Annotated in this window: 55 protein-coding genes, 1 tRNA gene and 1 rRNA gene (1 of these 57 running past the window's edge); 21 read left to right on the top strand and 36 right to left on the bottom strand. The window is 65.9% G+C overall.

Going from position 1 to position 57,671, the window contains the following annotated elements; all coding sequences use genetic code 11:
- Window positions 1-572, top strand: the 3' portion of a protein-coding gene (locus ACWEFV_RS25680; RefSeq protein ID WP_450072246.1) for a TetR/AcrR family transcriptional regulator. Its footprint begins 49 nt before the window's first position; the window shows 572 of its 621 coding nt (coding positions 50-621); its start codon lies off the left edge, out of view; the stop codon is at window positions 570-572.
- Window positions 573-577: 5 nt separating this feature from the next.
- On the opposite strand, the gene ACWEFV_RS25675 is transcribed toward ACWEFV_RS25680, so the two are convergent.
- The 8 genes from ACWEFV_RS25675 to ACWEFV_RS25640 all read right to left on the bottom strand — a co-directional run bounded on the left by ACWEFV_RS25675 (window position 578) and on the right by ACWEFV_RS25640 (window position 8,096).
- The gene (locus tag ACWEFV_RS25675) at window positions 578-1,315 is read right to left on the bottom strand and encodes an SDR family NAD(P)-dependent oxidoreductase (RefSeq protein WP_450072245.1); all 738 of its coding nucleotides are present in this window, start codon (window positions 1,313-1,315) and stop codon (window positions 578-580) included.
- A gap of 70 nt (window positions 1,316-1,385) precedes the next feature.
- On the bottom strand, window positions 1,386-2,408 hold the full coding sequence (locus ACWEFV_RS25670; RefSeq protein WP_450072313.1) for a phosphotransferase: 1,023 nt from the start codon (window positions 2,406-2,408) through the stop codon (window positions 1,386-1,388).
- A gap of 50 nt (window positions 2,409-2,458) precedes the next feature.
- The gene (locus ACWEFV_RS25665) at window positions 2,459-3,661 is read right to left on the bottom strand and encodes a cytochrome P450 (protein ID WP_450072244.1); all 1,203 of its coding nucleotides are present in this window, start codon (window positions 3,659-3,661) and stop codon (window positions 2,459-2,461) included.
- Window positions 3,662-3,775: 114 nt separating this feature from the next.
- Window positions 3,776-4,762 (bottom strand): LacI family DNA-binding transcriptional regulator, encoded by a 987-nt coding sequence (locus ACWEFV_RS25660; protein ID WP_450072243.1) that lies wholly within the window; start codon window positions 4,760-4,762, stop codon window positions 3,776-3,778.
- Complete coding sequence (locus ACWEFV_RS25655) at window positions 4,759-6,093, bottom strand: MFS transporter (protein ID WP_450072242.1); 1,335 nt, start codon at window positions 6,091-6,093, stop codon at window positions 4,759-4,761. The genes ACWEFV_RS25660 and ACWEFV_RS25655 overlap by 4 nt, the downstream gene beginning before the upstream one ends.
- An 87-nt stretch (window positions 6,094-6,180) precedes the next feature.
- Entirely contained in the window at window positions 6,181-6,714 is a 534-nt protein-coding gene (ahpD, locus tag ACWEFV_RS25650) for an alkyl hydroperoxide reductase AhpD (RefSeq protein ID WP_135456900.1), read from the bottom strand.
- 2 nt (window positions 6,715-6,716) lie between these two features.
- Window positions 6,717-7,304, bottom strand: a complete 588-nt coding sequence (locus tag ACWEFV_RS25645; protein ID WP_135456902.1) for a peroxiredoxin — start codon at window positions 7,302-7,304, stop codon at window positions 6,717-6,719.
- A gap of 117 nt (window positions 7,305-7,421) precedes the next feature.
- A complete protein-coding gene (locus tag ACWEFV_RS25640) occupies window positions 7,422-8,096 on the bottom strand; it encodes a nucleoside/nucleotide kinase family protein (protein ID WP_450072241.1) in 675 nt (224 codons plus the stop codon).
- A gap of 87 nt (window positions 8,097-8,183) precedes the next feature.
- On the opposite strand from ACWEFV_RS25640, the gene ACWEFV_RS25635 reads away from it, so the two are divergent.
- The 6 genes from ACWEFV_RS25635 (at window position 8,184) to ACWEFV_RS25610 (ending at window position 15,320) form a co-directional block, all read left to right on the top strand.
- Window positions 8,184-9,617, top strand: a complete 1,434-nt coding sequence (locus ACWEFV_RS25635) for a peptidase (protein WP_450072240.1) — start codon at window positions 8,184-8,186, stop codon at window positions 9,615-9,617.
- A 27-nt stretch (window positions 9,618-9,644) separates the two neighbouring features.
- Window positions 9,645-10,181 carry a DUF4333 domain-containing protein gene (locus tag ACWEFV_RS25630; protein ID WP_450072239.1) on the top strand — a complete coding sequence of 179 codons (537 nt, stop codon included), beginning with the start codon at window positions 9,645-9,647 and terminating at the stop codon, window positions 10,179-10,181.
- A gap of 92 nt (window positions 10,182-10,273) precedes the next feature.
- Window positions 10,274-12,106 (top strand): fatty acyl-AMP ligase, encoded by a 1,833-nt coding sequence (locus tag ACWEFV_RS25625; RefSeq protein ID WP_135456905.1) that lies wholly within the window; start codon window positions 10,274-10,276, stop codon window positions 12,104-12,106.
- Between the two features lie 117 nt (window positions 12,107-12,223).
- The gene (locus ACWEFV_RS25620) at window positions 12,224-12,640 is read left to right on the top strand and encodes a hypothetical protein (RefSeq protein WP_135456907.1); all 417 of its coding nucleotides are present in this window, start codon (window positions 12,224-12,226) and stop codon (window positions 12,638-12,640) included.
- A gap of 125 nt (window positions 12,641-12,765) precedes the next feature.
- Entirely contained in the window at window positions 12,766-14,223 is a 1,458-nt protein-coding gene (locus ACWEFV_RS25615) for a type I restriction-modification system subunit M (protein ID WP_135456909.1), read from the top strand.
- Window positions 14,220-15,320, top strand: a complete 1,101-nt coding sequence (locus ACWEFV_RS25610) for a restriction endonuclease subunit S (protein WP_135456911.1) — start codon at window positions 14,220-14,222, stop codon at window positions 15,318-15,320. Before ACWEFV_RS25615 ends, ACWEFV_RS25610 begins: the two co-directional genes overlap by 4 nt.
- Window positions 15,321-15,589: 269 nt before the next feature.
- Here the strand turns inward: ACWEFV_RS25610 and ACWEFV_RS25605 are convergent, their stop codons facing one another.
- The 3 genes from ACWEFV_RS25605 to ACWEFV_RS25595 form a co-directional block, all read right to left on the bottom strand.
- Window positions 15,590-15,958, bottom strand: a complete 369-nt coding sequence (locus ACWEFV_RS25605; RefSeq protein WP_135456913.1) for a SpoIIAA family protein — start codon at window positions 15,956-15,958, stop codon at window positions 15,590-15,592.
- A gap of 55 nt (window positions 15,959-16,013) precedes the next feature.
- Window positions 16,014-16,433, bottom strand: coding sequence for a hypothetical protein (locus tag ACWEFV_RS25600; protein ID WP_210115555.1), 420 nt, complete (start codon window positions 16,431-16,433; stop codon window positions 16,014-16,016).
- Between the two features lie 108 nt (window positions 16,434-16,541).
- Window positions 16,542-17,195, bottom strand: a complete 654-nt coding sequence (locus tag ACWEFV_RS25595) for a nitroreductase family protein (RefSeq protein ID WP_286175097.1) — start codon at window positions 17,193-17,195, stop codon at window positions 16,542-16,544.
- A gap of 255 nt (window positions 17,196-17,450) precedes the next feature.
- Between ACWEFV_RS25595 and ACWEFV_RS25590 the strand changes: the two genes are divergently transcribed.
- Both ACWEFV_RS25590 and ACWEFV_RS25585 read left to right on the top strand, forming a co-directional pair.
- Window positions 17,451-20,864 (top strand): DEAD/DEAH box helicase family protein, encoded by a 3,414-nt coding sequence (locus ACWEFV_RS25590; protein ID WP_450072238.1) that lies wholly within the window; start codon window positions 17,451-17,453, stop codon window positions 20,862-20,864.
- 33 nt (window positions 20,865-20,897) lie between these two features.
- Window positions 20,898-21,638 (top strand): potassium channel family protein, encoded by a 741-nt coding sequence (locus ACWEFV_RS25585; RefSeq protein WP_450072237.1) that lies wholly within the window; start codon window positions 20,898-20,900, stop codon window positions 21,636-21,638.
- 27 nt (window positions 21,639-21,665) lie between these two features.
- Here the strand turns inward: ACWEFV_RS25585 and ACWEFV_RS25580 are convergent, their stop codons facing one another.
- The 3 genes from ACWEFV_RS25580 to ACWEFV_RS25570 form a co-directional block, all read right to left on the bottom strand.
- The gene (locus tag ACWEFV_RS25580) at window positions 21,666-22,976 is read right to left on the bottom strand and encodes an NtaA/DmoA family FMN-dependent monooxygenase (protein ID WP_135456919.1); all 1,311 of its coding nucleotides are present in this window, start codon (window positions 22,974-22,976) and stop codon (window positions 21,666-21,668) included.
- A gap of 27 nt (window positions 22,977-23,003) precedes the next feature.
- Window positions 23,004-24,524, bottom strand: coding sequence for a purine-cytosine permease family protein (locus ACWEFV_RS25575; RefSeq protein ID WP_450072236.1), 1,521 nt, complete (start codon window positions 24,522-24,524; stop codon window positions 23,004-23,006).
- A gap of 130 nt (window positions 24,525-24,654) precedes the next feature.
- A tRNA-Leu gene (locus ACWEFV_RS25570) sits at window positions 24,655-24,737 on the bottom strand.
- Window positions 24,738-25,310: 573 nt separating this feature from the next.
- On the opposite strand from ACWEFV_RS25570, the gene ACWEFV_RS25565 reads away from it, so the two are divergent.
- Complete coding sequence (locus tag ACWEFV_RS25565; RefSeq protein WP_450072235.1) at window positions 25,311-25,562, top strand: LAGLIDADG family homing endonuclease; 252 nt, start codon at window positions 25,311-25,313, stop codon at window positions 25,560-25,562.
- Here the strand turns inward: ACWEFV_RS25565 and ACWEFV_RS25560 are convergent.
- The gene (locus tag ACWEFV_RS25560) at window positions 25,559-26,242 is read right to left on the bottom strand and encodes a DUF6882 domain-containing protein (protein ID WP_450072234.1); all 684 of its coding nucleotides are present in this window, start codon (window positions 26,240-26,242) and stop codon (window positions 25,559-25,561) included. The genes ACWEFV_RS25565 and ACWEFV_RS25560 overlap by 4 nt on opposite strands.
- Window positions 26,243-26,333: 91 nt before the next feature.
- On the opposite strand from ACWEFV_RS25560, the gene ACWEFV_RS25555 reads away from it, so the two are divergent.
- Window positions 26,334-26,717 carry a hypothetical protein gene (locus ACWEFV_RS25555; protein WP_450072233.1) on the top strand — a complete coding sequence of 128 codons (384 nt, stop codon included), beginning with the start codon at window positions 26,334-26,336 and terminating at the stop codon, window positions 26,715-26,717.
- Complete coding sequence (locus ACWEFV_RS25550; RefSeq protein WP_135456929.1) at window positions 26,714-27,076, top strand: DUF3817 domain-containing protein; 363 nt, start codon at window positions 26,714-26,716, stop codon at window positions 27,074-27,076. Before ACWEFV_RS25555 ends, ACWEFV_RS25550 begins: the two co-directional genes overlap by 4 nt.
- Before the next feature lie 95 nt (window positions 27,077-27,171).
- On the opposite strand, the gene ACWEFV_RS25545 is transcribed toward ACWEFV_RS25550, so the two are convergent.
- The 11 genes from ACWEFV_RS25545 to clpS all read right to left on the bottom strand — a co-directional run bounded on the left by ACWEFV_RS25545 (window position 27,172) and on the right by clpS (window position 34,543).
- Window positions 27,172-27,777, bottom strand: a complete 606-nt coding sequence (locus tag ACWEFV_RS25545; protein WP_450072232.1) for a non-canonical purine NTP pyrophosphatase — start codon at window positions 27,775-27,777, stop codon at window positions 27,172-27,174.
- A complete protein-coding gene (gene rph, locus ACWEFV_RS25540; protein WP_003880216.1) occupies window positions 27,777-28,556 on the bottom strand; it encodes a ribonuclease PH in 780 nt (259 codons plus the stop codon). The genes ACWEFV_RS25545 and rph overlap by 1 nt, the downstream gene beginning before the upstream one ends.
- A 17-nt stretch (window positions 28,557-28,573) precedes the next feature.
- Entirely contained in the window at window positions 28,574-29,341 is a 768-nt protein-coding gene (locus ACWEFV_RS25535; protein ID WP_450072231.1) for a cyclic nucleotide-degrading phosphodiesterase, read from the bottom strand.
- Between the two features lie 64 nt (window positions 29,342-29,405).
- Window positions 29,406-30,230, bottom strand: a complete 825-nt coding sequence (murI, locus tag ACWEFV_RS25530) for a glutamate racemase (protein WP_135456937.1) — start codon at window positions 30,228-30,230, stop codon at window positions 29,406-29,408.
- A gap of 4 nt (window positions 30,231-30,234) precedes the next feature.
- Window positions 30,235-30,909, bottom strand: a complete 675-nt coding sequence (locus ACWEFV_RS25525) for a rhomboid family intramembrane serine protease (RefSeq protein ID WP_135456938.1) — start codon at window positions 30,907-30,909, stop codon at window positions 30,235-30,237.
- A gap of 10 nt (window positions 30,910-30,919) precedes the next feature.
- On the bottom strand, window positions 30,920-31,891 hold the full coding sequence (locus tag ACWEFV_RS25520; protein ID WP_450072230.1) for a cysteine synthase: 972 nt from the start codon (window positions 31,889-31,891) through the stop codon (window positions 30,920-30,922).
- Window positions 31,892-31,901: 10 nt separating this feature from the next.
- Window positions 31,902-32,174: a MoaD/ThiS family protein gene (locus tag ACWEFV_RS25515; RefSeq protein WP_135456942.1), complete on the bottom strand. Its 273-nt coding sequence runs from the start codon at window positions 32,172-32,174 to the stop codon at window positions 31,902-31,904.
- Window positions 32,175-32,204: 30 nt separating this feature from the next.
- Window positions 32,205-32,618: a Mov34/MPN/PAD-1 family protein gene (locus ACWEFV_RS25510; protein WP_450072229.1), complete on the bottom strand. Its 414-nt coding sequence runs from the start codon at window positions 32,616-32,618 to the stop codon at window positions 32,205-32,207.
- A gap of 12 nt (window positions 32,619-32,630) precedes the next feature.
- Window positions 32,631-33,650 carry a P1 family peptidase gene (locus ACWEFV_RS25505; protein WP_450072228.1) on the bottom strand — a complete coding sequence of 340 codons (1,020 nt, stop codon included), beginning with the start codon at window positions 33,648-33,650 and terminating at the stop codon, window positions 32,631-32,633.
- A gap of 5 nt (window positions 33,651-33,655) precedes the next feature.
- Window positions 33,656-34,234, bottom strand: a complete 579-nt coding sequence (aosR, locus tag ACWEFV_RS25500) for an oxidative stress transcriptional regulator AosR (protein ID WP_135456948.1) — start codon at window positions 34,232-34,234, stop codon at window positions 33,656-33,658.
- A gap of 6 nt (window positions 34,235-34,240) precedes the next feature.
- On the bottom strand, window positions 34,241-34,543 hold the full coding sequence (gene clpS / locus ACWEFV_RS25495; protein ID WP_135456950.1) for an ATP-dependent Clp protease adapter ClpS: 303 nt from the start codon (window positions 34,541-34,543) through the stop codon (window positions 34,241-34,243).
- Between the two features lie 9 nt (window positions 34,544-34,552).
- On the opposite strand from clpS, the gene ACWEFV_RS25490 reads away from it, so the two are divergent.
- The 3 genes from ACWEFV_RS25490 (at window position 34,553) to ACWEFV_RS25480 (ending at window position 39,577) form a co-directional block, all read left to right on the top strand.
- Window positions 34,553-35,935 (top strand): nicotinate phosphoribosyltransferase, encoded by a 1,383-nt coding sequence (locus ACWEFV_RS25490; RefSeq protein ID WP_450072312.1) that lies wholly within the window; start codon window positions 34,553-34,555, stop codon window positions 35,933-35,935.
- Complete coding sequence (locus ACWEFV_RS25485) at window positions 35,932-38,046, top strand: ATP-dependent DNA helicase (RefSeq protein ID WP_450072227.1); 2,115 nt, start codon at window positions 35,932-35,934, stop codon at window positions 38,044-38,046. Before ACWEFV_RS25490 ends, ACWEFV_RS25485 begins: the two co-directional genes overlap by 4 nt.
- A gap of 88 nt (window positions 38,047-38,134) precedes the next feature.
- Window positions 38,135-39,577 (top strand): neutral zinc metallopeptidase, encoded by a 1,443-nt coding sequence (locus tag ACWEFV_RS25480; protein ID WP_135456956.1) that lies wholly within the window; start codon window positions 38,135-38,137, stop codon window positions 39,575-39,577.
- A 2-nt stretch (window positions 39,578-39,579) separates the two neighbouring features.
- Here the strand turns inward: ACWEFV_RS25480 and ACWEFV_RS25475 are convergent, their stop codons facing one another.
- From ACWEFV_RS25475 to ACWEFV_RS25465, 3 genes are all read right to left on the bottom strand, one after another.
- Window positions 39,580-40,305 (bottom strand): MspA family porin, encoded by a 726-nt coding sequence (locus tag ACWEFV_RS25475; RefSeq protein WP_450072226.1) that lies wholly within the window; start codon window positions 40,303-40,305, stop codon window positions 39,580-39,582.
- 76 nt (window positions 40,306-40,381) lie between these two features.
- Window positions 40,382-41,230, bottom strand: coding sequence for a Vgb family protein (locus tag ACWEFV_RS25470; RefSeq protein ID WP_450072225.1), 849 nt, complete (start codon window positions 41,228-41,230; stop codon window positions 40,382-40,384).
- Window positions 41,227-43,848, bottom strand: coding sequence for a glycosyltransferase family 1 protein (locus ACWEFV_RS25465; RefSeq protein WP_450072224.1), 2,622 nt, complete (start codon window positions 43,846-43,848; stop codon window positions 41,227-41,229). The genes ACWEFV_RS25470 and ACWEFV_RS25465 overlap by 4 nt, the downstream gene beginning before the upstream one ends.
- Window positions 43,849-44,028: 180 nt before the next feature.
- Between ACWEFV_RS25465 and ACWEFV_RS25460 the strand changes: the two genes are divergently transcribed.
- The gene (locus tag ACWEFV_RS25460; protein ID WP_450072223.1) at window positions 44,029-46,107 is read left to right on the top strand and encodes an alpha-1,4-glucan--maltose-1-phosphate maltosyltransferase; all 2,079 of its coding nucleotides are present in this window, start codon (window positions 44,029-44,031) and stop codon (window positions 46,105-46,107) included.
- Window positions 46,108-46,114: 7 nt separating this feature from the next.
- On the top strand, window positions 46,115-48,322 hold the full coding sequence (gene glgB / locus ACWEFV_RS25455; protein ID WP_450072222.1) for a 1,4-alpha-glucan branching protein GlgB: 2,208 nt from the start codon (window positions 46,115-46,117) through the stop codon (window positions 48,320-48,322).
- Window positions 48,323-48,400: 78 nt separating this feature from the next.
- On the opposite strand, the gene ACWEFV_RS25450 is transcribed toward glgB, so the two are convergent.
- Genes ACWEFV_RS25450 through ACWEFV_RS25440 form a run of 3 tightly spaced genes read right to left on the bottom strand, consistent with a single transcriptional unit; the run spans window position 48,401 to window position 50,970 of the window.
- On the bottom strand, window positions 48,401-49,312 hold the full coding sequence (locus ACWEFV_RS25450) for a tetratricopeptide repeat protein (protein WP_450072221.1): 912 nt from the start codon (window positions 49,310-49,312) through the stop codon (window positions 48,401-48,403).
- Between the two features lie 13 nt (window positions 49,313-49,325).
- The gene (locus tag ACWEFV_RS25445) at window positions 49,326-49,721 is read right to left on the bottom strand and encodes a DUF3817 domain-containing protein (protein WP_450072220.1); all 396 of its coding nucleotides are present in this window, start codon (window positions 49,719-49,721) and stop codon (window positions 49,326-49,328) included.
- 58 nt (window positions 49,722-49,779) lie between these two features.
- Window positions 49,780-50,970 carry an acetyl-CoA C-acetyltransferase gene (locus tag ACWEFV_RS25440; RefSeq protein WP_450072219.1) on the bottom strand — a complete coding sequence of 397 codons (1,191 nt, stop codon included), beginning with the start codon at window positions 50,968-50,970 and terminating at the stop codon, window positions 49,780-49,782.
- 83 nt (window positions 50,971-51,053) lie between these two features.
- On the opposite strand from ACWEFV_RS25440, the gene mce reads away from it, so the two are divergent.
- Window positions 51,054-51,530, top strand: coding sequence for a methylmalonyl-CoA epimerase (mce, locus tag ACWEFV_RS25435; RefSeq protein ID WP_135456973.1), 477 nt, complete (start codon window positions 51,054-51,056; stop codon window positions 51,528-51,530).
- Here the strand turns inward: mce and ACWEFV_RS25430 are convergent.
- Both ACWEFV_RS25430 and nucS read right to left on the bottom strand, forming a co-directional pair.
- On the bottom strand, window positions 51,527-51,808 hold the full coding sequence (locus ACWEFV_RS25430) for a hypothetical protein (RefSeq protein WP_135456975.1): 282 nt from the start codon (window positions 51,806-51,808) through the stop codon (window positions 51,527-51,529). The genes mce and ACWEFV_RS25430 overlap by 4 nt on opposite strands.
- Window positions 51,808-52,479: an endonuclease NucS gene (gene nucS / locus ACWEFV_RS25425; RefSeq protein ID WP_450072218.1), complete on the bottom strand. Its 672-nt coding sequence runs from the start codon at window positions 52,477-52,479 to the stop codon at window positions 51,808-51,810. The genes ACWEFV_RS25430 and nucS overlap by 1 nt, the downstream gene beginning before the upstream one ends.
- A gap of 46 nt (window positions 52,480-52,525) precedes the next feature.
- Between nucS and ACWEFV_RS25420 the strand changes: the two genes are divergently transcribed.
- Complete coding sequence (locus ACWEFV_RS25420) at window positions 52,526-54,130, top strand: adenylate/guanylate cyclase domain-containing protein (RefSeq protein WP_450072217.1); 1,605 nt, start codon at window positions 52,526-52,528, stop codon at window positions 54,128-54,130.
- On the opposite strand, the gene glsA is transcribed toward ACWEFV_RS25420, so the two are convergent.
- Window positions 54,127-55,410, bottom strand: coding sequence for a glutaminase A (glsA, locus tag ACWEFV_RS25415; protein ID WP_450072216.1), 1,284 nt, complete (start codon window positions 55,408-55,410; stop codon window positions 54,127-54,129). The two genes, ACWEFV_RS25420 and glsA, sit on opposite strands and share 4 nt — an antisense overlap.
- A gap of 87 nt (window positions 55,411-55,497) precedes the next feature.
- Between glsA and ACWEFV_RS25410 the strand changes: the two genes are divergently transcribed.
- Together ACWEFV_RS25410 and ACWEFV_RS25405 are read left to right on the top strand one after the other, a co-directional pair.
- On the top strand, window positions 55,498-56,991 hold the full coding sequence (locus ACWEFV_RS25410) for a DNA-3-methyladenine glycosylase 2 family protein (RefSeq protein WP_450072215.1): 1,494 nt from the start codon (window positions 55,498-55,500) through the stop codon (window positions 56,989-56,991).
- Window positions 56,988-57,485, top strand: a complete 498-nt coding sequence (locus tag ACWEFV_RS25405) for a methylated-DNA--[protein]-cysteine S-methyltransferase (RefSeq protein WP_135456986.1) — start codon at window positions 56,988-56,990, stop codon at window positions 57,483-57,485. Before ACWEFV_RS25410 ends, ACWEFV_RS25405 begins: the two co-directional genes overlap by 4 nt.
- Window positions 57,486-57,586: 101 nt before the next feature.
- Here the strand turns inward: ACWEFV_RS25405 and rrf are convergent.
- Window positions 57,587-57,671, bottom strand: a 5S ribosomal RNA gene (rrf, locus tag ACWEFV_RS25400); the annotation flags it as partial.

Raw genomic sequence — 57,671 nt, 5'->3', positions numbered from 1 at the left:
GCGACAACGTCACCGCCGCCGCGATCGCGCTGATCGAACGCGACGGGCTGGAGATGTTGACCATGCGCGCCCTCGCCGACGAGCTCCGCTGCGGAACGATGAGCCTCTACACCCATGTCCGGAACCGTGACGACCTTCTCGAAAGCGTCGTGGAGCAGCTCATCTGCCTGCTCGACACCGACGCCCGGGCGGGAGAATCCTGGCAGCAGGCGATCCGGCGCGTGCTGGGCTCATATCGAGACGTGGCGGCGCGGTACCCGCGGACGTTCGAACTGTTGGCCCTCGCGCCCTACGACGAGCTGCCGGTGGCGCCCCACCTGGCCCAAGTGCTCAACGTCCTGCAGGGCGCGGGGCTCAACCCGGACCAGGCGCGCCACGTCCTCGCCGTCACCGATGCGTACGCGTCCGGCTTCCTCGTCGTCTGGGCCCGCAGTCACGCCACTCGCCGGCCGGGCAACCTGCCCGCGCCGTGGCCGAGCCTGAGCGACCTCAGACACCTCGACGAATTCGACCGAGGGCTCACCACGATCATCGCCGGGCTGACCGAAACGCTGGGGCCCATCGCCGGCTGACCGGGTCACGCGTGACGGCTGGTCACTCCCCCGTCCACCACGAGCTGCGTGCCGGTGATGAACGACGCCTTCGGCGACATCAGGAACGCGACGGCGGCCGCGACCTCGTCGGGCTGACCGAGCCGGCCCATCGGCGCAGCCTGTTCGAAGCTCGCGCGGATCTCCTCGACGTCCAATGCGATCTGCAGCATCGGGGTGTGAATGAAGCCGGGGCACACCGCGTTGACGCGAATTCCCAACGGGCCCAGCTGGGCAGCCATCGACCTCGTCATGCCGAGCAGTCCGGCCTTCGAGGCACAGTAGGCCGGGATGAACGGGTTGGCCGCCAGACCCTCGATGCTCGAGATACCGACGACCGCGGGCGATCCACCGTCGGCGGCGGACTTCTCGAGGTGGGGCAACAGCAGCTGCATCAGCAACGCCTGTGCACGCAGGTTCACGTCCAGCACCGCGTCCCAGGACTCCTCGGTGTAGGCGCCCACCGGTTCGGGAAGCACCCGGCCCGCGGCATGCACCAGGCCGTCGATGCCGTCGAGCGCCTGAGCCGCCTCCTCAACCGCCGCCGACAGCGCACCGGTGTCACACACGTCGATCACCGCCGAGGGCATACCCAAGCCGTCGGCCACATCACGGACCTCGGGGGCTATGTCCCACAACGCAACCCGTCGACCGTCGGCGATCAGCGCCTCCGCGCTGGCCCGGCCGATCCCCGACGCTGCACCTGTCACCACCACACCTGTCATGCCGGACACCGTAGTGGCTCGGCGGGTGTCCAGATTGAGGATTCCCGTCAGGCGGTCGGTTTGACGGAGTTCACCGACCGTCGAGATCGGCCAGCGCCTGCGCCGTCTGCAGATCCTCGTACGCGGCCGAATACCGCTGGGCCAGCGCGAGGGCGATATCCGGGCGCTGCCACAACTCGCCCGCGCTGGCAGTCGCCAGCCAGGTCATCAGCCCGTGCGCGACCGAAGCCCGGTAGCGCAGCCAGATCTCATCGGGCGACGGCAGTTCGTCGGCGGGCAGTCCGAGCTCGTCGCGGTACTCCTCGAGCAACTGACGCTCGGACAGCCGGCGGTCCTCCGTGGTCAACGCGCCCTGCAGGAAATAGCCGAGATCCAAGGAGAAGTTGCCGTGACGGGCCACCTGCCAATCGAGGAACCCGACATCTCCGTCGGGCACCAGATAGGTGTTCCCGATGTGCGGATCGCCGTGCAGCAGTGTCTGAGCGGTGCCGGGCACGGTCAGTGTCCGGATGAAGGGCTTCCAGATCCCTTCCACCAGGTGGTCGATCGTCAGTGCGCGCACCGAAGGCGGGGCATCGTCACCCAACCGGTCGAGCGCAGCAGGTAAAGGCGCCCACTGCATGCCGTCCCACGGAACGAACGGCTCCAGCCACTCCAGACCGGGACGGCGCACGCGCTCACCCCAGAACGCACCGTGCAGCCGGGCCAGGCCGCGCACGCCGTGCGCCGCCTGCTCCACGGTCAGCGGCCGGGTCGCATCACGCGGATCAGCGGAACGGCCGGTGAGGTCCTCCATGACGAGGACGAAGTCTTCGTCGCCCTCATCGATCGGCGCGGCGTAGACCGTCGGATGTTCCAGCGGCAGCTCGATTTTCGAGTTGAACAGCCTGGGCTCATGCAGCAGGCCGCTGGTGTACTTGATCATCTCCTTGTGGCCGGGGTCGACAGCCTTGGCGAACACCGTGGCAGGTCCCGAACCCGCCGAGTACGTGACCGACAGGCGCGCGCGACGGTTGGTGCCGTCGTCGCGCATGTCGACGGTCACGCGGTCCACCACCGCGCCCGGGTGGTGGCGGACCAGCGCCGCCGTCATCCACTCCGGTGTGACCTCGGCCCAGTCCTTGGGGACGGTCAGCTCGGCGGTCACCGGACGAACGCCGGCATCGAATCCCAGCCGCGGACAGTCGAAGTCGGCGACAGCTCGGCATTGTCGAGATCGACATCCCACTCCGGGAATCGCTTGAGCATCTCGTCCAAAGCGATCCGGCCCTCCAGTCGCGCGAGCGCCGAGCCCAGGCAGTAATGGGTGCCGACGCTGAACGCCAGATGCTGGCGCTGCTCGCGGTGAATGTCGAAAACCTCACCGTCGGGCGGGAACTGACGACTGTCGCGGACCGCCGCACCGATCAGCATCATCATCACGCTGCCCTCGGGAACCGTCTGGCCGTAGAACTCGACGTCACGGGTGACGTAACGGGCCACGTGCGGGGCCGGCGGCTCGAACCGCAGCAGTTCTTCGATGGCCTGCGGGATGAGCGCGGGATTCTCGACCAACTGGCGGCGCTGATCCGGATGCTCGGCGAGCACCTTTGCCGCCCAACCGATCAGCCGCGTGGTGGTCTCGTTACCCGCACCCGCCACCACATTGATGTAGATCAGCAGTTCCTCGCGGGTGAGCTTGCGGGTAACGCCGTGCTCATCGGTGAACTCGACGTTGAGCAGGTCGGTCATGATGTCGTCGGACGGATTGTCCTTGCGCCAGTCGATGTACGTCTCGAAGATCGAGCCGTCGACCAGACCCTCGCGGGCCGCTTTCATCGGCTTGCCGGCCTCGGTGCGCAACTGATCGTTGCCGTGGTCGCGGATCATCTCCTGGTCGTCCTCGGGGATGCCCAGCAGCGCACTGATCACCCGCATCGGCATGATCGCGCCGAAATCCTTGATGAAGTCGATCTTTCCGGCACCCACCAGCGGGTCGAGTGACTGCGCGCAGAACTCCCGGATCTTGGGCTCCAGCGCATTGATCTTGCGCGGGGTGAACATCCGGGCCAACAGCTTGCGGTGCACGGTGTGGATCGGTGGATCCTCGAAAATCAGGGCGCCCGAGGGGATGTCGATGTTCGCCTTGATCAGCTCGATGATCGCGCCGCGGGCCGAGCTGAAGGTCTCATGGTCGACGAGTCCCTTGTTGACATCGGCGAAACGGCTCAACGCATAGAAGTCGTGTTGCTCGTTGTAGTACAGCGGCGATTCCTCGCGCAGCCGGGCGAACGTCGGATACGGGTTGGCGTTGATCTCGACGTCGTACGGGTCGAAGTACACGTCACTGGTGGTGCTCACACTCACGGCGGTCCGCCTCTCTGAGGGCTGCGGAGAGTTACTTACCCGCGTAAGTTACACGGCGGGACGGGCACCGGACAAGGCCACCACGAGTTACGGTTTGCAGTTCACATGTAATGCTCAGGTGCTGTCGCGCACGATGAGCCCGGCGGGGTCGCTGCCGTCGATGTCGGCGACCGTCGGATATCCGAGTTCGGCCATCATGGCCGGGACCGCGGCATCGACAATGGTCTTGGCGTCGAAGGCGACAGAGGTCAGCGGTGGGGAGCTGACCGCACCCAGCGATATCGCGTCGACCCCCATGACCGCGAGATCGTCAGGGCAGCGCAAGCCGGCCCGGCGTATTCCGTGCAGCACCACGAACGCCGTCTCATCGCTCTGCGCGCATACGGCCGTCACGCCCCCGGACACCCATTTCGACACGACGGCTGCCGCATCCGATCCGTCGGTGGCCACGCTGTCGACGTCGATCTCGGGCAGGCCGTGCTCGCCGGCGGCCACCCGCAGACCCGACAGCCAGTAGTCACCGAGCGGCCGCAGCACCTCAGAGCCGGAATACGCGAAGCCCAGACGCGTGTGGCCGCGCGACATCAGATGCTCGACCCGCATCGCCCCGACGGTCAGGTGCAACGATCCGAGCGCGCGCAGCTTCTCGCTGCCCAGGTAGATCTGCGGAATCCGCGCCGCCTCGACAGCCGCGGCAGCAGCACCGGTGAGCGGGAAGACGCCGGCAACGGCCACCGGGTTGAGGTTCGCCACCGCGTCGACGATGTTCTGGCCGTCGTCGGTCTCGAGCTGCATCGACAGCACGATGCCGTGCCGGCCGAGCGCGGTGGTGAGGCGACTGCCGACCTCCAGAGGTAGTTCGCCCAGATCGGTCCGCGGCACGATGTAGAGCACCACGCCGCTGCCACCGACCGCGAGGTTGCGGGCCGCCAGGTTGGGCCGGTAACCGAGATCGGCCGCGGCCTTGCGCACCGCGGCCTGGGTCTGCTCCGAGATGCGTTGCCCTTGAACGTTGTTGAGCACATAGCTGACGGTTGCCGTGGAGACATTGGCCAGTTTGGCAACGTCGGCTTTGGTCGGGCGTCCTCTTGTCGCGCTCACGGTGTCATCGTGACACGTTGCTGACCGGCTGGGTCATCCACACCCGACAGCGGCCGCCCCGCACTCTCGCGCAAGGTCAGGACGGTGGCAAACGAGACGATGCCCGCGGCAATGAGGAACAGCGCGGGCGCCAGGTTGTTGCCGGTCGTCGCGGTGAGCCAGGTGACCACATACGGGGTGGTCCCGCCGAACAATGCCACCGCGATGTTGTAGCCGATCGAGAAACCGCTGTAGCGCACGCGGGTGGCGAACAGTTCGACGCCGGCCGTCACGGCAGTCGCCACATACACCGATTCGATGGCGGCCAGCACGCAGTGCCCGGCGATCGCCGCCGCCGCCGATCCCGAATTCATCAGCAGGAACAGCGGATACGCCAGCAGTACGAAGCCCACCGAGCCCGCGATCAGCAGGGGCCTGCGTCCGATCCGGTCCGACAGCGCCGCCAACGGCAGGATCAGGATCAGCGCCACCAGGCTGGCCAGGGTGATCGAGACGAATGCCTGGGTCTTGCTGAAGTGCAGCGTCTTGATGAAGTACGTCGGCAGGAAGGTGAAGACGACGTAGTAGCCGACGTTGAACACGATGAACAGGCCGATGACTTGCAGGATCGCCCGCCGGGCTGTGCCGACGGCTTCGCGCAGTGGCGAGGTGGCCACCCGGTCGGTCGCGTCGAGTTTGGCGAATTCAGGCGTGTCGTCGAGCCGCAGCCTGATGTAGAGGCCGACCAGGCCGAGCGGTGCGGCCACCAGGAACGGGATACGCCAGCCATAGCTCTCCATGGCGTCGGGCGGTAGATATGCCTGCAACACCGTGACGGTGATCGAGCCGAGCAGGAAGCCGAGCACGCCAGACCACGCGATGAACGTCACGGTGAGCCCACGCCATCGGGTGCCCGCATATTCGGCGAGATACACTGCGCCGCCGCCGTATTCGCCGCCGGCCGAGAATCCCTGCAGGCACCGCAGCAGGAGCAGCAGCAAGGGTGCGGCCACGCCGATGGTCGCGTAGGTGGGCAGCAGGCCGATGCCCAGCGTGGCGGCCGACATCAACAGGATCACCACGGCGAGCACCCGCTGGCGCCCCAGCCGGTCCCCCAGCGGACCGAAGACGAAGCCGCCGAGCGGGCGCATGAAGAACGCGGCGGCGAAGATCGCGAATGTGTTGAGCAGTGCGGCTGTTTCGTTGCCGGACGGGAAGAAGTTGGCGGCGATGTAGGTCGCCAGGAATCCGTAGATGGCGAAGTCGAACCATTCCACCGCGTTACCGATGGACGCGCCGGTGATCGCTTTCCGCACGATGGGGTCGATGCGGGCGTTTCTCTTCGGTGCCATCAACAGAAAACTCGCCTCTCCAATCGCGAGAGGCGAGTTTATCTGTTGGGTTATGCGCGTAAGCCCCTTTTGTGGAGGCTTACGACATCAGACTGCGGCGAGCGCGTCCGCGGTGAGCAGCGCCTGGGCCACCCCGGAGACGATCGACGCCAACCGAATGGCTTCGAAGATCGTCGTGCGGGACACCTCGGCGTCGCGCAGCACGGTCTCGTGCGCCGACAGGCAGTGCGAGCAGCCATTGATTGCAGACACCGCCAGCGACCACAGCTCGAAATCCGCCTTGGGCACACCAGGGTTGGCGATGATGTTCATCCGCAGACCTGCCCGCAGATCGTCGTAGCGACCGTCGAGCTGACCCTTGGTGCGGTAGAAGACGTTGTTCATCCCCATGATCGCCGCAGCGCCGAGGGCGCCGTTGTAGGCCTCCGCACTCAGCACGTCGAGGGCGTCCTCGGAGATCTCCTTCAGCAGGCGCTCCGACTTGGTCGCCGCAGCGGTGGCCACCAGGGCACCCCACAGCTGCTGCTCGGTGAGCTCGGTCGACTTCACGATGCTGCCGAAGTTGAGCTTGAGGTCCTTCGCGTACTCCGGAAGCGCTTCCTTGATGTTGTCGATGCTCACGGTTACACCGCCTCGGCCAACAGCTCGCCGGCGTTCAGCGTCGGGTCGCCCTTCTTCCAGTTGCAGGCGCACAGCTCGTCGGACTGCAGCGCGTCGAGAACGCGCAGCACCTCGTCGACGTTGCGTCCCACCGAACCAGCGGTCACGGAGACGAACTGGATCTCGTTGTTGGGATCGACGATGAAGGTGGCGCGGTCAGCCACACCGTCGGCGTTGAGCACGCCCGCGGCCTGCGAGAGCTCACGCTTGAGGTCCGAGACCATCGGGAACGGCAGCGTCTTCAGATCCTCGTGCTGCGCACGCCACTGGAAGTGCACGAACTCGTTGTCCACCGACACCCCGATAACCTTGGCGTCGCGATCCTCGAAGTCCTCGTTGAGCTTGCCGAACGCGGCGATCTCGGTCGGGCACACGAAGGTGAAGTCCTTGGGCCAGAAGAAGACGATCCGCCACTTACCCTCATCGTCCTTGTTGGTGACGCGGGTGAAATAGTCATCGGGCTGCTTGGCGTCGACCTTGGACAGATCTCCGCCAACCACGGCCGTCAGGTCGTATTCCGGGAACTGAGAACCAATCGTCAAAAGCGCCATCGCAACCTATCCAATCTCGCATGATTTTCTGGAATGATTCCAGATTTACACCTAGATTCTGGCCGCGGCTGATAGTTATAGCAACTCGATCAGACGTGAGAATGCGCACAGACGACATCAGTGTGAGTTGGGCATCACTGGGCCCATCGCGGCGGCGATCGACACCAGCAGATCGGCCCGCGACGCGGTGGCGGCCACCAACCTGGCATTGGGTTCGTCGACCTCGGCGACCCAGCGCTGCGCCACCTCGGCCGGCTTGCCGAAATTGATATGACGGGCCACCAGGCGCGCGACGCGCACTTCGTCTTGTATTGCGCAGTACCAGATTTCATCGATCTCAGCGGCTACCGTCGACCACCCCGGGTCGTCGAGCAACAGATAATTGCCCTCGGTGAGCACCACGGCCGCGTCCGGCAACACCGGGATCGCACCGGCCACCGGTTGCTCGATGTCGCGCTCGAAGCCCGGGGCGTAGACCACCTCGGTGCGTGCGCGGATACGGCGCAGCAGCGCCGCATAGCCGGCAACGTCGAAGGTGTCGGGCGCGCCCTTGCGGTCCAGCCGGCCCAGTCGGCGCAGTTCCACATCGGCGAGGTGGAACCCGTCCATCGGAACGTGGGCCACCGCGTCGACGCCGAGGCGGACCCGCGCCGCGGCGACCAGCGCCTCGGTCAGCGTGGATTTACCCGCCCCCGGCGCCCCGGCGATCCCGATGACGGACGTCCCCGGCTCTGCCGCGCGGGCCAGCACCCGGGCCAGCAGATCGTCGAACGTGCACATAACGGGTGCCATTGTCGCGCAGGTCACCGACGGCCCGTGCCGAACATCGGCACGAGCAGGTAGAACTGGCTGAGGCGGATCGCACGGAAGGCGGCTCAATTGGCGAGGCTTCGCTGGTGGCTCGGTCTGGCCTGTTGTGCGGTATTGCTGGCCGGCTGCGGGAACGCCCCGATGGTCGGGGGCCGGGCGACCTCGATGATGTTTCTGCCCGACCGGGTCGGCGGCCTGCCGGTGACCGACGGCCACAGTGGCATCCGGTCCGACGCACCCGGGCCGACCCGCCGTGCCGAGAACACCGACGGCGGCCAGATCGACGACCTGGCCCTGCTTGCCGTCGACGACATCGAGAATTTCTGGTCGCAGAACTACACCGGTGGATCACTGCCGGGAACCTTCACCCCCGTGTCCCGGCTCGTCTCGTTCAACTCCGACCTCTCCCCCGGGCTCGAGATCTGCGGGGAAAACACCGTCGGGCTCACCAACGCCTTCTACTGCCTCAAGAGCGACGTGATGGCCTGGGACCGCGGCGTGGCGATTCCCGTTGCGGCACAGTATTTCGGCCAGATGGGTGTCGTCGGGGTGATGGCCCACGAGTACGGCCATGCCGTCCAGCAGCAGGCCCGGCTGATCAACGAGAGCACGCCCGTGCTGGTGGCCGAGCAGCAAGCCGACTGCCTCGCCGGGGTCTACCTGCGCTGGGTGGCCGCGGGTAAATCACCGCGCTTCGAGTTGAGCACCGGTGACGGCCTCAACCACGTCCTGGGCGGTCTCATCTACATCCGCGATCCTCTGATGACACGGGTCGACGCGACACTCACCGGCAACGAACACGGGTCGGCGCTGGACCGCGTCAGCGCGTTCCAGATCGGCTTCAGCGGCAACATCGACCAATGCGCGGCCATCGACTCCGACGAGATCAAGAACCGTCGCGGTGATCTGCCCAAGTTCCTCGACTTCTTCGGCGGGCCGCAGAGTGCGAACAGCACGATCACCGCCGATCTGCTGGACAAGACCATGCAGTCACTGCAGCAGGTCTATGCACCGGCCAACCCACCGACGTTGAGTACCGAGCCCACCGCATGTCCCGACGCGGGGCCGTCGCCGCCGGCGTCCTACTGTCCGGCGACCAACACCATCGTGGTGGATCTCGACGGGATGAAAGCGTTGGGGGAAGCCAGGAATGAGAACGACGAGCGTGAGCTCCTACAAGGCGACAATTCGGCAATCTCCGTCCTGACATCGCGGTATGCGCTCGCCGTGCAGCACGCGAAGGGCCTGGTACTCGACACTCCGGTGGCAGCCATGCGCACCGGCTGCCTGACCGGTGTGGGGCAGGCCAGGATGGCCGAGCCCGGTCTACCGATCACGCTGTCAGCCGGTGACACCGACGAGGCGATCAGCGGCCTGCTCACCAACGGGCTGGCCGCCAGCGACGTCAACGGCAGGGTGCTGCCCGCCGGGTTCACCCGCATCCTGGCCTACCGGTCCGGCCTGCAAGGCGACGACGCGCAGTGCTACCAACGGTTCGCGTGAGCTGATGAGTCGAGTCGAGGAGAGTCGATGAGCGGTCCCGACCAACCATGGTGGGCGCGGCCAGGCGGCGCACCCCTGCCGGGCGGCACTCCGCCACCTGGGGCTCGCCCGGCCCGGCCGGCGTGGACGCCGCAACCCCCGCGACAGCCGTCGCCGCCCCAGCAGCCGCAGCACCATGCGCGGCCCGCGCCACCGCCACGCGCACCGCAACCGCCGTCGCAGCCCAAGCCGACCGATAGGCGTCTGCTCATCGGTGCGGCCATCGTCGTGGGCGCAGTCGCGGTGGTCGGCACCGGGCTGTGGGCGTGGAGCCGCTCGGATGCCACCGGCACCCGGCTGGACGTCCGTCAGGCCGAGGCCGGGGTGGCGCAGATCTTGTCCGATCCGGTCAACGGCTACGGGGCCAACCGGGTCGTTGCGGTGGCATGCAACGGCGGCAAGAATCCGGTCGTGCGGACAGGCGCGACGTTCACCTGCGCGGTTGAGGTCAACGACACGCTGCGCCGGGTGATCGTGGAATTCACGGACAATAACGGGACTTATGCCGTTGACGGGCCCCGATAGAGAGACGCACGACACATTTTCGGCACTCGGTGATAACCCACACCCGACCACGCTGCCAGGCTTTATTAGAGCCGCTATTAGTCTTACGGGTTATGGGTCGGGTTCCCGCTGCAACCAGTGCTGTTGATTCGTCGGTGTCGAACGTCGAAAACTACGTTCGCGACGACGGCACGATCGTCGTACCCGACGGGGTCACCTTGACGTCGTTCCTGGATCGCAACCGGTTCATCTATGGAGATGAGCCTGCGTACCGCTTCCTCGATTACTCGACCGACCCCGAGGGTCGTGCCGTCGAGCTCAGCTGGAATGCCATGTGGTCACAGGTGTGCGCCGTCGGCGCCCGACTGCAGCAGGTCACCAAGCCCCGCGACCGGGTGGCGATCCTGGCCCCGCAAGGTGTCGAGTACGTCGCGGCGTTCTTCGCGGCGGTGCACGCCGGCAACATCGCGGTGCCGCTGTTCGCGCCGGCGCTGGCCGGTCACGCCGAGCGACTGGCCGCAGTCCTGGCCGACGCCAAACCGACGGCAGTGCTCACCACGACGTCTGCGGCCGAATCGGTCCGCACGTTCATCAAGACGCTGCCGGCCGCCGAGCGGCCCCGCGTGATCGCCGTCGACGCCGTCCCGGACACGCTGGCCGAGATGTACGTCGACCCCGAGGTCGACATCGACGACATCGCCTACCTGCAATACACGTCGGGGTCGACCCGCACGCCTGCCGGTGTGGAGATCACCCATCGCAACGTGTGCACCAACGTCATCCAGATGATCCTGGCCGGCGATCTCGACACCGGTATCCGCAGTGTCAGCTGGCTGCCGCTGTACCACGACATGGGCCTGATCATGATCATGTTCCCGGCGCTGTGCGGTGGACACATCAGCCTGATGGACCCGATGGCATTCGTCCGCCGCCCGTACCGCTGGATCAAGCGGCTGGCCGAAGAGGCTGCACACGGTCGCACCTTCGCCGCAGCCCCGAACTTCGCCTTCGAGCTGGCTTCCGAGCGCGGCCTGCCGCCCGAGGGCGAGACGCTGGACCTGACCAATGTGGTCACGCTCCTCAACGGCTCCGAGCCCGTGACCATGGCCGCCGTCGAGAAGTTCACCTCGGCGTTCGCCCCGTACGGGCTGCCCGCGACTGCGATCAAACCGTCCTACGGCATGGCCGAGGCGACGCTGTCGGTGGCCAGCATCGCCCCGAGCGCCGCGGCCACCGCGGTCTACCTCGACCGCGAACAACTCAGTGCCGGACGCGCGGTGACCGTCGACCCGACCGACGAGGGCGCCGTCACACACGTTTCCTGCGGCCAGCCGATTCCGAACCAGTGGGCGGTCATCGCCAGCCCCGACGGTGACGAACTGGCCGACGGCACCGTCGGAGAAATCTGGCTGCACGGCAACAACGTCGGCCAGGGGTACTTCGGCCGCGTCGATGAGAGCGAGCGGGTGTTCGCCAACAAGCTGCAGACCCGATTGACGACCGGTAGCCACGCCGAGGAGGTGCCCGACAACGGCCACTGGCTGGCCACCGGCGACCTCGGGGTCTACCTCGACGGCGAGCTGTACCTCACCGGCCGGATCAAGGACATGATCCTGATCGACGGACGCAACCACTACCCGCACGACATCGAGACCACGGTGAGCGCGTCGTCGCCCGCCGTGCGCTCGGGCTACGTCGCGGCGTTCTCGGTGGTCGGCGACCGCGGTGAAGAACTCGTGATCGTCGCCGAGCGGGCCGCCGGAGCCGGACGTGCCGAGCCCGGCCCGATCGTCGACGCCGTGCGCGCCGCGGTGTCACGCCACCACCAGATCCGGGTGGCCGACGTCCGCATGGTCGCCGCCGGCGTGATCCCCCGCACGACGAGCGGCAAGCTGGCTCGGAATGCTTGTCGGGCTGAGTATCTGAGCGGGAAGTTCAACAAGTAGGGCTGGTTCGTTCTGGCTTGGCGCCGAGTGCGACGCTAGGGTCGCGCTCCAGCGTGTGGAGCGACCCCAGCGTTGATTTCGATGCTGTGCCCCTCCGAACCCGCAGAGGCGTCGTAGATGACCGGACGTAGGTGGTTGATTCTCGGCGGGATCGGCCTTGTTGCGACGGTCGCGCTTGCTGCGGGCGTATTCGTACTGTCCAGTCGTCCGGCCTCAGATTGCGCCGTCATCCGGTCGATGCTCGACTACAGCAGACAGTTCGCCCGAGCTGTCATCTCCAAGAAGGACGCTGGAGACGAAGTCACCGCCGCTGATTACACCCAGTGGTCGGCACGGCTACATGGGTTCGCTGATCAGATCCACGGTGACCCGGGCCTGGCTGAACGAGCCGACACGATGGCCGAGCGGGCAGCCAAGATGGCGAACCTCGCTCCAGGGGCTACTGGGCCACGACCATCGATTCGCGAGTCCTTGTATATCTCAGCGGAATTCAACGAGAGTCTCACCGTGCTTGAGGGCGCGTGCCCAAGCTAGCGTGACTTCTCATCTGCCTTGCCGCCTCGTCCGTCCGTGCGTCCATTCACGGATATCGCCCCATTTGTCGGCGGGGTCCTATATACAGTTCGGTTCGGTTCTTAACGGCAGCAAGGGGCAGTGCAGTGATCACGGGTGAGCTGAAGAGCAAGGTCGACCGGGTGTGGGACGCGTTCTGGTCCGGCGGTATCTCCAATCCTCTGGAGGTGATCGAGCAGGTCACCTACCTGCTGTTCATTCGCCGCCTGGACGACCTGGAGATCCTCGCCGAGAAAAAAGCCCGCGTGACCGGTAAGTCCGAGGGGCTGCGGTTCGGGCCGGATCAGCAGCAGCTGCGGTGGTCGCAGTTCAAGAACGCCGAGCCGGCGGTGATGTTCTCCACCGTCGGCGACAAGGTGTTCCCGTTCCTGCGTGACCTCGGCGGCGACGGGTCGACATACTCCGAGCACATGCGTGATGCCCGGTTCACCATCCCCACGCCGGCCCTGCTGTCCAAGGTTGTCGACATGCTCGACGACATCCCGATGACCGACCGCGACACCAACGGCGACCTGTACGAGTACCTGCTGTCCAAGATCGCCAGCGCGGGGGTGAACGGGCAGTTCCGTACCCCGCGCCACATCATCGAGTTGATGGTCAAGATCACCGCTCCCCAGCCCACCGATGAGATCTGTGACCCTGCCTGCGGCACGGCCGGGTTCCTGGTGGCGGCGTCGGAGTATGTGCGCGACGAGCATTCATCGGTACTCACTGACGCTGCCCAGCGTAAGCACTTCCACAACAGCATGTTTCACGGCTATGACTTCGACTCGACCATGCTGCGCATCGGCAGCATGAACATGCTGATGCACGGTGTCGAATCTCCCGATATCCGCTACCGAGATTCACTGTCGGAAGGTGCCAGTGAGGACACCGAGAAGTACACCCTGATCCTGGCCAATCCCCCGTTCGCCGGATCGCTGGACTACGAGGCCACGTCCAAGGATCTGCAGCGCGTCGCCAAGACCAAAAAGACCGAACTTCTCTTTGTGGCACTATTTTTGAAGCTTCTGAAGCCCGGCGGGCGAGCCGCGGTGATCGTGCCCGACGGCGTGCTCTTCGGATCCTCCAAGGCGCACAAGGAACTTCGGCGGATCCTGGTCGAGGATCAGAAGCTCGATGGCATCGTGAAGCTGCCGTCCGGTGTGTTCAAGCCGTATGCCGGTGTGTCGACTGCGATCTTGCTGTTCACCAAAACGAACTCCGGCGGCACCGACAACGTGTGGTTCTACGACGTCACCGCCGACGGGTTCTCACTCGATGACAAGCGGAATCCGGTCGAGGCCAATGATCTGCCGGATGCGTTGTCGCGGTGGAGTTCACGAGGCTCCTCGGAGCTGGAACGAGCACGCACTGAGCAGTCGTTCTGCGTGTCGGTCGCAGATATCGTCGCCCAGGGGTATGACCTGTCGCTGAACCGGTACAAGGAGATCGTGCACGACGAGGTCGAGCACAGGCCACCGTTGGAGATCATCGCCGAGATAGAGAAGCTCGAAGGCGAGATTACTGTCGGGCTCGCCGAGTTGAAGGCGATGCTGTCGTGAAGACGGTCGCGTTCCTCGAAGCGGTTGAGGATATTACCGGCGGAAACTCCAAAGTACCTCGTTCCGAATACCGCCAGTCGGGTCAGCTACCGGTGGTCGACCAAGGCAAGGGCTTGGTCTCCGGATACACAGACAACACCAGCCATGCGTTCAGGCATGCCGGACCGAAAATCATCTTTGGTGACCACACCCGTGCGATGAAATACGTCGATTTTCCGTTCGCAATGGGCGCTGACGGCGTAAAGGTACTTCGCACGCGAGGCGACTTCCATCCGAAGTTCGTCTACCACTATCTCCGCACGGTCGCTCTGCCAGATGCCGGCTATTCTCGCCACTTCAAATTTCTCAAAGAGATCCAGGTACCTAGGCCGCCACTCGAGGAGCAGCGCCGCATCGCCGCGATCCTCGACCATGCCGACTCACTCCGTGTCAAAAGACGCCACGTGGTGTCTCAGCTCAATGACCTCGCACAGTCGATCTTCTTCGACATGTTCGGGGATCCCGATTTCTACCTAGGAACTGACGAGAGTGTGCGGTTCTGCGAAGTGGCTGACCTCAAAGGTGGACGCAATCTCGTCGCCGACGACGAAAACTCCGCATCCAAGTACCGTGTCCTGAAGATCAGCGCAGTCACCTCGGGTCAATTCAAAGCAGTAGAGTCCAAACCTCTCCCACCCGACTACCAGCCACCTTCCGAACACATGGTGCGATCAGGCGACCTTCTGATCAGCCGCGCGAACACAGCTGAACTGGTAGGCGCCGTTGCCTATGTGGATGTAGCACCGTCCGACATCGCCTTGCCAGACAAGATCTGGCGATTCGTCTGGAAGAACCCTGACAGCAATCCGCTCTATTACTGGTCGCTGTTCCGCACACCATCGGTGCGCCGCCGCGTCAGCCAGCTTTCCAGTGGAACGGGCGGCTCGATGAAGAACATCTCGAAAACCAAGCTCGAACAGCTTGAACTGCCAAATGTCCCGGTCAAGCGACAGTTCGAGTTTGCGCGCCGGGTAGCGGCCGTGCCACGAGTCACAACCGACGATCTCGACGAGCTCTTCGCCTCCCTCCAAGCCCGCGCATTCCGAGGGGAACTCTGATGCAGTTCGCCGTGATCGCCTTTGAGACAACGCCAATGGCGGCCGGATTGAGCAAAATTTGTTCAGACCTTGGGCATCCAACCCGACCACGACCGGGACAACACAAAACCACGCCCTTGGGGATCCGTACAGGCGGTAGTGCCCTAGTCGTCCACACCGCACGTTGCCTTCACGGAGCAGGAGATCCCCGGCCATGTCCACCTGTGCGACATCCGGTTCGACCTGTCCGACCGCGCGGGTGAAGACGAATACCCCCTCGCCTGAAGGCCTCAGCCCGCGGCCCACTCCTTGGCCGCATCGAGTTCGTCGAGGCCGAACATCTTCAACTCGCCGGGGACCATCCACGCGAAGGCATGCATGGCGTGGGCGACCCAATCCTTGTCGGACACCACGGCAATCCGTTTGAACGCGGAGTGGTGCTGTATCAGGGCACCGAAGCCGAGCTTCAGATCCTGAACCAGCCCGCCGGACCCGAATCCCTCATAGTCCGGTGAAATCACCTCGACGATCCGGATCTCACCGGTCTTCAGTAATTCGTCCATCGTCGGCCGGAATTCGCGCAGATCATCACCGCGCACTCGACCCGACACTCGGATACCGAACACGCCCTCGGGCATGTCGGGAAGGACGTCAATCATCGGTACTCCTCCCGTCTCGCGCCTCGAGTCTGCACCTAACCGACGGCTCTTTGAATCAGGAACGCGAAGACTCCCAAAGACGGGATATTTCCGACGGCACGTTCTCGGATTTGACGCCGGCCCTGGTCCATCCGCCGTGGCTGCCCGGAGCGATCCGGTAGACCCCTGCATCACCCGAATACACCCAGAGCTGTTCGGGCTCGGTGGACAGCCAAGTGATCATCACGCCCTTGTCGGCGCTGTACGAGGAATGGTCATGGAAGACCTCTTTGCCGGCCTTGTCCCGAACCACCACCACCCAGGGCTTCTCCCCTTTGTCTTCTGGCCCCTGCTCGGCGAAGGCGGTGTACGTGCCAGACGGAGAGGCCTGGGCATGGTCGGGGGTGACAATCGAAGCGGCAGCGCCATCGCCTTTGCCGCAGCCCGCGACAATCGCCATCACTGCCAACATCGTCGCGATCAACCGCTTGCTCACGTGTATCGGTACCCTTCCGCGCCGACCAATGCGCCGTCCGCCTTGGCGGCCTTGGTGAGATGGAACGATACGGTCTGGCCGCCAGGACCGATCAGCCAGCCGCGCTGCCTACAGAAACGGTCGATTGCCGTAGCGGTCGAGCGAGACGAATTCTCCGACCGGCCGACGTGTCGTCGGCCCGTACTTGCCCTTCGGCCAGCCCAGCGGGATGACCGCACACGGAGTGACGTTCCACGGCAAGCCCAGGGTGCGCCGCGCCAACAGCTTGCTCCACAACGGCATGGTGATCAGTGCTGCACCCAAGCCAGATGCACGTGCCGCCAGCAAGAGGTTTTGCACCGCGGGAAAAATAGAACCGTAGGCACTGCTCACCGCCACCGACGGCCAGAGCGGAATGACACCCTTGAGGCAGGCGACGACTACGACGGGGATCTCGTCGAAATGATCCGCCTGCCATTGCACGGCCTTCTCGATCCTCAGCATCTGGTCATCCATGCGGCGGACAACGACGCGCCGGTAAATCGGGCCGCCGAACTTCAAGGCCCGTCGATTCAAGCCGCCGAGTTTCGCGACGACCTCGCGGTCCTTGACGACGATGAACTCCCAATTCTGTGCGTTTGAACCCGTCGGCGCCTTCATCGCGAGTTCCAGAATGTGAAGCACGAGTGCATCATCAACGGGCTCATCCTTGAGCCGACGGATCGCCCGTTGAGTACGCATCGCCTCTTCGAGCGGCATGGCCAAGGGCTCGTGCTGCGTCATGGCCACAATTTCAGCACGACCGGTCTCTCCAGCGGGCATTCTCGGGCGAATGCTCGGTCCTTTGGGTGGCCCACCGAAGGCATGCGATGTCAGAGGCACCTGTTAGACAGTCCGGTTCGGTTCAACCCACCCGCACGAGGAGATGCCATGTCCGTCGAAGTCGGCAGACCAAAGTTGATAAGTTCCATTCACCAGCCGATCAATTGATCAATTTGCTTTACGCCGAGTATTGGGCCAGCGCATAGGGGGCGCGTCGTGACCAACTTTGCTTTCGTCGGTGCCGCCGACTGGCCAGAGATCAATGCCGACTGCGCGCGCGCCGAAAGCTACCTCAACTCTGACCCGCGCTCAGCCTGCTTCTACAGCCGACGTGCCGTCGAGCAACTCGTCGGCCTGCTGTACGACGTCCTGGCGCTGCCGCTCCCCTACAAGAACGACCTGTCGGCACGCATCAACGAGCCGCCATTCCGCTCCAAGGTTCCGCCGGCGATCGTGCAGAAACTGAATCTGATCCGTAAAGCCGGCAATGCGGCCGTGCACGAACAGAAACCGATCGCGCCGAACATCGCGCTGGCTGTCCTGCGCGAACTGCACCACATCATGGTGTGGGCCGTCTATCACCACTCGGCCTATCCGAAGGCCGCTCCGCTGAAGCTGCCCTTCGACCCGAAGCTGGCCGCCAAGGCCGCTCCCCTGAGCCGCCAGGAAGTGGCCCAGCTCGCCGAGAAGTTCAAGAAGCAGGACGAAGCCCACGCCAAGGCATTGGCCGAGAAGGACGAGCTTGCCGCCGCGCACGAGGCTGAGATCGCCGGGCTGCGTGAGGAAATCAAGAAGGCACAGGCCGCCAACCAACAGCCTGACAACCGTGACTACACCGAGGCCGAGACCCGCGACACCTTCATCGACCTGATGCTGGGCGAGGCCGGCTGGCCCTTGGCAGACGCCAAAGACCGGGAGTACAAGGTCACCGGCATGCCGCCCGACAACGGCACCGGATACGTCGACTATGTGCTGTGGGGCGCCGATGGACTACCCCTTGCAGTGGTGGAGGCCAAACGCACCACGAAGAGCCCGCACCTCGGCCAACAGCAGGCCAAGTTGTACGCCGACTGTTTGGAGTCCATGACCGGTCGGCGCCCGGTCATTTTCTATACCAACGGCTTTGAGCATTGGATCTGGGACGACGCGGCCGGCTATCCACCGCGGGACATCCAGGGGTTCTACACTCGGGACGAGCTGGAACTGATGGTGCAGCGCCGCTCGACGCGCCAGCCGCTCACCGACGCCCCGATCGATTCGGCGATCGTCGAACGCCACTACCAACACCGCGCCATCCGGGCCATCGACGAAACCTTCACGGACAAACGCCGCGAAGCCTTGTTGGTGATGGCCACCGGGTCAGGTAAGACCCGCACCGTCATCGCCCTGGTCAAGCAGCTCATGGAGGCCAACTGGGCCAAGCGGGTGCTGTTCCTGGCCGACCGCACCGCGCTGGTCACCCAAGCCGCGAACGCCTTCAAGGCGCATCTTCCCGACGCCACCACGGTGAACCTGTTGACCGAGAAGGTCACGGACGGGCGCGTGTACGTCAGCACCTACCCGACGATGATGAACCTCATCAACGACACCGGCTCTGGGACAAGGAAATTCGGACCCGGCCACTTCGACCTGGTGGTCATCGACGAAGCCCACCGCTCGGTTTACCAGAAATACCGGGCCATCTTCGACTGGTTCGACTCGCTGCTGGTCGGCCTGACTGCGACCCCGAAGGACGAGGTCGACCACAACACCTACCGCCTCTTCCACCTCGAGGACGGAGTGCCCACCGACGCCTACGGACTCGACGACGCGGTCAAAGAGGGCTTCCTGGTGCCGGCCGTGGGAATCTCCGGCGGCACAAAGTTTCTCGACCGTGGAATCCGCTACACCGACCTGTCCGAGGACGAAAAGGACGAATGGGAATCGCTGGACTGGGGCGATGACACCCCCGACGAGGTCACCTCAGAAGAGGTGAACAAGGTTCTGTTCAACGAGAGCACCGTCGACATGGTGCTCGCCGATCTCATGGCCAAGGGACATCGCGTCGCAGCCGGCGACCGCCTGGGCAAGACCATCATCTTCGCCAAGAACCGCGACCACGCCGAGTTCATCGCCCGCCGCTTCGACATCCAATACCCGCACCTGGCCGGACATTTCGCACGGGTCATCACCCACGGCATCTCGCACGCACAATCGCTGATCGACGACTTCTCCGTCGTCGACAAGGCCCCGCATATCGCGATCTCGGTCGACATGCTCGACACCGGCATCGACGTACCCGAGGTCGTCAATCTCGTGTTCTTCAAGCTGGTCCGCTCGAAAACCAAGTTCTGGCAGATGATCGGACGCGGCACCCGCCTGTGCCCCGACCTGTTCGGCCCGGGGCAGCACAAGCAGAACTTCTACGTCTTCGACTACTGCGGCAACCTCGAATACTTCAGCCAGGACCTGCCCGGCTCACCCGGGTCGTCGCAGAAATCGTTGAACCAGAGGTTGTTCGAAACGCGACTCGGATTGATCACGGCGCTCGATCACCTGCAGCCGCCGACCGATCCCGATCCGCTCGAAGGGCAGGGCACCGAAACCGACCGGGGTCTACGCGTCGACGTGGCGTGGTCGCTGCATCGCGTCGTTGCCGGTATGACGCTGGACAACTTCCTGGTGCGGCCGCACCGTCGACTGGTCGAGCAATACGCGCAGTGGGAGCCCTGGGCGGGCGCGCTGAGCAGCGAGACAGCCGCCGACGTCGCCGAATCCCTGGCCGGATTGCCGTCGACCCACAAGGACGACGACGAAGACGCCAAGCGGTTCGACATGTTGGTCCTGCGACGCCAACTCGCCCAACTCGAAGGCGATGCCCTGGCCGCCGAGCGGTTGCGCGAAAGGATCCAGGACATCGCTTCAGGCCTGTTGAACCAGACGGCCATTCCCTCGATCGCGGCACAGCAGGAGCTGCTCGACGACGTCGCCGGCGACCAGTGGTGGGTCGACGTCACGCTGCCGATGCTTGAGCACGCACGACGCAAATTGCGTGGGCTGCTCCGCTTCCTGGAGAAAGCCAAAAAGGTGGTCGTCTACACCGACTTCGCCGACGAACTCGGCGAGTCCGCCCTCGTCGACCTGCCGGGCATCACCCCCGGCACCAACTGGGAACGATTCGAACTCAAGGCCAAGGCCTACCTCAAACAGCACCAAGACCACGTCGCGCTGCAACGCCTACGCCGCAACAAGCCCCTCACCACCGCCGACCTCGCGGCACTGGAACAGATGCTCGTCGACAGCGGCACCGGCGGGGCCGATGACATCGCACTGGCCAAAGAACAGTCACACGGGCTGGGATTGTTCATCCGCAGATTGGTGGGCCTGGATCACGAGGCCAGCGTCGACGCCTTCTCCGCTTTTCTCGACGGTGCCAAGTTCGGAGCCGACCAGATCCGGTTCATCAACCTGATCATCACCGAGCTCACCGCCAACGGCGTCGTCGAACCCGCCCGCCTGTATGAATCCCCGTATATCGACCACGCCCCGACCGGCCCCGACGATGTGTTCCCCGAGACCGATGTCGACAACATCGTGCAGATTCTCAACACCGTGAAGGGCAACGCGGTACCGGCCGACGGAGTCGCTTAGTCAATCCGGCGACCATGCCGCACACTCTCTGACGTGACAACCCAGGATCGCCTCGCCAGTTGGGAACACCGCGCGGAGTGGCCGCTTGCCGCGGTCGCCGGGGTCTTCCTTGCCGCCTATTCGGTCGAGGTACTCGTCCAACCTCGCGGCCTGGTCGCGCACGCCGTCACTCTGGCCACCTGGCTGTCCTGGGCGGCGTTCAGCGCTGACTACGTGGCACGGCTGTACCTGGCCCCTGACCGCAGGCGGTGGTTCGTGCGCCATCTCGCCGACCTGGCGATCGTGCTGCTGCCGCTCTTGCGGCCGCTGCGGCTGCTGCGGCTCGTCGTGCTGATCGGTGTGATCCAGAAAGCCGTCGGCCACGCGATCCGCGGCAAGGTCATCCTCTACACGATCTCGGGTGCGGTCCTGCTGGTGTACGTCGCCGCGCTGGCCGTGCTGCAGGCCGAGCGCGGTCAACCCGACGCCCACATCACCGATTTCGGCGATGCGATCTGGTGGGCGATCACCACCATCACCACCGTCGGCTACGGCGACATGTATCCGGTGACGACGACCGGGCGAGTCATCGCCGCGCTGTTGATGATCGGCGGGATCAGCCTCGTCGGTTCGATCACCGCGACGATTGCGTCGTGGATCGTGCAGACCGTGGCGGATGATGACGCTGCCACAGCAGCCGCGACGGCAGCCCATATCAATGATCTGCGGGCCGAGATCGCTTCGCTGCGGGAAGACATCGCCCAGTCGAACCGGACCGCGGAGACCACGCCGTGACTGTCGCAGAGGGAGTGCGGCGTCGCCTCAGTACGACAGCAGGTTGTCTCTGAACAGCTTGTGCTCGTAGTGCGTCCTGGTCAGGCCACGGCGCTGAAGCTCGGGCACCAAACCGTCGACCACCTCGATGACGTACTTGCGGGTCAAACGCATTCCCGGGGCGGTGATCAGGAAGCCATCCCCGCCAACCTCATCCATCAACGCCTCGAGGCGATCGGCCACCGTGGCCGGGGTGCCGACCAGTGCATCCTCCGTCGACAGGTAGGCCGCCGTCAGCTCCCGCAGGGTCTTCCCGCTGCCGCGTTGCAGGAAGGCTTCCAGTGATCCGCGTTCGCCGTTGGTCTGCAGATCGTCGGGTAGCGGCTTGTCGAGATCGAACTTGGTGAAGTCGATCTCGACGATTGCCGCCAGATGCGCCAACGTCTTCTCCAGGTAGTACTCGTTGTTCACCAATCGGTCGAGTTTCGCGCGTGCCTCCGCATCGGTGTCACCCAGATGCGGGGTGATCAGGAACAGCACCTTGATGTCGTCGGGTTTGCGGCCGTATTCGACTGCTCTCCGGCGGATGTCGTCGCGGTAGGCGATCATGCCTTGCGGATCGGCGGCAGTACCTACCACCGTGTCGGCATACTTCGCGGCAAAGTCCTTGCCCTGAGGTGAGCCACCCGCCTGAGCCAGGACCGGGTGGTATTGCGGCGACGGCACCGTGTTCAGCGGCCCGCGGCTCTTGTAGTACTGGCCTTCAAAGTCGATGGTGTGGACTTTGGTGTGATCGACGAAGGTGCCGGTCTCCCGGTCCCGGACCACCGCGTCGGGCTCCCACGAATCCCACAGCGCCCGAACCAGATCGACGTATTCGTGCGCGCGTGCATAGCGTTCGTCGTGGCGAGGCAGATGGTCGAGTCCGAAGTTCTGCGCCGCCCGGTCTTCGGCTGAGGTCACCATGTTCCAGCCCACCCGCCCGCCGGTCAGGTGGTCCAGCGTGTTGCACAGCCGAGCCAGCAGGAACGGCGGATAGAAGGTCGAGGACAGCGTCAGCACCAGCCCCAGATGTTCGGTGACGCTGCCGAGTAGCGGGATCAGCGGTGCGGGATCGAGTTTGGGCGAGTGCAGCGCGTGCTTGAGTTCGCGTTCGAAGGTGCCGCCGTAGGCATCCGACACCATCAACTTGTCTTCGAGCAGCAGGTAGTCGAACTTGGCGCGCTCCAGGTGCTGAACCAGCTCGACGTAGAAGCTGCCCGACCAATCCTGGCCCCCGGTGGATCCCCACTGCTCATTCCATCCATCGACACAGAAGTTGGCGAACCAGCCGAGGTGAAATCTGTTGTCACGCGACATTGTTGAGTCCTTCGTCGAAAGGGTTGATCAGGCCTGGCCGTCGAGCAGTCCGTGCTCCAGCGGCGGGCGGTGGGGTGCGGGCACTTGCGCATCGAGGCTGCCTTCGCTGCGCTGGATGGCAGCCAGCTCACGGGTGAGGTCTAGATTGCGGCTGAAGGTGTAGTACGCCACCGCGGACACCGTGAGACCGGCCAGCCAGGAGATGTCGATACCGCCGAGCAATGCCCCAAATGTGCCGGTGAAGAAGGGAAGTACGGCGAACGGGATCATGGCGGCGAATCCCAGGAAGTACGCGGCGATGCCACGCCAGGACCATCCGCCGTAAACGCCGTCCGGGGTGAACAGGTCGGTGATGGCGTATTCGCCGCGACGGACGAAGAAGTAGTCGGTCAGGTTGACCGCCGTCCACGGCACCAGAAGGAACAGCATCAAAGACAGGGCGTTGCTGGCGGCATTGATGACATGATCACCGAACGGCAACGCCACCACCAGGTAGAAGACGATGGTGGCCGCGGTGACGGCGATTCGAAGCGTACGACTCGGCCGGAATCGCCGGACCAGATCAGCGCCGGTGAGAAATTGCAGGGTCACGCTGTAGGCGGCGGTGGCGATGCACACAATGAGAGTGGCCGCCGAGGCCAGCGCCAATACCGCACCGAATCCGTGAAACACGTTGTCGCCCGCATCATGCAACGCCACCAGCGCGTCGTCCGCGTCGTAGTGCGCCGACAACCAGGCACCCAGCGAGATCAGCCACAATGCGGAAATGCCCGCTCCGACATACACACTGGAGATCAACGCCCGTGAGGATGTCTTCTCGGGAAGATATCGGGTGTAATCCGAGACGATCGGTGCCAGCGCAATGTTGTAGGCAGCCGAGACCGCGAACACCGTGAAGAACGCCGAAGCGACGAACCCGTGCTCGCTTGCCGACGGCGTCGTCCCACCGGCGTGGCCGAACACCACCGCCAAGGTGAACACCAAAACCAACGGGACCGTCACAAAGAACACCAGCCGCGACAACCGGTGCAGATGGTCGTGGCCCGCGACGGCGAACAGACCGCCGGCGATATTCACCACCAATCCGACGACCACCGGAGACCATCCGAAAATCTGCGCCAGCCCCTGCGCGGTGAGGATGGTGTAGACCACCCCGAAAGCCAGGTAGCAGGTCAACGACATCCCCACCACCACGATCACGCCGTAGAACCCGAACTGGGCCCTCGACTGGATGATCTGTGGAAGGCCCAGGCGCGGGCCTTGGGTCGCATGGAAGGCCATGAAGAACGTGCCGATCACCAGGCCGAGGGCGGAGGCCAGGATGGCCCAGCCCACCGACAGGCCCAGTGCAGGTCCGGTGAACCCCAGCGCGATGGTGAAGAAGCTCCAGTTCGCGATGAAGAACAGTGGGCTCACACGCCATGGCGTGCCGTGCCGCTCGGCTGGGGTGATCCAATCGATCGAGCGGTTCTCGATGGCACCGTAACGGCGCTCAGCCACGTCGGTGGTGGTGGTCTGGCCGACTCCGGCCCGGGTCTCAACTGACACGAGCGGAGATACTTGTCCACGAGCCGAGTTCCAGACAGGCATCGGGTCGTTGAGATTTTATTGGTCCGGGCTCGACACTGGTACCGCTGGTGCGGCCACCGACCATGAAACCTGTACCGCAAATGAAGAGTGCGGGCGGTGGGATTCGAACCCACACGCTCTCTCGAGCACCGGCACCTAAAGCCGGCATGTCTGCCGTTCCATCACGCCCGCAAGGGTCCTGATCCTACCGGTCTGTCGATTGCCGAGTCTGTCAGTGGCCATCAATATCGTCGAGGCATCACCCGTCGAGAGGGGTACGTAATTCGGTCGGCAGACGAGTTCTACAAGGTTCAGCAGCTCATCACGGCTGGCATGAACGACTGCGCTATCGCCCGGCACACGGGCATACCCCGTCCAACCGTGCGGGACTGGCGCAGCCAACCACCCAAACGATTGCAAGAGCCGGCATCGTCACAATGCGGCGTAGATCATGACTTCGGTGCGCTGCCCATCTCCAGCTATTGCTATCTCCTCGGCCTCTATCTGGGAGACGGCGACATCTCGCGTAACAAGCGCGTCTGGCGGCTACGGATCACGCTAGACAAGAAGTACCCAGCAATAATCGACCGATGCCGCCAGGCCGTTGAGATTGTCATGCCCGGTCAACACGCAGGTCTCGTAACTAAGAAGGGTTGCGTCCAAGTTTCGCTGTATTCCAAGCACTGGCCATGCCTATTCCCCCAGCACGGGCCCGGCAGGAAGCACAACCGCCGCATCGCTCTCGAACCCTGGCAGCAGGATCTCGTGGACCGATCCACCGAGGAGTTCGTGCGCGGTCTGATCCACAGCGACGGTTGCCGGGTGGTCGCGAACGACCGCGGCGTCAAGAGCATCCGGTACCACTTCACGAATCACTCGGAGGACATCCTCAACCTGTTCACCGCCGCGCTGGACCGGCTCAGCATCCCATGGACGCGTTCCACCAAGTACGTCGTCTCGATCTACCGCAAGGCCGCCACGGCTCGTCTCGACGAATTCATCGGCCCCAAGGTCTAGTCGGACGGAAGCACCTGACCCGACATGTCGATCAACCGGTCGTGCTCGTCGAAACGGAACTCGGTATGCCCGTCGGGCAGCGTGAGCCGCAGGCTGCCCGATACATCCTCGATCGGCACTTCGCGCAACGCCGCCCACGTGTACAAGCTGCGGGGCGCGACCGGCAGGGCCTGCAGCGCCTCGCCGACACAGCGCAGCAGTCGGGGCGCGCTCGGCGCGGGCAACTGCAGCCGATCGTCGGTCAGCACAATCACGCCGACGATCCCACCGTCGAGCATGAAGGTGAAGCAGGGCACCAACCCGAGATTCAGCGACGCGATGGCACCCATCCACCACGCGAACTCTTGCGGTGTCGCGTCGCCGAGCGGCACCTCCGCTTCGCTCAGCTCGGAGATACCGTGCACCTCGCCACACTGGCGGAGCACGGCGCTTCCGTATTCGTCCGGGCGCGGGAAATCGGGGTTCGCCCATCCCCACTGCCACATCCCCCGTTCCGCCGAGGCAGCGCCGAGCAGCTCGCTCCGTGCGACGAAAGGCGCCACGCCACTCGTCGAGGCCAGCGAAAACTGATGGGTTTCGGCATCAAAGCTCCAGCCGCCGTCATAGGGTGTGCCCTCGCCGATGAGGTCCGAGAGATAGGCCTGAGCCTCGGCCTGAACAATCGCGGCGTCGAGCAGCAAGTCTGGGAGCACGCGAAAAGCCTAAGTGCCGATCACCGCCCATCCGGGCACGTATTTTCGGCCCCCAAGACCCGCGCCGTACCATGGACGAATGTCCACTACACGGCGTAGGAGACCAGCGCTCATCGCGCTGGTCTGTCTCGGCGCCGCCGGCTGCCTGGCGCTGGCCTGGTGGCAGTGGACCCGTTACGAATCCGCCTCGGGCACCTTCCAGAATCTGGGCTATGCCCTGCAGTGGCCGATGTTCGCCGGGTTCTGCTTCTACGCCTACTACAAGTTCGTCCGCTACGAGGACGCTCCGCCAGAGCGGCCCAGCGGCGACGTCACCGAGATTCCCGCAGGCTTGCTGCCGGAACGCCCCAAAGCCACGGCGGCGGACGCAGGCGACCAAGAACTCTCCGAGTACAACGCCTACCTTGCCGAGCTGGCCAAGTCCGACGCCCAGCCCGAGAAGAAAGACAGGACCGATAGATGACCGCACCAGAACCGGGCGCCGAGGTCACGCCGGTTGTTTCGACGCCCAAGGAGACCCTCCGCAAGGCCCTACTGGGCTACCGCGTGTTGGCTTGGACGACGGGCATCTGGCTCATCGCGCTGTGCTACGAGATGGTGCTCAAGTACATCGTCCAGGTGGACAATCCGCCGAGCTGGATCGGTATCGTGCACGGCTGGGTGTACTTCATCTACCTGCTGTTCACGGCCAACCTCGCAGTCAAGGTCCGCTGGCCCATCGGCAAGACGATCGGTGTGCTGCTCGCGGGCACGATCCCGTTGCTGGGCATCATCGTCGAGCACTTCAACACGTTGGATCTCAAGAAGCGCTTCGAGCTCTAGCCGCCGTCGAGCCATGGCTCGCGTTCGTAACGCTGTGGCGGCCCCAGCGCGAAATCGCCGCCACCACGTTACGAACGCGGCAACCGCCGAACGCGCTAGGACCCAGCCAACTCCCGCAGCGCGGGCACCAACAACGCCAGCGCCCGGCCGCGGTGCGATACCGCGTCCTTCGCGGCGGGTGACAGCTCGGCGGCCGTCAAAGTAGATCCGTCGGGTAGAAACACCGGGTCGTACCCGAACCCGCCTTCACCTCGGGGTTCGTGGGTGACCGTGCCGGGCCACTCGCCGCGCACCACGGTTCGACCCGACGCGGAGACCAACGCGCACGCCGACACGAACGCCGCGCCGCGCCGCGCATACGGCACATCGCCCAGCTGCGCCAACAGCAACGCGGTGTTGGCGGCATCGTCGCCGTGCACCCCCGACCACCGAGCCGACAACACGCCCGGCATGCCGTTCAGTGCGTCCACTGAAATGCCGGAATCGTCTGCCACACAAGCCAATCCGGTGGCACGGTACCCGTCCAACGCCTTGGCCAATGCGTTGTCCTCGAACGTCGCACCGGTTTCGGGCGCCTCGTCGTACGGAGCGACATCGGCCAGGGACACCAAGTCCAGTCCGGTAATCCCGGCGGCATCGAGCACCCGCCGCAGCTCGGCCAGCTTCTTGGCGTTACGGCTGGCTACCAGTAGCGAGGGCACTAGCTTCCGAACGCCTTCTTCGGTGCCGGGCCCTCCGGAAGCACGCCCGGATACGGCAATTCCAGTGCCTCGCGCTGGATCACGAACAACTGCTCGCAGGCGCCGAGCGCGGCGTCGAGCATCTTGTCCAGCGTGGACCGTGGGAAGGTCGCGCCCTCGCCGGTGCCCTGGATCTCCACCAGGGTGCCGGTGTCGGTGGCGACGACGTTCATGTCCACCTCGGCGCGGGAATCCTCGACGTAGGGCAGGTCGACGCGGACGCGTCCGTCGACCACGCCCACCGATACGGCCGCGATCGCACACGACAGCGGGCGCGGATCGGAAAGCCGCCCGGCCGCGGCCAGATACGTCACCGCGTCGGACAGTGCCACGTAGGCGCCGGTGATCGCCGCGGTGCGGGTACCGCCGTCGGCCTGCAGCACGTCGCAGTCGATCGCGATGGTGTTCTCCCCCAGCGCACCGAGGTCGATGCACGCACGCAGCGAGCGTCCGACCAGACGACTGATCTCCTGGGTGCGGCCGCCGACGCGGCCCTTGACCGATTCGCGGTCCGAGCGATCGTGAGTGGCGGCCGGCAGCATCGCGTATTCGGCGGTCAGCCAGCCCTGCCCGGAACCCTTACGCCAGCGCGGCACGCCTTCGGTGACCGAGGCGGTGCACATGACGCGGGTCTGACCGAACTCCACCAGCACCGAGCCGGCGGGATGCGATGTGAAACCGCGGGTGATGGTTACCGGGCGCAGCTCGTCGTCGAGACGACCGTCTTCTCGCTTGGACACCCGCCAACCCTAGCGGGTCAGCCCCGGGTGACGTCGAAGGTCTCGCCGCTCAGCACGGCGTGTACCGGGCCGTCGAACTCGGCCTTGGCTTCGCTGATCACGTCCTCGCGTGAGGTCCACGGTGGAATGTGGGTCAGCAGCAGCTCGCCGACGCCGGCTTCGGCCGCCGCGCGGCCCGCCTCGGTGCCGGACAGGTGCAGATGCGGTGGTCGGGACGGATCGTGCGTCCACGACGCCTCGCACAGGAAGACGTCGGCCCCGCGGGCCAGGTCGACGAGTGCGTCGCAGTACCCGGTGTCACCGCTGTAGACGAGCGTCGCCCCGGACGGATCGGTGAAACGCATGCCGTAGGACTCGGTGGGATGACACACCAGCCGTGGCGTGACGCTGAGCGTGCCCAACTGCACCGGGGAGCCGTCCTCCCAGTTGCGCACCTCGAAGATGTCGGTGAAGTCGTCGATCTCGCCGCCTTCGGGCGACGACGCCGCGCCCAGCCGGGCCCACGTGTTGGCGGGTCCGTACATCAGGCCGCGTTCGGTGGCCGGGATCGGGTGGTACCGCCGCCAGACGAACAACCCGGGCAGATCCAGGCAGTGATCGGCATGCAGATGCGACAGCAACACGTTGACCGAATTCGGATCGGCGTAGCGCTGCAACGCACCCAGGACGCCACCGCCGAAGTCGACGACCATCGGAATCGTGTCTGGTGCGGTGACGAGATAACCGGAGGCTGCCGAATCCGGGCCGACAACGCTGCCGGAGCATCCCAGGATGGTCAATCGCACAGTGTCTAGCTTGCCATGCCCGATGTGCGCGTTGCCAAGACATCGCCGGTTTGGGCGACGGAGATCATTTTCCGACGCCCGCGTGACGTCGGACCTGTCGAGCCCCGTCCAACCCCGGTCCCAGGAAGCGCGTGGCTAGCGTGGTGAACGCCTCCGGATCTCCGGTCGCCTCGAACATCCGTCGGGCCGGACCGGACTCGTGCGGCCTCAGCAAATCGAGCTCGGTCAGCACCCTGAGCAGGTCCTTGGCCGTCTCCTCAGCCGATGACACCAGGGTGACGTTGTCGCCCATGGCCAACTGGATGAGCCCGGACAGCATCGGATAGTGCGTGCAGCCCAACACCAGGGTGTCCACCTCGGCGCGCTGCAGTGGCTCCAGATAGCCCTCGGCCAAACCGAGCACCTGACGGCCGCTGGTGACCCCGCGCTCGACGAAGTCGACGAACCGCGGACAGGCCACCCCGAACACCTCGGTGTCACGCGCGGCCGCGAACGCGTCCTGATAGGCGCCCGAGGCGATGGTGGCGGCAGTGCCGATCACTCCGATGCGTCCGTTGCGGGTGGCGGCCACCGCGCGGCGCACCGCGGGCAGGATCACCTCGACCACCGGCACCGGCGAGTAGCGCTCGCGCGCGTCGCGCAGGCAGGCCGACGACGCGGTGTTGCACGCGATCACCAGAGCCTTGACGCCGCGCGCCACCAGATCGTCACCGATGGCCAGCGAGTGCGCCCGGATCTCGGGGATGGTCAGCGGCCCGTAGGGACCGTTGCCCGTGTCCCCGACGTAGATGATGTCCTCATCGGGCAGCTGGTCGATGATCGCGCGGGCAACAGTCAGTCCACCGACGCCGGAGTCGAAGATGCCGACGGGTGCCAGGCGGTCGGTCATATGTTCATGCGCTCAGACGCGGCTGGGCGGGACTCTTCTTCGCTTCCCGCGCCTTGCGTTCCGGTCCGGACAAAAGGTACGCCGCCAGCACACCGGCAAGGGCCCCACTGAGGTGGCCCTGCCAGGACACCCCCGCATTGCCGGGCAGTACCCCGAACAGGACGCCGCCGTACACGAACAGCACGACGACGCCGATGACGATCTCCCACACATTGCGGGTGAAGAATCCGAATACGATCAGGAACGCCAGCCAGCCGAAGATCAGGCCGGATGCGCCGATGTGAGTGCTCGTGCACTGCACGGTCACGTAGGGGCAGTGCAGGCCGATATTGCCGATCAGCCACGTGCCGAAGCCGCCGAGTATCCAGATGATGGCGGTCGCGGCGATGAAGCGCCCCATCCCGGCCAGCGTCATGAGAAAGCCGAGCACCAGCGCGGGCACGGTGTTGGCGATCAGGTGCGGCCAGCCGCCGTGCAGCAGGGGCGCCCACAGGATGCCCCACAGTCCGTCGGTCTGCAGGGGCCGGATGCCGTCCTGGTCGAGCCGGTGGCCCATGGCGGTGTCGACGATCTCGATCACGTACAGCAGCGCGACGAAGGTGACGATCGTGAGGCCGCCGACCAACCACGCTGGTCGTTTCTTGGGTGCGCTGGACGACGGTAGAACTGGTTTCGTCATCCCTGCCCACTCACGCCCATAGCTGCCCTTCCAACGCATCCTCTGCATCATCAAGGCTACCGGCGTAGGCACCGGTGGACAGATACTTCCAACCGGCGTCGGCGACCACGAACGCGATGTCGGCGCGCTCGCCGGCCTTGATCGCCTTGGCCCCCATGCCGAGTGCAGCGTGCAGGACGGCGCCGGTGGAGATGCCGGCGAAGATGCCTTCGCGGGTCACCAGATCGCGGGTGCGTTTGACCGCGTCGTAGGAGCCCACCGAGAACCGGGTGGTCAGCACGTCGGGGTCATACAACTCAGGGATGAACCCCTCGTCGATGTTCCGCAGCGCGTACACACCCTCGCCGTAGCGCGGTTCGGCGGCCACGATCTGCACGCCCGGAACCTGCTCGCGCAGGAAGCGCCCGGTGCCCATCAGGGTGCCGGTGGTGCCGAGCCCGGCGACGAAGTGGGTGATCTCGGGCAGGTCGGCGAGCAGCTCCGGCCCGGTGCCGTAGTAGTGCGCGTCGCTGTTGGCCGGGTTGCCGTACTGGTACAGCATCACCCACGAAGGGTTCTCCGCCGCAAGCTCTTTCGCGGTCGCCACGGCGGTGTTGGAACCGCCCTCGGCCGCACTGAAGATGATCCGCGCACCGTACAGTTCGAGGATCTGACGCCGCTCGATCGAGGTGTTCTCGGGCATCACGCAGATCATGTTGTAGCCCTTGAGCATCGCGGCCATGGCCAGCGAGATCCCGGTGTTGCCGCTGGTGGGCTCCAAGATCGTGGCGCCCGGCCTCAGCAGCCCGTCACGCTCGGCCTGCTCGATCATGCGCAGCGCGGGCCGGTCCTTGATCGAACCGGTCGGGTTGCGGTCCTCGAGCTTCGCCCACAACCGCACGTGTGGCCCGTCTGGACCGTCCTCCCACCGCGGCGACAGGTGCTGCAGGCCGACCAACGGGGTGTTGCCGAGGGCCTGCAGCAGCGAGTCGTATCTGGTCATGACCCGCCCGCTACCCTCCTGCCACGGCAGGCAGGATCGTCACCGAGTCGCCGTCGGCGATGGTGGTGTCCAGTCCGCCGGAGAACCGCACGTCTTCGTCGTTGACGTAGATGTTCACGAAGCGGTGCAGCTTGCCGTTATCCACCAGCCGGTCGGAGATGCCGGCGTAGTTGGCCTCGAGGTCGGCGATCACTGCCTGCAAGGTATCGCCGGAGGCGCTGACGCGCTTCTGTCCGTCGGTGTGCGGACGCAGGATGGTCGGGATCGAAACTGTTACTGCCATGGGGGCTCCTTAGGTGTACTGCTCGACTGCTCAGTATTCGTCGACGATTGAGACGGGTTCCGCGGTGACGGCCCCGTCGACGATGCGGTAACTGCGCAGCTCGTGCTCGTGCGGGTCTCGCGTGGAGACCAGCACGTAGTGCGCATCGGGCTCTTGTGCCAACGAGATGTCGGTGCGGCTCGGGTAGGCCTCGGTGGCGGTGTGCGAGTGGTAGATGACGACGGGCACCTCGTCCGCCTCGTCCATCGAGCGCCACACCTTGAATTGCTCCATCGAGTCGAAGCGGTAGAAGGTCGGGGAACGCTCGGCATTGACCATCGCGATGAACCGCTCGGGCCGATCAGCGCCCTCCGGCCCGGCGATCACCCCACACGCCTCGTCAGGATGGTCGGCGCGGGCATGCGCCACCATGGCCTCGACGAGATCCCGGCGGATCACCAGCACGTCACAACTCCTTCATTCGAACGCTCCCGGCAACATGTCACGGTAGGTCGGTATTCCGGCCACCGGCTCGGCGGCCAGCAGCCCGACCAGCACGGCGCGGGCCAGCACCTCCGCCGCGGCCGCTCCGACCCGGGTGACCAGCGCTGTCTCCGGCGACATCGCCACCGGTGTCTTTTCGTCCGGTTCGACGGTCACCGCGCCCGTCGCCAGCGCAAACACCGTATCGCCATCCAGCGGGGTGTGACACGGCGAGATGGTCCGGGCCAGTCCGTCGTGCGCGGCGACGGCCACCCGGCGGCACCCGGCCGGGCTGAGTTCGGCATCGGTGGCGACCACCGCGATGGTGGTGTTCAGCGGGCCGATCTCCCGATGCCGATCACCGTAGGCGGCGAGCTGATCGGCGGGCGGGGCGATCAGCCCGAACTCCTCGATCAGCGCTGCCATCCAGGGCAGACCGGTGGCCGGATCCACCACGTCACCGGCGGCGTTGAGCACGACCAGGGCACCCACGGTCACCCCGCAGTCCAAGGTCACCGAGGCGGTGCCGACACCGCCCTTGAGGACTCCGGCCCGCGCACCGACCCCGCCTCCGACGGTCCCGAGCGCGAACTCTGTGGAGGCCGACGCGGCGGCCGCGTAGCCGAACTCCGCCGTCGGCCGGTTGGTCCAGCCGCCCACCGGCAGGTCGAAGATCACAGCGGCCGGCACGATCGGGACCACGCCGCCGTCCATCGCCACCCCGCGCCCCTGCTCCTCCAGCCAGGTCATCACACCGTCGGCGGCGGCCAGCCCATAGGCACTGCCGCCGGTCAGCACCACGGCGTCGACGTGGCGCACGGTGTTGATCGGGTCGAGCAGGTCCGTCTCGCGGGTGCCAGGGGCACCGCCGCGTCCGTCCACGGCGCCGACGGTCCCGGGCGGGGCCAGCACCACGGTCGATCCCGACGCCCACCCCGAGCCCAGTGTCACGTCGGGGTCGATGCGGTGGTGGTGGCCGACCAGGATGCCGCCGACGTCGGTGATCGAACCCATCAGGCCTATCTCCCCATCAGGCTGAGGACGAGGTATTCCTGCAGCACGGTCAGCCACTGGTAGACGTCGACGTGCCCGGCCATCGGGTGCTCGGCGGACAACTGCTCGGCCCCTTGCGGTCCGATGTCGAGCATGGTGCCCAACGCCAGCCGGAGGTCGTTGACGGCAGCGGCCCACGCCTCGGCGTCGTCCTCGGTCAGCTCGAACTTGCCGCCGCCGTCCGGAATGGTGTCCAACAAACGTTGGACCGCTTGACGTTTGGCGTCGATGATCGCCGGTTCATGCAGCCCGCGCAACGCGCTGTTGAGGCTCTCGGCAGTGCCGGAACCGGCCGGATGCTCGGTCTGCGGCCGGTAGAAATCCGGGAGCAGACGCTTCATGGTGGCGTCCTCGGGCGGCTGCGGATTGCCGGTCTTCATGCCGGTGATCATCTCGAGTTCGTCTGTGGGCCCCGATGATCCACGCTCGTCGAGCATCCCGAGCATCGAAGTTCCCAGGCTCGACAGCAACGCGGCCTCGTGGGCCTCCAACGCTGAGCGCAACCGCAGACCGTTCGCGGTCTCGACCCGTTTCCATTTGCGCACAGTCGATCAGCGGTCCTGTTGCATGGTGGCCCACAGCCCAGCGGCGTGCAGTTTGGACACATCGGTTTCCATCGACTCGCGACTGCCTGCCGACACTACGGCCTTGCCCTCGTTGTGAACCTGCAGCATGAGTTTGGTGGCGTGCGGCTCGCTGTATCCGAACAGTTTCTGGAACACGTGGGTGACATAGGTCATCAGGTTGACCGGATCGTCCCAGACGATGGTCACCCACGGGCTTTCGGTGGCCTCGACTGCCTCGACATCGCGCTCTTCGCGGGTCCCCGGTCGGGCCTTCGCCGGTGTAACCATGGGCCCACAATACCGGCGGCAACCCTGATACCAGAAACGGCTACGGTTGCTGGTGTGACCGTCGCGTTGCTCACCGACAAGTACGAGCTGACGATGCTCGCCGCCGCGCTGCGCGATGGCACGGCGCACCGCCGCACCACCTTCGAAGTCTTTGCCCGCCGGCTGCCCGAAGGGCGCCGCTACGGCGTGGTCGCGGGCACCGGGCGGTTTGTGGAAGCGTTGGCAGAGTTCACGTTCGCGGCCAACGAACTCACCGTGCTCTCGGAGTTCCTGGATTCGGAGACACTGGATTTCCTGTCGAACTACCGGTTCGGCGGTGACGTCGACGGCTACGCCGAGGGCGAGCTCTACTTCCCGGGTTCCCCGGTGCTCTCGGTGCACGGGAGCTTCGCCGAGTGCGTGGTGCTGGAGACGCTCGTGCTGTCAATCCTCAACCACGACACGGCGATCGCCTCGGCGGCGGCCCGGATGGCCAGCGCCGCCCACGGCCGGCCGATGATCGAGATGGGCTCACGGCGTACCCATGAGCTGGCCGCCGTGGCATCGGCCCGCGCCGCCTACCTCGCCGGCTTCACCGGATCGTCGAATCTGGCCGCCCAGCAGCGTTACGGGGTGCCCGCACTGGGCACCGCCGCGCACGCCTACACACTGCTGCACACCTCCGAGTCCGGACCGGACGAGCAGGCGGCGTTCCGCGGCCAGGTGGCAGCCCTCGGCGTCGACACCACCCTGCTGGTGGACACCTATGACATCACCGCGGGCGTGGCCAACGCGATCGCGGCGGCCGGCCCGCAACTGGGCGCGGTGCGCATCGACTCGGGCGATCTGGGGGTGCTGGCCCGCCAGGTACGCCAGCAGCTGGATGACCTCGGCGCCACGAGCACTCAGATCGTCGTCTCCGGAGACCTCGACGAGTTCGCCATCGCCGCCCTGCGCGCCGAGCCCGTCGACAGCTACGGGGTCGGCACCTCCGTTGTCACGGGCTCAGGCGCGCCGACCGCGGGCATGGTCTACAAACTGGTCGAGGTCGATGGGAGGCCGGTGGCCAAGCGCAGCAGCCGCAAGGAGTCGCACGGTGGCCGCAAGCAGGCCGTTCGGCTCGCCAAGGCCTCGGGCACGATCATCGAAGAGGTGGTCCACCCGTACGGCGAGGAGCCGCTGGAGACATCGGGGCTCACCGCTCGCCGGCTCACCGTGCCGCTGGTGACCGGCGGCGCCCCCGTCGAGGGACACCACCCCGCCACCGACCTGGCCGCTGCGCGCGAGCGGGTCGCCGCAGGGCTGCACAGCCTGCCGTGGGACGGCCTGAAGCTGTCGCGCGGCGAGCCGGCCATCCCCACCCGGGTGATCCCGCCCGCCCCGGTTCGTCAGCACCGGCCGTTCCAGACATGACGACCAAATCGAAGCCATCCCGTGAGGTGGCCAATGTGGTGACCAACCTCCTCAAGATCGCCGTCAAAGGGCTCGGCGGTGCCGGCCGCCCAGGTCAGGTGGAGATGGCCGAGGCGGTTGCCAACGCCTTCGAGTCCGGCGAGCACCTGGCCGTGCAGGCCGGTACCGGCACCGGCAAATCGCTGGCGTACCTGGTGCCGTCGATCGCCCGCGCCCTGCAGACCGAGCAGCCGGTGGTGGTCTCGACGGCCACCATCGCGCTGCAACGTCAGCTCGTGGACCGCGACCTGCCCCGGCTGGTGAACTCACTGGCCGACGCGCTACCTCGCGAGCCCACATTCGCATTGCTCAAGGGCCGGGGAAACTACCTGTGCCTCAATAAGATTCACAACGGAGCAACCGAGGAGCCGGCCGACCGTCCCCAGGATGAATTGTTCTCGCCGATGGCGGTCAGCGCCATGGGCCGCGATGTGCAGCGGCTGACGGAATGGTCCTCGGACACCGAGACCGGTGACCGCGACGAGCTGACTCCCGGTGTGCCGGACCGGTCCTGGTCCCAGGTCAGCGTGTCGGCACGCGAGTGCATCGGGGTGTCACGCTGCCAGTTCGGTACCGACTGCTTCGCCGAGCGGGCCCGCGAGAAGGCCGGCGCCGCCGACGTCGTCGTCACCAATCACGCACTGCTGGCCATCGACGCGCTCTCCGATTTCTCGGTGCTGCCCGAATACGAGCTGCTGGTGGTCGACGAGGCCCACGAACTGGCCGACCGGGTGACCGGGGTGGCCACCGCCGAGCTCTCGGCGACGTCCATGGCGGTGGCACACCGCAGGATGGCGCGATTGGTGGATGACGAACTGGCGCAACGCTTCGAGGCCGCTGTCGCGACGTTGTCCTCGCTGCTGCACGAACTCGATGCCGGCCGCATCGACGTGCTCGACGAGGAGCTGGGTATCTACCTGACCGCACTGCGCGACGCGGCCAATGCGGCACGCACAGCGATCGACACCACCCCCAGCGACCCGCAGGCGGCCACGGCCCGCACCGAAGCCGTCACCGCACTGAACGATGTCAGCGACACCGCCACCCGCATCCTCACCTCGTTCGTCCCGCCCATCCCGGACCGCCTCGACGTGGTCTGGGTGGAGCAGTACGAACCGCCCAATGCCGGAAACTCCAACCCGGGAAATGCACCGGCTCCTCGACCCGGTGGGCGGTCCTTGCTACGGGTGGCCCCGATGTCGGTGTCGGGCCTGTTGCGCACCAGGCTGTTCGCCAACACCACGGCCGTGCTGACCTCGGCGACCCTCACCCTCGGCGGCAACTTCGACGCGATGGCGCGCAACTGGGGGCTGGGCGGCTTCGCCGACGCCGGCGAGCCGGCAAAACCGGGCAACGCCGGCGAGCCCGCCAAATCGGGCAGGGCCGGCGCGCCCGCCAAACCCGGTTGGCGCGGCCTCGATGTGGGGTCGCCGTTCGACCATGCCAAATCCGCAATTCTCTACGTGGCCAAGCATTTACCACCGCCTGGACGGGACGGCACCGACACCCGCACCCTGGACGAGATCGAGGGCCTGATCACCGCGGCCGGTGGCCGCACCCTGGGCCTGTTCTCGTCGATGCGCGCGGCCAAGGCCGCCGCCGAGGTCATGCGCGGGCGACTGTCAACCCCGGTGCTCTGCCAGGGCGAGGACACCACTTCGGCTCTGGTACAACAGTTTTCCGATGATCCGGAGACCTCGCTGTTCGGCACCCTGTCGCTGTGGCAGGGCGTGGACGTCCCGGGGCCGTCGCTGTCGTTGGTCCTGATCGACCGGATCCCCTTCCCACGCCCGGACGATCCGTTGTTGACCGCGCGGCAACGGGCGATCAGCGCACACGGCGGCAACGGCTTCATGGCGATCGCCGCCAACCACGCGGCGCTGTTGCTGGCCCAGGGCACCGGACGGCTGCTGCGCCACACCGACGACCGCGGGGTGATCGCGGTGCTCGACTCCCGGCTGGCGACGGCCCGCTATGGCGGGTACCTACGTTCGTCGTTGCCACCGTTCTGGTCCACCACCGACCCTGACCGGGTGCGTCAGTCGCTGAAGCGGCTTCGGGGAGCGGGCTGATATCGCACCCAGTGCACGCCGAGTTAACTAATGTGTGCGGATAACCGCGCGGACAGTTGGCCGCCAGAGTGCACCGGAAGGCAGCAAAATGAGCCGACGCACCCTGTTCGGCATCGCGTGCGCGCTGAGCATGGTGTTGCCACTGGCCGCGTGCTCGTCCCTGGTCGGTGGCACAGCGGTTTCGGTGTTCGCCGATCCGTTCTCGGTCGCCGGCATGCCTGCCACCGACGGCTCCAGTGGGCTGCGCCCAGATGCCGAGAAACCCTCACGCAAGGTCAACAACACCGACGGGGGCAAGGCTGACAACCTCGCAGCCAGTGCCGTCAGTGACCTCGAGGAGTTCTGGTCGAACGCCTACTCGGAGGTGTTCGACGGTGAGTTCCAACCGGTGCGCGCGCTGATCTCCTGGGACGCCGAGAGTTTCGACGGGAAGTTCTGCGGCATGGATACCTACGGACTGGTCAATGCCGCGTTCTGCAAACCGGATCGGACCATCGGCTGGGATCGGGGCGTGCTGATGCCCGGCCTACGCAAGCAGAACGGCGACATGGGCGCCGTCATGGTGCTCGCACACGAGTACGGCCATGCGATCCAGCAGCAGGCCGGGCTGATCAACCGCAAGACGCCCACCCTGGTCGCCGAACAGCAGGCCGACTGCCTGGCGGGCACCTACATGCGATGGGTGGCCCAAGGCGATTCCCCGCGGTTCACACTCAGTACGGCCGACGGGCTCAACAAGCTGCTCGCCGCGGTGGTCGCGTTCCGGGATCCACTGCTCACCGAGGCTGAGGCCCAGATCGGGGTCGACGAGCATGGGTCAGCGTTCGAACGGATCTCCGCCTTCCAATTCGGGTTCACCGACGGGCCTTCGGCCTGCGCCGCGATCGACGTCAAGGAGATCGACCAGCGGCGCGGCGACCTTCCGGTCCTGTTACCTGAGGACCAGAGCGGCGACCTGGACATCACCGAACACTGGGTCCGCTCGATGGTCGATGCGCTCAACATCATCTTCAAACCCGCCGACCCACCGCGGCTCAACTTCCGGCCCGACGCCGCAGTGGACTGTTCGAGCGCGCGGCCCAGCCCGCCGGCCTCCTACTGTCCGGACACCAACACCATCGTGATCGATCTGGCCGAGCTACAGGCGCTTGCCGCACCGTCCGACGACCTCGATGTCAGCGGCCTGGCCGGCGGTGACAACACCGCCTACTCGGTGCTGATCTCGCGATACATGCTCGCCTTGCAGCATGCCCGGGGCCTGGTGCTCGACAACGCCGAGGCAGCGCTGCGCACCGCCTGCCTGACCGGGGTGGCCACGGCCAAGATGATCAAGCCCGTGAACCTGCCCAACGGTGACACGATCCTGCTGACCGCCGGCGACGTCGACGAGGCGGTATCGGGCATGCTCACCAACGGGTTGGCGGCCAGTGACGTCAACGGCGAGTCGGTGCCTTCGGGTTTCGCCCGCATCGACGCGTTCCGGGTCGGCATCCTCGGTGACGAGGAACGCTGCCTCAAGCGGTTCGCCTGAGTTCAGACCACCTTCGTGGTGCCGTACCAGGCGAGTACCGCCTCGGACTCGTCGGTCGACCGGGTCAGCACGGCATAGGACCGGATGAACGACTGCCCCACGCAGCCGTCGATCTTCACCCGGAAGTTGCTGATCATCACCCACGGCTCGGTGCCCTTGAACTCCTTCTCGGCCACCGGGATGAGGTTGATGATGCCGGGTTTGAGGCCGACCGTGATACCGCCGCCGATGTTCGCGCCGACCCCCGGCAGGATGCCCTCCGGCCACGGTGAGACCACGTCGGTGCCGAGAACCCCGATGGACGAGTTGAGTCCGGCGGTGCCGGTCAAGGAGACGCCGTTGGAGGTACTCATGTCGATGCCGCAACCGATCTGGTAGCCGGCCTCGAGGGTGCCGCGCGGATCGCCGCCGCCGGGTCCGGACATCGCGCCGCGGTACGTACCGCCGACCACGTATTCGCGCGAGGACACCGCGGTGGTCAGCGGTGCCACCGCGGCCTGCGTCTCGTCAGCGGCCGACACGGTCAGGTTCCAGCCGTCCGGAGTCTTGAGGGTGGCGGGCGCAGTCGACTCGACCAGGCCGGCCGCGGCCGGTTCGCCCGGTGCGGGCACTACATCGGCGACGACCTCGACCTCGGGTGCGACCACGGGATCGGCCCAGGCCGGTGCCACGGACGCCGCGCAGGCCAGGGACACCGCAGTGAGCAGCACGAAGGAGCGAATCAACACAGGCGGCCTCCGGTTACGGTTCCCAGCGGGAACGTATCGCCCATGTACTTACCCGACCGTCAGCGCGCCTGCGCACTCAGGTGGGCATTTTCAGGACGAATCCACACTCCAGCGCTACCCAGCAGGCACCGTCGGGACCGATCGCCAACCCGTGCGGTTCGCTGCCGGACGGCAGATCGATGGTCACCACGTCCCCGTCTCCGCTGATCCGGGCGATCTGGTCGGCGCCCCACAAGCTGACCCACACTCCGTCGGTCGGGTCGGCGACCACCGCATGCGGCTTGCCCGGCAGATCCAATTCCTGGATCGCATCGCCGACCGGGATTCGGCCGATCTTGTCCGCGCGGATCTCGGTGAACCACACCGCGTCGTCATGGGTGGCCGCGATACCGACGGGACCGGCTGCGGCAGTGGGTAATTCGCGTACCTTGAGCGCGCCGTCGACGGTCAGCCGGCCCACCGCGCCGGTCTCGTTGAGCGTGAACCACAACGCGTCGTCAGGCCCCTTGGTGATCATCGACGGCATCCCGCCGACAGTGACCGCGGTGGAGATCTCGCCGTCGGTGCCGATCCTGCCGATCTCGCCGGACGACATCGTGGTGAACCACAACGCATCGTCGGGTCCCGCGGTGATCCCGAAAGGGGCACTGCCCCCGGGCAATTCGAAAGAACTCAACTCCCCCGCCGTGGTTATCCGACCGATCCGATCGTCGCCGGACCGGGTGAACCACAGTGCCCCGTCCGGTCCGGCCGCGATGATCGACGGACGGGAGCATTCTCCGACCGAGTACGTGCTGACCTCGCCGGTGGGCGAAACCCGGGCGACGGCGCCACTGTGCACCAAGGTCACCCACATCGCTCCGTCACTGCCTGCAGCCAGCGCGTACGGTCCGCCGTCGAGCTGAACTTTGAGCGCCTTACTCAAGCCAGCGCCACCAGTCCGAGCTCGTTGTCAGCGGTCAGCAGCCGATGGTGCGGCAGCACCCGCACGGTGTAGCCCACCGGCCCGGCCACCGGCAGCGGTGTGCTGGTCGAGAACACCTCGGTACCGCCGTCTGCCGAACCGGTGTGCGCCATCGGCACAGTCACCGGATTCAGGATCACGTCGCCGGCATCCACCCGGCCCAGCACGGCCTGCACCGTGACTTCATCGGGCCGCAGGCCGGCCAATTGCACCGTGGCGGTCAGCGTCAGCTGCGACCCCAACAGCGGCGTGTCGGGCAGGCCGTAGCTGTCCACGTCGGTGATCTGAATCTTCGGCCAGGCCTCCTGCGCCCGCCGCCGGTATTCGGCCAATTCCCGGGCCGCACCGAACGGCTCCCCCGAGGTGGCCTCGACGGTCTCGCGCAACGACTGCGCGGCCGGCAGGTAGTACTTCTCTGTGTAGTCCCGCACCATGCGCGAGGCCAGTACCTTCGGCCCGAGCACCTGCAGCGTGTGGCGCACCATCTCGACCCAGCGGGTCGGCACCCCGTGCTCGTCGCGCTCGTAGAACTTCGGCGTGACGGCGTGTTCGAGGAGGTCGTAGAGAGCGGCGGCCTCCAGGTCGTCGCGACGGGCCTCGTCGTCGACTCCGTCGGCGGTCGGGATCTCCCATCCGTTGTCGCCGTCGTACCACTCGTCCCACCAGCCGTCACGGATCGACAGATTCAACCCGCCATTGAGCGCACTCTTCATGCCCGACGTCCCGCAGGCCTCCAACGGACGCAGCGGATTGTTCAGCCAGACATCGCAACCCCAGTACAGCAACCGGGCCATCGACATGTCGTAGTCCGGCAGGAACGCGATCCGGTGCCGCACCTCCGGCCGGTCGGCGAACCGCACGATCTGCTGGATCAGCGCCTTGCCGCCGTCGTCGGCCGGGTGCGACTTACCCGCCACGATCAACTGCACCGGCCGCTTGTCGTCGAGCAGCAGTTTCTCCAGCCGCTCCGGGTCCCGCAGCATCAGCGTCAGCCGCTTGTAGGTGGGCACCCGTCGGGCGAACCCGACGGTCAGCACCTCCGGATCGAAAGCCGTTGCGATCCAGCCCAGTTCGGCTTCGGACGCACCGCGCTCCAGCCAGGAGCGGCGCAGGCGGGCACGCACGTCACCGATCAGCGTCTCGCGCAGCTGGGAGCGGATCCACCACATGTGCCCCGGCTCGACCTCCTGTAGCCGCTCCCACACCGCCGGTTCTGCGGCCTCCGAGCCGATCAGCTCCCGGCCCAGGGCCAACCACTGTGGGGCCGCCCAGGTCGGGGCATGCACACCGTTGGTGATCGATCCGATCGGCACCTCGGCCCGGTCGAATCCCGGCCACAGGTCGTTGAACATCCCCCGACTGACCCGGCCGTGCAGCAGCGAAACCCCGTTGGCCCGCTGTGCCAGCCGGAGGCCCATGTGCGCCATGTTGAACTTCGACGGATCGTCCTCGGCACCGAACGCGACCACCCGCTCCAACGGCACACCGGGCAGCAGGCGACTGTCGGGCGGTCCGCTCCAGTGATGCTCTCCGCGCGAGCGCTCATCGGCTGGGCTCCCGAAGTAGCGCCTGATCATCTCGACCGGGAACCGGTCGATGCCGGCCGGGACCGGCGTGTGGGTGGTGAATACCGTCGATGACCGCACCACGGTCAGTGCGGTGTCGAATTCCAGCCCCGCTGCGACCAGTTCGCGGATACGTTCCACGCCGAGGAAGCCGGCATGGCCCTCGTTCATGTGGAACACCTCGGGGGCGGGCAGGTTCTCGATCTCGGTGAACGCCCGGATCGCGCGCACCCCGCCGATACCGGCCAGGATCTCCTGCTTGATGCGGTGTTCCTGGTCGCCGCCGTACAACCGGTCAGTGACACTGCGCAGTTCGTGCTCGTTCTCCGGGACGTCGGAATCGAGCAGCAGCAGCGGAATCCGGCCCACCTGCGCGATCCACACCCGGGCCCGCAGCTCACGGGCATCGGGCAGCGCCAGCGTGACCAGCACCGGCGCCCCGGCCGCGTCGGTGAGCAGCCGCAGCGGCAGCCCCTGCGGGTCCAGCGACGGGTAGGTCTCATGCTGCCAACCGTCAGCGGTCAGGGATTGCCGGAAGTAACCCGAGCGGTAGTACAGGCCTACCGCGACCAACGGCAGACCCAGATCCGATGCGGATTTCAGATGGTCACCGGCCAGGATGCCCAGACCGCCGGAATAGTTGGGCAGCACCTCGGCGACACCGAACTCCATCGAGAAATACGCGATGCCCTTCGGCATCTCGACCCCGTCGATGATCTGCTGCTGGTACCACAGCGGGCGGCTCAGATAGTTGTCCAGGTCGGCGGCCAGCTCATCGAGTCGGCCCAGGAACGATTCGTCAGCGGCCAGTTCGTCGAGCCGTTTCGGGCTGACGGCCCCCAGCAGCGCCACCGGGTCGCCGCTGGTCTGCTCCCACAGGTCGGCGTCGATGACAGCAAACAGATCCTGGGTCGGCTTGTGCCACGACCAGCGCAGGTTGATCGACAGCCGTTCCAGCGCCGCCAACCGCTCGGGAAGGTGCGCGCGGACGGTGAACCTTCGGAGGGCTTTCACGCGATCCAACCTTACTGACAATTCCGGTTCGCGCAGCGGTGAGCGGCATCCGTACAGAGGCCGTTCACGTCACGCTTAACGCCCGCGAGATTGGGCAGCCCATTACGGTGGGTATCAGACGCGACAAGGCGAGTGCACGAGAGACAGCCGCTTGACCGAGACGATGTGAGGAGTGGATGGGTGGCCGGTCGGATCGGAATCGACGATGTCGCGCCTGTGGTCTTCGGCGGGCAGTTCCCGGCGAAAGCCGTCGTCGGCGAGGTGGTGCCGGTGCGGGCCACCGTTTGGCGCGAAGGCCATGACGCGGTCGCGGCCACCCTCGTGGTGCGTTATCTCGGCACCGATTACCCGCGGCTGGCCACCGGACCCGGCACCGCGGCGGTACCCGCGTCGATCGATGCGGTGAGGCGTCCCGCACAGCGCATCAAGCCGCAGGCCCTGCCCATGTCCACCGGGCACACCCCCGATGTCTTCCACGGCCAGTTCACCCCCGACAGCGTCGGACTGTGGACTTACCGGGTCGACGGCTGGGGCGATCCGCTGACCACCTGGCGGCACGCGGTCGAGGCCAAATTGGGCGCCGGGCAGAGTGAGGCCGAGTTGTCCAACGACCTGCTGATCGGAGCGCGCCTGCTCGAGCGTGCCGCCGCCGGGGTGCCCCGCAAACTGCGCGATCCGATGATCGAGGCGGCCGCGGCGCTTCGTACTCCCGGCGACCCGTTCCTGCGTGCCGGGGCGGCGCTGTCCGACGAGGTCACCGAACTGCTCGACCAGTACCCCCTGCGCGAGTTGGTCACCCGCGGTGAACAATACGGCGTCTGGGTGGACCGGCCGCTGGCCCGGTTCTCTTCGTGGTACGAGGTGTTCCCGCGGTCCACGGGCGGTTGGGACAAAGCCGGGCATCCGGTGCACGGAACATTCGCCACCGCCGCCGGGCAGCTCCCCCGGATCGCCCGCATGGGTTTCAACATCGTCTACCTGCCGCCCGTCCACCCCATCGGCAAAGTGCATCGCAAAGGCCGCAACAACGCGGTGACCGCCGCGCCGGATGACGTCGGGTCGCCGTGGGCGATCGGCAGCGACGAGGGCGGCCATGACGCCGTGCACCCTGCACTGGGGACGATCGACGACTTCGATGCCTTCGTAGCCGCCGCCCGCAAGCAGGGTGTCGAGGTGGCGCTGGACCTGGCGCTGCAGTGCGCGCCCGATCATCCTTGGGCCGCTGCACATCCGGAGTGGTTCACGGTGTTACCCGACGGCACCATCGCCTACGCGGAGAACCCGCCCAAGAAATACCAGGACATCTATCCGCTCAACTTCGACAATGATCCCGCCGGCCTGTACCACGAGGTGCTACGAGTGGTGCGCTTCTGGATCTCACACGGCGTCAAGATCTTTCGTGTCGACAACCCGCACACCAAGCCGCCGAACTTCTGGGTCTGGCTGATCGCCGAGGTCAAGAACGAGGATCCGGACGTGCTGTTCCTGTCCGAGGCGTTCACCCGACCGGCGCGGCTCTACGGCCTGGCCAAACGCGGGTTCACCCAGTCCTACACATACTTCACCTGGCGGACCAACAAGTGGGAGCTCACCGAATTCGGCAACGAGATCACCGCGAACGCCGACAACGCACGGCCCAGCCTGTGGGTCAACACCCCCGACATCCTTCACGAGTCACTGCAGCACGGCGGTCCGGGCATGTTCGCGATCCGCGCGGTACTGGCCGCCACGATGAGCCCGTCGTGGGGCATGTACTCCGGTTTCGAACTGTTCGAGCACCGGGCCGTCCGGGAGGGCAGCGAGGAGTACCTCGACTCCGAGAAATACGAACTGCGCCCCCGCGACTTCGCGGCCGCGCTGGCCGAGGGCCGCTCGCTTGAGCCATTCGTGACCCGCCTCAACGAGATCCGGCGCCTGCACCCCGCGCTGCGCCAGCTGCGGACTCTGACCTTCCACCACGTGGACAACGACGCACTGCTCGCCTACAGCAAGTTCGACCCGATCACCGGAGACACCGTGCTCGTGGTGGTCACCCTCAACCCGTTCAGCCCGGAGGAGGCCACGTTGTGGTTGAACATGGGTGCACTGGGTATGGAAGCACATGACCGGTTCTGGGTACGTGACGAGATCACCGGCGAGGAATACCAATGGGGGCAGTCGAATTACGTGCGCATCGATCCCGCCAAGGCGGTGGCGCACGTTTTGAACATGCCGCTCGTACCCTATGAGCAACGACTGGGCTTGCTACGCAGGGAATGAGAACGAGATGACAAGAAGCAACCACCTCACCGACCTACATCTGCGGCCCGACCCTACCGACATCCAGCGGCTGCTGATCGGTCAACACCACGACCCGCATTCGGTGCTCGGCGCCCATGAATTCAACGGCCGGACCGTGATCCGCGCCTTCCGCCCACACGCCTCCAAGGTCGTGGCGGTGATCGGCGGTGATCGATTCCCACTGCAGCACATCGACTCCGGGCTTTTCGCGGTGTCCGTTCCGTTCACCAACCTGGCCGACTACCGCCTGGAGATCGGCTATCCGGGTGCCGACGACACGATCTTCACCCACACCACCGCCGACGCCTACCGGTTCCTGCCCACCCTCGGTGAACTGGACCTGCATCTGTTCGCCGAGGGCCGCCACGAACGCCTCTGGGAGATCCTGGGCACGCACCCGCGCAGCTTCACCACCCCCGACGGGGTGGTGGACGGTGTCTCGTTCGCAGTATGGGCACCGAATGCCAAGGGCGTCAGCGTGATCGGTGACTTCAACCACTGGGATGGCAACGAGGCGCAGATGCGCGTGCTGGGGTCCTCCGGGGTATGGGAACTGTTCTGGCCCGGGTTCCCCGTCGGCGGCCTGTACAAATTCCGCGTACACGGCGCCGGCGGAGTGACCACCGACCGCGCCGACCCGATGGCATTCGCCACCGAGGTACCACCGCAAACCGCATCCCGGGTCACCACCAGCTCCTACACCTGGAACGACGGAATGTGGATGGCCCGTCGCGCCGCGCAGAACCCGGTTTTCGAACCGATGAGCACCTACGAGGTGCACCTGATGTCCTGGCGCCCGGGGCTCAGTTACCGGCAACTGGCCACCGAGCTGACCGATTACGTTGTGGAGCAGGGCTTCACCCACGTCGAACTGCTCCCGGTGGCCGAGCATCCGTTCGGCGGCTCGTGGGGCTACCAGGTCACGTCCTACTACGCCCCGACCTCACGCCTGGGAACTCCTGACGACTTCCGGTATCTCGTGGATTCGCTGCATCGGGCCGGGATCGGAGTGATCGTCGACTGGGTCCCTGCCCACTTCCCCAAGGACGCGTGGGCGCTGGGCCGATTCGACGGCACGCCGCTCTACGAGCATTCCGACCCGCATCGCGGCGAGCAGCTCGACTGGGGCACCTACGTTTTCGACTTCGGCCGGCCCGAGGTGCGCAACTTCCTGGTCGCCAACGCCTTGTACTGGCTGAAGGAATATCACGTCGACGGACTCCGGGTAGACGCCGTCGCCTCGATGCTCTACCTCGACTACTCCCGCCCCGAGGGCTGCTGGACGCCCAATATCCACGGTGGTCGGGAGAATCTGGAGGCGGTGCAGTTCCTGCAGGAGATGAACGCCACCGTGCACAAGGTGACCCCGGGAATCGTCACCATCGCCGAGGAGTCGACCTCCTGGCCCGGTGTCACCCGCCCGACCAACCTTGGCGGCCTTGGTTTCTCGATGAAATGGAACATGGGCTGGATGAACGACACGCTCGACTACGTCAGCCATGACCCGGTGCACCGCAGCTACCACCATCACGAGATGACGTTCTCGATGCTGTACGCGTTCAGCGAGAACTACGTGCTGCCGATCAGCCACGACGAGGTCGTGCACGGCAAGGGCACGCTGTGGGGCCGGATGCCCGGTGACGACCACGCCAAGGCGGCGGGGCTGCGCAGCCTGCTGGCCTATCAGTGGGCCCACCCCGGTAAGCAACTGCTGTTCATGGGCCAGGAATTCGGGCAGCGGGCCGAATGGTCGGAGGAACGCGGACTGGATTGGTTCCAACTCGACGAGCAGGGCTTCTCCGGCGGCGTGCAGCGATTGGTGCGCGATCTCAACGGCATCTATCGGCGCCACCCGGCGCTGTGGAGCCGCGACACCAGCCCCGAGGGCTACTCCTGGATCGACGCGAACGACTCGGCCAACAACGTGCTGAGCTTCCTACGGTTCGGCGCCGACGGTTCCGTGCTGGCCTGCGTGGTCAACTTCGCCGGGAGTGAGCACAGCGAGTACCGGCTGGGCCTGCCGCACGCCGGTGCCTGGCAGGAGGTACTCAACACCGACGCGACCATCTACAACGGGTCGGGCATCGGGAACTTCGGCGTGGTGCAGGCCACCGACGAGCCGTGGCACGGCCGCCCGGCCTCGGCGGTGATGGTGCTGCCGCCGCTGGCGATGCTGTGGTTCGAGCCCGCCTGACTTGTCCCGCCAGCAGACACAAAACTGCCCAATTTCAGGCAAGTAGCGGCAGCTTTGTGTCTGTTCGGCGAACGAAAATCAGTACAGCGCGTTGGCCAGATTGCGACGACCCGCGACCACGTCGGGATCGGCCGGGTCGAACAGGTCGAACAGCTCGACGAGCCGGGTCCGCACCGTGGTCCGGTCGTCGCCCGCAGTGCGCTTGATAAGCGCGATGAGCCGATCGAACGCCGCTGACACGTTCTGGGCCAGGATCTCGGCGTCGGCGGCGGCGAGTGCCGCCTCGATGTCGTCGGGAGCAGCGTCGGCCGCGGCCACCGCGTCGGGGCGCTGGGCGCTTGCCCGCTCCAGGAATGCGATCTGCCGCACCGCGCCCTTGGCCTCGGCGTGGTTGGGCTGGGCATCGAGGATTGCCTGATAAGCAGCCGACGCGGCGGCGAAGTCGCCTTCGTCGAGAGCAGCTCTGGCCGCGGCCAGTTCGGGATCGACCTGCTCAGGCTCATCATCGCCCGAACCGGATCCGGTCAGCTTGCCCGCGGTCGCCTCGAGCAGCGAATCGACCCAGCGACGGAGTTCGTCGGCCGGTTGCGAGCCCTGGAAGCTGGCGATCGGCTGTCCTCCGGCGAGCGCGACGACGGTCGGCACGCCCTGGATTCCGAACATCTGCGCCACTCGCGGAGTGGTGTCGACGTTGACCAGCGCGAGTGACCATTTGCCGTTGTCTGCCGCAGCCAGACCCGCCAGGGTGTCCCCCAGCGCGGCGCTGGAATCGCTGCGCGGCGACCACAGCAGCACCACTACCGGCACCTGGCCCGAGCGGACCAGCACCTCGGCTTCGAAGTTGGCTTCGTTGACCTCGGTGATATTCGGGCCGCCGGCCGGGCTGGGACTGCCGCCGCCCGAACCGGCCGCGGCGGGCCGCTGCTTGAGTGCCGAGAGGTCAACCGCGCCGGCCAGCGCCGGCCCCACAGAAGGTCGTGGACGAGTCACGTCACCAAGTCTGTCACGTTGTTTCCGGCAGGGCGCCGCCCGGTTGCGACACCACGGCCGGGGCATCACCCGACTCCGCGCCCGAAACCAACCGGCCAGCGCGATCAGCCCACATGACAAAGATCACACTGCCCAATGGCACGATGCTGCCCAGCAACGCCAGAATCCACGTCCGGGCACTCCAGCCGACGGCCATTGCGACCATCAGCGCGGTGAACAGGTACGCCAGGAACAGCACTCCGTGCACCGGCCCGAAGACCTGCACCCCGATCTCGGTGCCCGACGAATGGACCCGCTTGAAGTACATGCCGATCAGCAGACCGGCCCAGCTGATCGCCTCAGCGATCGCCACCAGACGGAACCGGCCGGCTTCGGTACGGACATCGAATGTGCTTGCCATGGCCACCATTGTGCCCAACCGTGGCGCCAGCTACTACACAGCGTCGTTGTAATTCGCCGATTAGCTGTCAGCGACGAAGGATCAGCGCATCGCCCTGGCCACCGGCACCACAGAGCGCGGCCACCGCGTAGCCGGACCCCTTGCGGGCCAGTTCCAGTGCCGCATGCAGCGTGATGCGGGCACCCGACATGCCGATCGGGTGACCGATCGCGATAGCGCCGCCGTTGACGTTCACCTTTGCCGGATCAACGCCCAGCTCCTTGGTCGAGGCCAGCGACACCGCGGCGAACGCCTCGTTGATCTCGAGGACGTCCAACTGATCGACGCTGATGCCCTCACGCTCGACGGCCTTCTTGATCGCGTTGGCCGGCTGGCTCTGCAACGTGGAGTCCGGACCGGCCACCACACCGTGTGCACCGATCTCGCACAGCCAGTCCAGGCCCAGCTCCTGAGCCTTGGCCTTGCTCATCACCACGACCGCGGCCGCACCGTCGGAGATCTGCGACGACGAGCCGGCGGTGATGGTGCCGTCCTTGCGGAAAGCCGGGCGCAGGCCACCGAGCGATTCGGCCGTGGTGTTGGCCCGGATTCCCTCGTCCTCGGCGAACTCGATCGGGTCGCCTTTGCGCTGCGGGATCGACACCGGCACCACCTCGTCGGCGTACACCCCGTCCTTCCATGCCGCGGCGGCCTTCTGGTGCGACTGGGCCGCAAACTCGTCCTGCTCAGCGCGGGTGAACTTGTCGACGTCGTTGCGCTGCTCGGTGAGCGCCCCCATCGGCTGGTCGGTGAACACGTCGTGCAGACCGTCATAAGCCAGGTGGTCGACCAGCGTCGCATCGCCGTACTTGTAGCCCTCACGGCTCTTGGGCAGCAGGTGCGGGGCCTGGCTCATCGATTCCTGGCCACCGGCGACCACGACCTCGAACTCACCGGCGCGGATCAGCTGGTCGGCCAGGGCGATGGCATCGATGCCCGAAAGGCACATCTTGTTGATGGTCAGCGCGGGCACGTCCCAGCCGATACCGGCGGCCACCGCGGACTGGCGGGCGGGCATCTGCCCGGCGCCCGCGGTCAGCACCTGGCCCATGATCACGTAGTCGACCAGCGAAGCATCAACCTTGGCCTTCTCCAGGGCACCGCGGATTGCGATTGCCCCCAGGTCACTGCCGGAAAAGTCCTTCAGCGAGCCCATCAACTTGCCGACCGGAGTACGCGCTCCAGCAACGATCACCGACGTGCGAGATTCCGCAGTCATTTCCTACCTCCAAAGCCAGGGTCCAAGAGCTGTGTGGGCGATCACACATACGCAAACGTTCAGGTAGAGGTTACCGTTACGTTATGACCGCCGATCAGGTTGATGCCCGTCCCGCCCTCGCTTCCGCGCTGGTGACGGCGATCGATCACGTCGGTATCGCCGTTCCCGATCTGGATGCCGCGGCCAAGTGGTACCACGACAACCTCGGCATGATCGTCCTGCACGAGGAGATCAACGAGGAGCAGGGCGTGCGCGAGGCCATGCTCTCGGTGCGCGGCGCCGCCAAGGGCAGCGCCCAGATCCAGCTGCTGGCCCCGTTGAACGAGAAGTCGACGATCGCCAAGTTCATCGATCGAAGCGGCCCCGGCCTGCAGCAGCTGGCCTACCGGACCAGCGACATCGACGCACTGAGTGAGCGCCTGCGCAGCCAGGGCGTTCGACTGCTCTACGAGGCCCCCCGAAAGGGCACGGCCAACTCGCGCATCAACTTCATCCACCCGAAGGACGCCGGCGGCGTGCTGATCGAGTTGGTGGAACCGGCCGCGGATTCAGAGCACTAAGACCACTTTCTCGTCGGGCCGCGATTGACCCGATTCGCCCAGCAGGCGGTGTGCCAATGCCTGCGGTCATCGATATCGCCGACGTCGATCGGCACCACCACCACGTGCGCGGTCGCCACGCGGATCTCGTGGTCACATCCCGGGCATCGATAAACCTTCACCGCACGCGAGGCGGCCACGACCCGCACCTCGTAGTCGTAACCATCGGGCCCGGTCTCGACCCGACGCGTCGGCGGCAATGGCGCCAACCGACGGTGTTCGCGGGGCCGACGGCGCATCAGAACAGCCGGTATTCGTCGCTGTCCATGCCCCGCATCTGGTCATAATCCAAAGTCACACAACGGATTCCACGGTCCGTGGCCAGAGTTCGGGCCTGCGGTTTGATCTGCTGGGCGGCGAACACGCCGGCCACCGGGGCCAGCACGGTATCGCGGTTGAGCAGTTCGAGGTAGCGCGTCAGCTGTTCCACACCGTCGATCTCCCCACGGCGCTTGATCTCCACGGCCACCGAGCGGCCCAGCTCGTCACGACACATCAGATCGACCGGGCCGATGGCAGTCGGGTACTCGCGGCGCACCAGTGTGTAGCCCGCCCCCAGCAGCTCGACATGTTCGGCCAGCAGCACCTGCAGGTGCGCCTCCACGCCGTCCTTCACCAGACCCGGGTCGACACCGAGTTCGTGGCTGGAATCGTGCTCGACGTCCTCGACCGTGATGCGCAACTGCTCACCGGCCTTGTTCTCGACCACCCACACCGGCACGCCGTCGTTGTCATCCTCGGTGAGCCAGCACGGCGGACTCATCCAGTTCAGCGGCTTGTAGGCGCGATCGTCGGCATGGACACTGATCGAACCGTCGGACTTGAACAACAACAGCCGGCGGGCCGATGGGAGGTGGGCGGTCAGCCGCCCGACATAGTCGACGGTGCACTGGGCAATCACGAGGCGCACCCGATCCACCTTAAGGGCATCTGGAACGAACTAGGCTGTCGCCACAATGAACTCCGACAAATCGCTGGCACGACGGCTGGGCCGGGTGCTTGAAGGCGTCACCCGCCAGAACAGCAGGCTCCCGATCACTCCGGAATACGGATCGTGGGTGCTGGGCCGGGTATCGGAAAGTCAGCGCCGCCGCAGGGTGCGCATCCAGGCGATCCTCACGACGTTCGTGATTGCCGGGAATCTGCTCGGCATCGGCATCTCGATGATCATCGTCACGCTGCTGTTCCCGGCACCCGACGTGTTCGCTCCGCCGGTCCGCTGGATCACCTTCATCGTGGCCCCCGTCTACATGGCCATGGCGCTGATCGTCGGGGTGTTCTGGGCGACGACGCGGGTGATCGACAACGTGCGCTGGGCCATCGAAGAACGACCCCCCACCATTGCCGATCAGCGCAACACCTTCTTCGCCCCGTTCCGGCTCACCCGCGTGCTGCTTGTCCTGTGGGGTCTCGGCGCCGCCCTACTGACAACGCTGTACGGGCTCGTCGACACCAATTACATTCCGAAGTTCCTGCTGGGCATCACGTTTCCGGGAATCGTGGTGTCGGTCAGCTGCCATCTGTTCACCGAGTTCGCACTGCGGCCGGTTGCCGCGCAGGCACTGGAGGCAGGCCCGCCGCCGGTACGGCTGGCGCCGGGCATCATGGGCCGCACCATGGTGGTGTGGGCACTGGGCTCGGGCGTTCCCATCTTGGGCATCATGCTGGCCGCGATGTTCGCCCTGACACTCAACAACCTGACTCCGACGCAATTCGCCTACGCCGTCATCGGCCTCGGCTCGTTTGCGCTGGTGTTCGGTTTCCTGCTGATGTGGATCCTGTCGTATCTGACCGCAACTCCGATCCGCGTCGTGCGTGCGGCCCTCAACCGTGTCGAACGGGGCGATCTGGACACCAACCTGGTGGTGTTCGACGGCACCGAACTGGGCCAGCTGCAACGGGGATTCAACTCGATGGTGCACGGCCTGCGCGAACGCGAACGCGTCCGCGATCTGTTCGGCCGACATGTCGGCCGCGAGGTCGCGGCCCTGGCCGAGCAAGAGAAGCCCGTCCTCGGCGGCGAGGAACGCCACGCCGCAGTGATTTTCGTCGACGTGATCGGCTCGACGCAGCTGGTCACCACGCGTCCCGCGGTCGAGGTGGTCGATCTGCTCAACCGGTTCTTCGCCGTCATCGTCGACGAGGTCGACAACCACCGCGGCCTGGTCAACAAGTTCGAAGGCGACGCAATACTGGCGGTGTTCGGGGCGCCGGTCTCGCTGCCCAACCCCGAGGACGAGGCACTCGGGGCCGCACGGGCGATCGCGCGGCGGCTGCGCATCGAGGTGCCCGAGCTCGAGGCAGGCATCGGAGTGGCGGCCGGCCAGGTGGTGGCGGGCAACGTCGGCGCCAAGCAACGCTTCGAGTACACCGTGATCGGGGAGCCGGTCAACGAGGCCGCACGGCTGTGCGATTTCTCGAAGCAAGTGCCCGGGCACCTGGTGGCGTCATCGGACACCATCGCCAACGCGTCCGAAACCGAAAGGGCCCGTTGGTCGCTGGGCGAATCGGTAACCCTACGCGGTCTGGGCGAGCCGACCCGCGTGGCCGTACCGGCCTAGCCGGCGCCCCACTGCCGCGCTGCGTCGACTGCCTCGTCGACGGTGCGGAACACGATGGCGTCGTAATCGTCGCGCCGGTCGGCCGGCACCACGCGGCCGTCGGGGTCGACGAGATAGGCGTCCTTACCTGCCGCAGCCAGGCTTGCCCGCATTCCGGTCAGCATGCCGCGCGCGGCATCGTTGATGTCATCGACGCGGGTGACGTCGAGCACGGCGACCTCCCATTCACCACGATCGTGCTCGGCGGTCCGCAGTACCTGCTCGGCCCCGGCGAACAACAGATCGCCCTGCACCTCGTAGACCCGAATGCCCGGGCCGGCGTCGAACACCGCCCGCAGGGTCGACGACGACTCACGGCCCACCGTGAGGAAGTGCAGTCCCAGCTGCGCGGAAAGGTTGTGGCACACCTGTACCCCGCGCACGCTGTTGCCACGGGAATCCAGGCGCGGTGAGTAGACACCGATGCCGATTTGGCCAGGTAGCACCGCCACGATCCCGCCGCCGACACCACTCTTGGCGGGCATGCCGACGGCGCTGACCCAATCGCCTGTCGCGTCGTACATCCCGCAGGTCACCATCACGCTGAGGGTGCGCCGAACCACGTTCGCATCGATCACCCGTCGACCTGTCAACGGGTTGAATCCGCCCCGGGCCAAGGTGGCGGCCATCCGGGCCAGGTCGGTGCTCGTCACCTTGACCGAACACTGCCGGAAGTACACGTCGAGGACCTCGTCCGGATCACCTTCCAGCGCACCGAAACTGGTCAACATGTAAGCGATCGCCCGATTGCGGTTACCGGTCGCCTTCTCCGAGGCGTACACATCCATGTCGATCTCGAGCCTTCGGCCCGCACACGCCGAGTAGAACTCATGGATGCGGTCGAACCGCTCGTCGGCGTCGGCCCCGGGGATCAGCGAAACCGCCGCAATGGCACCGGCATTGATCATCGGATTCTTCGGTGTCTTGGTCACATCGTCGACGCTGATCTCGTTGAACGCCTCACCTGAGGGTTCGACGCCGATCCTGGCATCAACGGCATCCTGGCCGATCTGGTCCAGCGCCAGCGCGTACGTGAACGGCTTGGAGATGGACTGGATGGTGAATTCCACTGCGGTGTCGCCAGATTCGTAGACATAGCCGTCCGAGGAGGACAGACTCAGCCCGAACCCCTCGGGTTCGACATTGGCGAGTTCCGGGATATAGCTCGCCAGGGCGCCTTCGCGCAGTTCGATCTGCTCGGCACGGATCCGGTCCAGGTAGTGCTGCACCAGCTCGGCCACGGATCGCAGTCTAACCGCGGGCACCCGCCCACGACCATGTCGCTTTTCCGCTAGTGAAGTGCCGGCTGTCGTGCCATCGTGGAATTCATGCACGAGGATTTCGATCGCTGTTACCGGGCAGTCCAGTCGAAGGACGCGCGGTTCGACGGCTGGTTCGTCACCGCCGTGCTCACCACAGGCATCTACTGCCGTCCCAGCTGCCCGGTGCGGCCGCCTTTTGCCCGCAATATGCGGTTCTATCCAACAGCGGCTGCCGCCCAGGCAGCCGGCTTTCGAGCCTGCAAACGGTGCCGTCCCGACGCCTCACCGGGCTCTCCCGAATGGAACGTGCGGGGCGACATCGTGGCGCGCTGCATGCGGCTGATCGCCGATGGCACCGTGGACCGCGAAGGGGTGACGGGGCTGGCCGCCCGCGTCGGCTACACGAGCCGGCAGCTGCAACGCATCATGCAGGCCGAGCTGGGGGCAAATCCCCTGGCATTGGCCCGGGCGCAACGCACCCAGACAGCCCGGGTACTGATCGAGACAACCGAGCTGCCGTTCGCCGACGTTGCGTTTGCCGCAGGTTTCGCCAGCATCCGTCAGTTCAACGACACCGTGCGCGCAGTCTGCGATCTGACGCCGACTGAGCTGCGGCTGCGGGCCCGCAACCGATTCGCAGCCGACGCCTCGGCTGCCCCCGGCGTGGTGTCACTACGGCTGCCGGTACGCACCCCTTTCGCGTACGAAGGGATGTTCGGACATCTGGCGGCCAGTGTGGTGCCAGGCTTGGAAGACGTGCGCGACGGGCAGTACCGGCGCACCCTCCGGCTGCCACACGGCCATGGGGTGGTCAGCCTGACACCACAGCCTGACCATGTCCGGTGCCAGTTGGTACTCGAGGACTTCCGCGACCTGGCGGCCGCCATCGCACGGTGTCGACGCCTGCTGGACCTCGACGCCGATCCCGAGGCCGTGGTGGAAGCACTCCAGGCGGACCCCCGGCTCGCGGCTGTCGTGGCCAAGGCACCCGGGCAACGCATTCCGCGCACCGTCGACGAATCCGAACTCGCACTCCGGGTGGTGATCGGCCAGCAGGTGTCCATCAAGGCGGCGAGTACACATGTCGGGCGCCTCGTAGCCGGCTACGGAACCACCGTTACGGACGAGGCCGGAGGGCTGACACACGTATTTCCGAGCATCACCGATCTCGCCGGCCTGAATCCCGACGATCTGGCGATGCCGGCGTCCAGGAAACGGACCGTCACAACACTGGTCGCTGCCATCGCTGATGGCGACCTCGTCCTCGATCCGGGATGCGACTGGGAGCGGGCCCGTGAACAGCTGCTTGCCCTGCCCGGGGTGGGGCCATGGACCACCGAGGTGATCGCCATGCGCGGCCTCGGTGATCCAGATGCCTTCCCCGCCACCGATCTCGGTGTACGCGCGGCCGCCGGCCACCTCGGCCTGCCCGCGGACGGACTCGTGGAACACAGCACCAGATGGCGGCCATGGCGCGCTTATGCAACACAACACCTGTGGACCACACTGGACCACGCGGTGAACGAATGGCCCCCGAACGATCGACAGGAGAAGTCATGACGACACTGCACTACCGCACCATGGACAGCCCGGTCGGCCTCCTCACGCTGGCCGGCCGGGATGGAAAGCTGATGCACCTACGAATGGTGGATCAGACGTACGAACCGAGCCGCGAGGGCTGGGACGCCGATGACACGGCGTTCTCAGACGCCGTCGATCAACTGTCCGCCTATTTCGCCGGCGACCGTACCGAGTTCGACCTCGAGCTGGACATGGTGGGGACGCAGTTTCAACGCCGGGTGTGGGAGGCCCTGCAGACCATTCCCTACGGCGAGACCTGCTCATACGGCGAGATCGCGCGGCAGATCGGTTCACCATCGGCATCGCGAGCCGTCGGTCTGGCCAACGGGCACAATCCGATCGGCATCATCGTGCCGTGTCATCGGGTGATCGGTGCGAATGGCAGTCTCACCGGCTACGGCGGCGGCCTGGACCGCAAGCGGGCATTGTTGGAATTGGAGAAAAGCCGCACGACGCCGGCTCTGTTCAATTGAGTAAGGGACGTTTCAATTCCATTTCACGAATTGAAACGTCCCTGCATACAAAAATGCCCGAGCCCTCCAATCGAAATTGGAGGGCTCGGGACTTAATTTGTGTTCGGCGGTGTCCTACTTTTCCACCCGAAAGGGTAGTATCATCGGCGCTGGCAGGCTTAGCTTCCGGGTTCGGGATGGGACCGG

This window comes from Mycobacterium sp. NPDC004974, from assembly GCF_053600815.1.
Note: the sequence above shows the minus strand (reverse complement) of the source record. Positions and strands in the feature narration are given on the sequence as shown.

Bases quoted from the DNA above. Each gene is read 5' to 3' on its own strand.
- ACWEFV_RS25675 (WP_450072245.1), bottom strand. From the start codon at position 1,315: ATGACAGGTGTGGTGGTGACAGGTGCAGCGTCGGGGATCGGCCGGGCC.
- ACWEFV_RS25670 (WP_450072313.1), bottom strand. From the start codon at position 2,408: ATGACGGCGGCGCTGGTCCGCCACCACCCGGGCGCGGTGGTGGACCGC.
- ACWEFV_RS25655 (WP_450072242.1), bottom strand. From the start codon at position 6,093: ATGGCACCGAAGAGAAACGCCCGCATCGACCCCATCGTGCGGAAAGCG.
- ACWEFV_RS25645 (WP_135456902.1), bottom strand. From the start codon at position 7,304: ATGGCGCTTTTGACGATTGGTTCTCAGTTCCCGGAATACGACCTGACG.
- ACWEFV_RS25640 (WP_450072241.1), bottom strand. From the start codon at position 8,096: ATGGCACCCGTTATGTGCACGTTCGACGATCTGCTGGCCCGGGTGCTG.
- ACWEFV_RS25630 (WP_450072239.1), top strand. From the start codon at position 9,645: ATGAGCGGTCCCGACCAACCATGGTGGGCGCGGCCAGGCGGCGCACCC.
- ACWEFV_RS25625 (WP_135456905.1), top strand. From the start codon at position 10,274: ATGGGTCGGGTTCCCGCTGCAACCAGTGCTGTTGATTCGTCGGTGTCG.
- ACWEFV_RS25620 (WP_135456907.1), top strand. From the start codon at position 12,224: ATGACCGGACGTAGGTGGTTGATTCTCGGCGGGATCGGCCTTGTTGCG.
- ACWEFV_RS25605 (WP_135456913.1), bottom strand. From the start codon at position 15,958: ATGATTGACGTCCTTCCCGACATGCCCGAGGGCGTGTTCGGTATCCGA.
- ACWEFV_RS25595 (WP_286175097.1), bottom strand. From the start codon at position 17,195: ATGACGCAGCACGAGCCCTTGGCCATGCCGCTCGAAGAGGCGATGCGT.
- ACWEFV_RS25580 (WP_135456919.1), bottom strand. From the start codon at position 22,976: ATGTCGCGTGACAACAGATTTCACCTCGGCTGGTTCGCCAACTTCTGT.
- ACWEFV_RS25555 (WP_450072233.1), top strand. From the start codon at position 26,334: ATGTCCACTACACGGCGTAGGAGACCAGCGCTCATCGCGCTGGTCTGT.
- ACWEFV_RS25550 (WP_135456929.1), top strand. From the start codon at position 26,714: ATGACCGCACCAGAACCGGGCGCCGAGGTCACGCCGGTTGTTTCGACG.
- murI (WP_135456937.1), bottom strand. From the start codon at position 30,230: ATGACCGACCGCCTGGCACCCGTCGGCATCTTCGACTCCGGCGTCGGT.
- ACWEFV_RS25525 (WP_135456938.1), bottom strand. From the start codon at position 30,909: ATGACGAAACCAGTTCTACCGTCGTCCAGCGCACCCAAGAAACGACCA.
- ACWEFV_RS25520 (WP_450072230.1), bottom strand. From the start codon at position 31,891: ATGACCAGATACGACTCGCTGCTGCAGGCCCTCGGCAACACCCCGTTG.
- ACWEFV_RS25515 (WP_135456942.1), bottom strand. From the start codon at position 32,174: ATGGCAGTAACAGTTTCGATCCCGACCATCCTGCGTCCGCACACCGAC.
- ACWEFV_RS25505 (WP_450072228.1), bottom strand. From the start codon at position 33,650: ATGGGTTCGATCACCGACGTCGGCGGCATCCTGGTCGGCCACCACCAC.
- clpS (WP_135456950.1), bottom strand. From the start codon at position 34,543: ATGGTTACACCGGCGAAGGCCCGACCGGGGACCCGCGAAGAGCGCGAT.
- ACWEFV_RS25485 (WP_450072227.1), top strand. From the start codon at position 35,932: ATGACGACCAAATCGAAGCCATCCCGTGAGGTGGCCAATGTGGTGACC.
- ACWEFV_RS25480 (WP_135456956.1), top strand. From the start codon at position 38,135: ATGAGCCGACGCACCCTGTTCGGCATCGCGTGCGCGCTGAGCATGGTG.
- glgB (WP_450072222.1), top strand. From the start codon at position 46,115: ATGACAAGAAGCAACCACCTCACCGACCTACATCTGCGGCCCGACCCT.
- ACWEFV_RS25445 (WP_450072220.1), bottom strand. From the start codon at position 49,721: ATGGTGGCCATGGCAAGCACATTCGATGTCCGTACCGAAGCCGGCCGG.
- ACWEFV_RS25440 (WP_450072219.1), bottom strand. From the start codon at position 50,970: ATGACTGCGGAATCTCGCACGTCGGTGATCGTTGCTGGAGCGCGTACT.
- mce (WP_135456973.1), top strand. From the start codon at position 51,054: ATGACCGCCGATCAGGTTGATGCCCGTCCCGCCCTCGCTTCCGCGCTG.
- ACWEFV_RS25430 (WP_135456975.1), bottom strand. From the start codon at position 51,808: ATGCGCCGTCGGCCCCGCGAACACCGTCGGTTGGCGCCATTGCCGCCG.
- ACWEFV_RS25420 (WP_450072217.1), top strand. From the start codon at position 52,526: ATGAACTCCGACAAATCGCTGGCACGACGGCTGGGCCGGGTGCTTGAA.
- ACWEFV_RS25410 (WP_450072215.1), top strand. From the start codon at position 55,498: ATGCACGAGGATTTCGATCGCTGTTACCGGGCAGTCCAGTCGAAGGAC.
- ACWEFV_RS25405 (WP_135456986.1), top strand. From the start codon at position 56,988: ATGACGACACTGCACTACCGCACCATGGACAGCCCGGTCGGCCTCCTC.